Raw genomic sequence first — 57,061 nt, forward strand, 5'->3', positions numbered from 1 at the left:
CACCGTAATAGGTGCACAGATCACCGGAGACGGTGTAGCGGCGTGCGACATCCCGCCAGACCGGCATGTGGTCACACTCGCGTTGGAATACCGAGACCGGGGTAGGTGGGAGGTTGCCTCCGTCTCACGGCCGGACTCGACTATCCCGGGACCATGGAGAACAGGTCGGCATCAGTACCGCGTGTCGGCAGCGTGCTACGCCGGTACGTGGCGCGTAGCCGTCTCGATCCGGGGCGGCATTCAAGGCCACGAGTTCCGCTACGACAACGCATCCGGCACCGTGGATATACCTTCGTCGCGGTGCCACCCCCGATTCTGAGAGAGAGCAGCATGTCCAGCATGTTCGATGATGAACCGATCGAGCCGGTCGAGTACCCGATAGACCCGGAGAACCCGCCGGAGTTTCCCGGCAAGCTTCCGCGAGACTTCTCTACTCCTTTGCGTGATCAGCTTCAGCAGATGATGGAGGCAGTCAGCGCGTATCTCGGTCCTGAGCACCGGGTGATCAATGCGTTGCTCGAAGCATCACACGAGATCACAGCTGTTACGTTCCCGAAGTTGAACGGGTACGCCGAGTACGACCCGGACAGGACGCTTTGACGTCCGTGAGAAACCCGTAGTCCGGGGGGCGATCTGCGGATCGTGGTTCCGTAGATGCTCGGTCGTGCGACGGACCGCTACCCGGCACGACACTCGGATATCGCGGCTTCCAGGTCGAGCCACGTACGCGTGGCTCGCACCCAATCCGGCGGGGGCTCGGTCTGCGCGCCGAACCAGAACAGGTGCGGCACCAACCCCCGCAGCGCGGAGTGCACCTCGATCCGGTCGTCGATCATGTGCGTGATCCCCAGTTCGGCGCAGTGGATCGCCTTGTCCGCCCGGGCGCGGCAGAATCGCAGGTTCTCTCGGGGAATTCCGGTGCGGTCGTAGAAGTCATGGTGGTCGAGCCACTGCCGGGTGCGCTGTTCGATGCGCGGACCGCATTTCGAGATGACCCACGCGCCGTCGAAACGCGGCACCAAGCGGGCCAGCACCTCGAAGGCATCGAGGCTCGGCGGCGTCCGCAACGCCTGTTCGACACCCCCGGACAGAAACACGGTATCCGCTGCGCCGGGCTCGGCCGCGGCCCCCTGAATGACCCGCCCGAAATCGACGCCCAAGCGTCGGATAGCGGTCGCTTTGCGCGAAATAACACACTCCCCCAAGACAATTCGACCGGTACGAACACCGGCCGTCCGAAGTCAGCATGACTGCACCGCGAGCCGGACCGCAACCGCTTTACGACGCGAGGCCGAGACGGACCCTGTACTCGTCATTTAGAGTTTTTCCAGCACGGTCCGCGGATGACATCACCCGCGGGAATGCCGCCCGCATCACCGGCAACGCATGCCACGCTCGGCCCTCGAAGTTCATCTGCGACGGGAGTTGGCGCTATGCAAGGATTTTCGCAGAATCCGGGCGTTCACGGCCCGCTCGAGCAGATTCCCGCCGACGGGAAACGCAAGATCGTCGGGTGGGCGACGGTCATCGCGGTCGGGGGCTTCCTGTTCGGCTACGACACCGGCGTCGTCTCCGGTGCGCTGCTGTTCATCACCCGCGAATTCGACCTGAACTCCGCACAGCAGGGCAGCATCGTCAGCGTGCTGCTGATCGGCGCGATGGTCGGCGCGCTGTGCGCGGGACGCGTCGCGGACCGGCTCGGCCGCCGCATGGCGCTGGCGCTGGAGAGCGCGATCTTCATCGTCGGCACGGTGATCGCGGTGACCGCGCCCGGGTACTGGGTGCTGCTGCTCGCGCGCGTGGTGCTGGGCCTGGCGGTCGGCGCGGCCTCGGCGACGGTGCCGATCTACCTGTCCGAGATCTCCCCGGCCGAGATCCGCGGACGGATCCTTAGCCTGAACCAGCTGCTGATCACCGTCGGCATCGTGGTGTCCTACCTGGTCGATCTGGCGTTCTCCAGCAGCGGGAGCTGGCGCGCGATGTTCGGCATCGGTTTGATTCCGGCGGCCGTGCTGGGCCTGGGCGCGCTGTTCGTCGTCCCGGAATCCCCCGCTTGGCTGTTCACGCACGGCCGCGCCGAACGGGCGTACGAGCTGGTCCGCAGCGTCGCCGGGACCGACCTGGCCGACGACCTGTCCCAGCGATTCCAGCGGAACCGCCCGGCCGCCGCGAACACTCCGGCGAGCCCGCGCGAACTGCTCGCGCGGCAGGTGCGGCCCGCGCTGATCGTCGGACTGGCCATGGCCGCGATCCAGCAGTTCGGCGGTATCAACACGATCATCTATTTCGCGCCGACGATCATCGAGCAGACCGGCCTGACCGCCTCGAACTCGATCTTCTATTCGGTGTTCATCGGCACGATCAACCTGGTCATGACGATCGTGTCGATCGTGACCGTGGACCGGTTCGGCCGCCGCCCGCTGCTGATCGGGTCGCTGCTGGGCATGCTGATCACCGTCGCGCTACTGGGCATCAGCTTCATCGCCGGGATGAATCCCACGCTGTCGCTGGTGTTCATGGTGCTGTACATCGCCTCTTTCGCCGCCGGACTGGGCCCGGTGTTCTGGGTCCTGGTCGGCGAGATCTTCCCGCAGCGGCTGCGCGCCGCCGGCTCCAGTGCCGCGACCACGGTCAACTGGTTGTCGAATTTCGTTGTCAGCCAAGCATTTCTGCCCCTGGCCAATGCCCTGGGCCAGGGACAGACCTTTCTCATCTTCGCCGCCATCTGCCTCGTGGGCCTGCTGTTCGTCACCCGCTTCGTCCCGGAGACCAAAGACCGCAGCTACCAGGAGATCGACCTGTCGATGCAATCGCGCTTCGCACACGACTGACGCCGACCGCTCGCCGGAGAGAGCCGCAGCTCTCGATCTTTGCACAGGGAAAGTGTTGTGGTACAGCATTATTCGATTCCGGCAGTGACCGGATACAAGCCTGCTGATCGCCACTGAGATCACGACTCCATCCGCACCGTCGGAGAATCCGCACCTGTCACTGCCGGACGACATCCGCACAGCAGGCGGAACAGCCGTCGTCCATACTCGTCGATAACTGTTGACCGACAGGCGATCTCACCGAACACGCGCACATCCGGACGAACAACCCTCCGGCTGGATGGCGAGCGGCGTTCATCGCTCGGCCTGGGGGTATCGATGGGATCCACCACGCTGACAAACGAATCCGCGTGTCGACCAATCGTCCGAAACGCCGATGGGCGAGTATCGCAAGCCTGGAACGGACGGTGTCACTGCGTCGACGGCAACAGCGCGTTCAGGGCGGTGATCAGGCGACGGTCGCGTTCAGCCGAGGGAAGGCGGCGGCCCAGTAGTCCTTCGGTGAACACGACGATGGTCTCGACGATGCCGTCGAGCTGGTCGGCCGGCACGTGCGGAGCGAGAACTCCGGTGAGGCGTCCACAGACCGATCGGTCGAATGCCGCCAGAAGTTCGGCGGCGGTCGGCTCGGCGGACGCACGCTGGAGCAGCACCGCGTAGACGTCGTAGATCGCCGCGAAACATTCGACACCCCAACGGATCCGGTCGATCACGCTGCCATCGGCAGGCGGTCCGGTGAAGGTGTCGGCGAACAGCCGGGCGCACGCTGCGGTGAACAACTCGTCACGGGACGGGAAGTACCAGTAGACCGCGGCGCGGGCCAGTCCGAGGTCGCGGGCGACGCGGTTGATCGACAACTCCTCGTAGCCACCGCGACTCAGCAGTTCGACGGCGTGCTCGAGGATTTGCTCGACCTTCTCGTCACGGTCGAGCTCGGTTCGTTTACGGGGCATCGTCCCTCCGGCTCGGTTCTCACCAACATCTTGACATACTGTCTAGATCTGCATATGTTGACAGGGTGTCTAGATGGAGACGAGCCCTGGTGACCGGGGCATCGAAAGGCATCGGTGAGGCGATCGCCCGCCGACTGGCAGCCGACGGCGTCGACCTCGTGCTCGTCGCCCGCGACCGCGACCGCCTGGACGCGGTCGCGACCGAATGCGCGCAGCGATCCGGCGTCGACGTGGAGGTCCTCGACGCCGATCTCACCGACCCACGCGATCTGGCCCGGGTCGAGGCCCGGCTCGCCGCGGAGCCACCGGTGGACCTCCTGGTCAACAACGCCGGTAATGCCCGAACCGGCAGGTTCTCGACCCTGCCGGTGGACGACGAAACCGCCATCGTCACCTTGAACGTGACCGCCCTGATGCGCCTGACCCACACCGCCCTCGGCGCGATGGCTCGCACCGGCGGCGGCACGGTGGTGAACATCTCCTCGATGGCCGGACTGCAGCCGTGGCCGCGAATGGCGACCTACGCGGCGACGAAAGCGTTCGTGAACAGCTTCTCCGAGGCTGTCCACGAAGAAGCCCGAGGCACCGGAGTCACCGTGACCGCGGTGCTGGCCGGATTCGTGCGGACCGATCTGTCCGCCGGGATGCCCGAATTACGGCGAATACCGCCGTGGCTGTGGATCACACCCGACACGGTGGCATCCGCGGCCCTGGCCGCAGCCCGTCGCGGCGAACCGGTGACAGTGCCCAGCACCCGATTCAAGCTGCTGGACACGGCACTGGCGCTCATCCCACACACGGTCAAACGCCGCGCCGCCGGACAAGCGGCACGACGCTCGGCCCGGGCGCAGACATCACCGCATGCCTCGCGCTGATCTCCCATACGCCATAAGATTCGGTGCCGACCCGCCCGAAACCCGCACTCGATCGTTGGGCCGCAATGGTTTTGCGCGAGATCGCACACTCCCCTGAAACGATTCGGCGACCGATCGAAAAATCGACCACCCATAATCGAGATGTCATCGTCACGTGTCAGCGTGCAACTACTTTCCGGTCCGTTCGATCGATGAATCCGGCGCTCGCTCACCTACTGCGGCGGCGCGGCCGTGCTCGCCCGGACAACCCGTTCGGGCACACCGAGTTCAGTCGTCGCGCACCGCGGTATCGGATCGCGACGCCATGAGCAGACATTCGACGCACCGGCGCAGGTCGGGATGCACCGAGGTCAAGGGCGACGTCAGGAAACCGGCGAAACCGCGATCCCGTGGCATCGGGCATGCTCCGTCTCAGATACCCATGACGAGTTTCGCGGTCGTGAAGTAGATGATCAGTCCGGTCGCGTCGACCAACGTGGTGACCATGGGGGCGGAGATCACCGCCGGATCGATGCGCAACTTCTTGGCCAGCAACGGCATGGTGCCGCCGATGGTCGCCGCCCAGCCGCAGATGATCACCAGGGTGATGCCGACGACCACCGCGATCTGCGCACCGACGAACGCGGCTCCGATGACCATGCCGACCACCGCGAGCATCGACCCCAGTACCAGGCCGACCCGGCATTCGCGCCAGATGACCTTCAGCAGATCCGAGACCCGCACCTCGCCGACGGCCAGCGCTCGCACACAGGAGGTCGCTGCCTGCGCACCGGCATTACCGCCCGCACCGATCAGCAGCGGAATGAACAGCGCCAGATGCGCGGCCCGAGCCAGCGTCACCTCGAACGCGTCGGTCACGGTCACCGTCAAAGTGGCCGCTACCAGGAGCAACAGCAACCACATCGCGCGGTAGCGGGCCAGCTGGAAAACCCCGGCGGCCATATAGTGGCCGGCCCACGGACTCGCCCCGGCCTGACGCGCCACATCCTCACTGTCGGCGGCCTCGATGACCTCGACCGCGTCATCGATCGTCAACAAGCCGACCAGCCGATCCTCGCTGTCGACGACCGGCAGGTTGAGCAGATTGGTTTCGCGCATGAGCCGCGCAGCCTTCTCCGCGGCATCGGTGGCGCGCGCGAAAACCGGTGCGGTGACGACGAGTTCGGCCAGCGGGGTGCCGGGATCACTGAGAACCAGTTCGCGCATCTCCACCACGCGGGTGAGCCGGCGGCCCCCGTCCACCACCGGCAAGGTGTACACGGTCTCCGCATGCGCCCCCTTGGCGCGAACCACCCCCAGCGCCTGTTCGACCGTCAGATCACGGTGCAGCGCAACAACTTCCGGAGTCATATAGTGCCCGGCCGAGCCCTCGGAATAACCGAGCAGCGCCGCGGTCATCCGACGCTCACGCGGGCTCAGCCCGGCCAGGACTTTCTTCACCACCGTCGCGGGGGCCTCACGCAGCATCCGGGCCCGGTCGTCGGGATCCATACCCTCGACCAGTTCGCGGAAGCTCTGGTCCCGCATACCGGACAGGATCTGCTGCTGGTCGACGGGTTCGAGCTCCTCGAACACCTCCAGCGCCCGATCCTTGTCCAGTAGCCGGAAAGCGATTCCCGCGTGCACGGCGTCCATGCGGGCGAGTTCGTCGGCGATCCGGTGGGGAGCCTGGTCGTCCAGCCAGCTCAGCGCGGCGGCGACGCGGCGATCGGCGATCAGGTCTCGCAGCGAGACGTGATCCGAATACTGTTCGGCGACAGTCATTTCGGTGAGGGCAGTGTCGACAGGACTCGTATCGGTGAGGAGCGAGTCATATCCGCCCAGGTCGGCGGCGCCCGCATCAATCGCGCACGGTTCGGCGACACCCGTTTCGGCAGTGTCCGTTTCGGTAGCGCTCGTTTCGATGACGCTCGTTTCGGCGGCACGCGCTCGAGCGGCCCCGGTATGCGTAACCGTGTGACCGTCATCCGGGACATCGGCGGGACGTGCGGACGCGGCAAGGAACAGATCGGTCGACATGACAAAACCTCGGCATACAGCGAGTGGGTACGGGGTCACGGATCACACCGCGAGGCACCGACCTCGCCACCGAAAGCTCTACCGGCAGAACAGGAGGACGGCACCGCGCGGCCATCGACTCGGGGGCTCGCTACGCACAGCTACCCACCTCCTCATCGCCAGCACTTCACCGTCAGAAGAATTTCACTCCCGATGCCCTCAGGCACCACATGACCTGCACCGTCGCAGGTCATCAGCACGGGCACACCATGCCCGCTCGCAGATTACACCTCCACACGCCGCCACGCCGAACCCGAGCCCGCCGCCGCCCCCGGACGAGTCATCGCAAGCCCTCGTACCGATCTGCGACGGCAAACTGTGGCACATCGATCAACGGCAGCCCACAACGAAGAACAGCGTCAGGGACAGGCCTTGGTCGACGTGCTGGGTGGCCGCGGCGTAGGTGTGCCCGAACATCCACCGCTGTCTCCTTGATCACCCCAGGTAAGGCTTTCCCCGATGTTCGACGTGGTGCTGCAATCGGAGTCTCACGGTCGGGTGCACCGGTACGGATTCGAGTTCCGTCGGGCTCAGGAACTTCACCGATGCCGATTCGTCCGATACCGCAATCGTTCCGCCTGTCACGCAGCCGTAGTAGACGATCGCGAATTCTTGCCGGACTTCACCGTCCGAGTATTCGATGACGTGTTCGGGATCGGTGTAGATACCGAGCAGGCCGGTTATCTCGATATCGAGCCCGGTTTCCTCTTTCGTCTCGCGGATCGCGCACCCTTCAAGGGTTTCTCCGACCTCCATGATTCCACCGGGCAACGACCAGTTGCCCGAGTCGCCACGCCGTTGCATGAGCACACGGCCGGAATCATCTACAACCAGTGCGGATGCACCAGGTTTGAGGGCTCATCCCAATCGAGGGTGTAGGTGGGGTCTGAAGCCGCCGGTCTCGAGCACGTCGTCGTAGGCCGCGCGCCAGCCCCGCAGCCGGGCAGCCGGCACCCCCGGGGGGAGGCTGAGCAGCTGGTGGTGGATCCGACGTACGTCGGCCGCGATCCGCTCGATCGGAGGGCCGGCTGGTCACCCCACCCTTCGCGGCCCTCGCGGCGAGTCGCCTCCGTCCGGGGGGCGTGTGGCGGCTGGCCACCGACTGGGCCGACTTCGCCGAGCAGATGGTGCGGGTGATCGATGCCGAGCCGGGCCTTCGAGGGTGGCGGGGTCGATCGCTGGGCCGAGCGGCCGGTGACGAGGTTCGAGCGCAAGGGGACTGCCGCCGGCCGCGGCATCGCCGACCGGGCGCAGCGCGGATCGGGTAGGTCAGCCGCCCCCGGCGATGTTGACCAGCCACGAGGTCCCGAACCGGTCGACGCACATCCCGAACTCGTCGCCCCACGGCTGGGTGGCCAGCTCGACCGTCACGGTCCCTCCGTCCGACAGCGCCTGCCAGTAGCCGCGCAGCTCCTCGGTGTCGTCCCCGCCGAGGCTGACCGCGAGGTTGTTCCCGGGCCGCAACGTCTCGCCCGGCAGCATGTCGGCGGCCATCAGCGTGAGGCCAGACGCTGTTTCCAGCTGGCCGTGCATGACCTGGTCGCCCATGCCGTGGTCGTCGGTGCCGAAGTCGCCGAAGTGGTTGATCGTGAGATCGCCGCCGAACACGTCCTGGTAGAACGCCAGGGCGGCCGAGGCATCACCCGCGAAGCTGAGGTAGGGGTTCAGTCGAGTGGTCATGGACCGACGATAGAGGTCTCATCCCGCTCGAGGATGTAGTTGCGGCCTGAACCCGCCGGACTCGAGGAGTGATCTGGCGATGTAGTTCGTCAGGTTGCGGAACCCGAGGGCGGAGCCGCGGAGGTGCTCGAGCCGGCCGTTGATCGCCTCGGTCGGGCCGTTGGAGGTGCCGGGCCGGTCGAAGTAGGCCAGTACGTCGGCTCCTCGCTTCTTCAATGTGCGGCCCAGGGTGATGATCTCGGTGAGGGCCTTCGGCACGCCAGCGCTGACAGACCCGATGAGCTTGACCATCAACTCTCGTCCCTTCGCCCGGTCGGGCTCGCGGTAGGCGGCGATCATCCGCTGATAGATGCCCCAGGTGGCTTCGACCTCGACATGGTGGTCGTCGGCGAACAGCGCGGAGAGGCGGTCCTTCTGCTTGTCGGTGAGCAGGTCGGCGCCGGTGTGCAGCGTCCGCCGCGACTTGTAGAGCGGGTCGTCCTTGCGTCCCCGGTGGCCGTGGATGGCCTGCTGAACCCGACGCCGGCACTGGTCCAGCGCGTCGCCGGCCAAGCGCACCACATGGAATGGATCCATCACCGCGACCGCCTCGGGAAGTTCCTCAGCCGCTGCGGTCTTGAAGCCGGTGAAGCCATCCATCGCGACCACCTCGACCGCGTCGCGCCAGGCCTCGGGGCGGTCGGCGAGCCAGGTCTTGAGCGCCTGCTTGGACCGTCCCTCGACCATGTCCAACAGGCGTGCGGGTCCGGTGCCGTCGCGGATGATCCCGGTGAGGTCGATGATCACCGTGACGTACTTGTCCCCGCGTCGGGTGTGCCTCCACACGTGTTCATCCACGCCGATCGTGGTGACGCCGTCGAAGCGGTGCTCGTCATCGATCAGGACTCGCTTGCCCTCGGCCAGGACGGCGTCGTTGGCAGTGTCCCAGGCCACGCCGAGCCCTTCGGCAATCCGGGCCACGGTCAGGTGCTGGACCACGAGACCCTCCAGAGCCCACCGCAGGCCACGACGCGACAGCTTGGCCCGAGGCTCGGCCGCCGTGCTGGTGTCTTGGCGCCATACGTGCCTGCAGCCGGTGCACCGGTAGCGCCGCACGACCACCTCCAACGTGGTCGGCCGCCAGCCCAACGGCTCGTGCGCCAGCCGTCTGATCACGGTGTCCCGCGGCACGCCTTCGCAGCCGCAGCGACGGCACCACTGGTCCGGCTCGACCACCCGACAGGCAAGCACAGCACACTCGGGTTCGAGGCGCTGCCCAACGGCTTCGAGGCCGAGCTCGTCGAGTCGGCAGAGCGTGGTTAGGTCAGGGCAAGCGAAGGTAGCGTCAGGCACGTCGAGCTTCCAGATCGGCAGTGTCAGAACTCCCATCCTCGGAAGACCTCGACCCCTATCCGGTCACCGACGCGCCCCTGAGCCAACGAACAGCCGCTACACCCTCATCTGGGAAGAGCCGGTTTGAGAGAGTTGGGCGTAGGTGCTGCTGGATCTTTGTAGTAGTCACGCCGAGAGCCCATGGGCCGCTCCTTGCCTTGGTGCGGCACCATTCAGGCTGCCGTACGGGGTGGCTGTCTCCCATATCTGCTCGAACTGGTCCGCAAACGATTCGAATATCCCGTGCGGGGACAACTTTCGCAGGTACAGCGCTGTGTGCTGGTATCCCCGGGCGCGGAACAAATACGGGGTGACGATCATCTGATCATCGAACCTGAACACCGAGTTGTACAAGTGTGTGGTGTGGAGCCCGATCCTGCATCCCGGAGTGTCCGCCAACGGCCCCAGCATCGACAACGCATTGCGTATCCGGCCAGGCAGCGTTCCGCCCATCTGTTCCAGCATGTCTCGTTCCAAGACGTGATCGCAGTCCGGATCGGCGAACCCCAGCCGTATTTCACACCCGGCGCGGCACTTGGCCGAATAAGTGGTTGCGTAGCGACCTCGTTTGGGGCGGGCACGCCAATGCCCGCCCCAAACTCGTTTTGCTGCTAGGTAGTCACCCCAGAGCCACAGCGTCTCAGCGAAACGACATGCTCGCCTTGGATGAAACAGCGATGTTTTACAACATGCAGCTGACGCAACCCTCGACTTCGGTTCCCTCCAAGGCCATTTGCCGGATGCGGATGTAGTACAGCGTTTTGATTCCCTTGCGCCAGGCGTAGATCTGGGCCCGGTTGACGTCGCGGGTGGTGGCGCTGTCCTTGAAGAACAGGGTCAGCGACAGGCCCTGGTCGACGTGCTGGGTGGCCGCGGCGTAGGTATCGATGATCTTCTCGTAGCCGATGTCGTAGGCGTCGGCGAAGTAGTCGAGATTGTCGTTGGTCAGGTAGGGGGCCGGGTAGTAGACGCGGCCGATCTTGCCTTCCTTGCGGATCTCGATCTTCGAGGCGACCGGGTGGATCGAGCTGGTGGAGTGGTTGATGTAGGAGATCGAACCGGTCGGCGGGACGGCCTGCAGATTCTGGTTGTAGATGCCGTGCGCCATCACCGAGGTGCGCAGCTCGCGCCAGTCGTCCTGGGTCGGGATGTGCACCCCGGCCTCAGCGAAGATCTGCCGCACGCGTTCGGTTTTCGGCTCCCACACCTGCTCGGTGTACTTGTCGAAGTACTCGCCGCTGGCGTACTTGGATTCCGGGAATCCGCCGAAGGCCGTACCGCGCTCGATCGCGATCTTGTTCGAGGCCCGCACCGCGTGATACACGACGGTGTAGAAGTAGATGTTCGTGAAGTCCACGCCTTCTTCGGATCCGTAGTGGACCCATTCGCGCGCCAGATACCCGTGCAGATTCATCTGCCCCAGGCCGATCGCGTGCGAGGAGTTGTTGCCCTGTTCGATCGAGGGCACCGAATAGATGTGGGTCTGATCCGAGACCGCGGTCAACGCCCGGATGGACACCTCGATGGTCTGCCCGAAATCCGGTGAGTCCATCGCCTTGGCGATGTTCAGCGAGCCGAGGTTGCACGAGATGTCCTTGCCCACAGTGGCATAGGACAGATCGTCGTTGAACACCGACGGCGTGGAGACCTGCAGGATCTCCGAGCACAGATTCGAGTGGGTGATCTTGCCCTTCACCGGGTTGGCCCGGTTCACCGTGTCCTCGTACATGATGTACGGGTAGCCGGACTCGAACTGCAGCTCGGCGATGGTCTGGAAGAACTCGCGCGCGTTGATCTTCGACTTGCGGATGCGCCCGTCGTCGACCATCTCGTGGTACTTCTCGGTGACGTCGATATCGGCGAACGGCACACCGTAGATCCGCTCGACGTCGTACGGCGAGAACAGGTACATGTCCTCGTTCTTCTTCGCCAGCTCGAAGGTGATGTCCGGGATCACCACACCCAGCGAGAGCGTCTTGATGCGGATCTTCTCGTCCGCGTTCTCCCGCTTGGTGTCCAGGAACCGGTAGATGTCCGGATGGTGCGCGTGCAGGTACACCGCACCGGCTCCCTGCCGCGCCCCGAGCTGATTGGCATAGGAGAACGAATCCTCCAGCAGCTTCATGATCGGAATGACACCCGAGGACTGGTTCTCGATCTTCTTGATCGGCGCGCCGTGCTCGCGAATGTTGCTCAGCAGCAACGCAACCCCGCCGCCCCGCTTGGACAGCTGCAACGCGGAGTTGATCGATCGCCCGATCGACTCCATGTTGTCCTCGATGCGAAGCAGGAAACAGCTCACCGGCTCGCCGCGCTGTTTCTTGCCCGAATTCAGGAAGGTCGGCGTCGCCGGCTGGAAGCGGCCGTCGATGATCTCCTCGACCAGCTGCTTCGCGAGGATCTCGTCGCCATCAGCGAGAGTCAGTGCGACCATGCAGACGCGGTCCTCGAAGCGTTCGAGGTAGCGCTTTCCGTCGAAGGTCTTGAGGGTGTACGAGGTGTAGTACTTGAACGCGCCGAGGAAGGTCGGGAAGCGGAACTTCTTGGCGTAGGCCTGCTGGAACAGCTTCTTCACGAAGGCCCGGCTGTACTTGTCCAGGACCTCGGCCTCGTAGTAGTTCTCCTTCACCAGGTAGTCGAGCTTCTCGTCGAGATTGTGGAAGAAGACGGTGTTCTGGTTGACGTGCTGCAGGAAGTACTGGTTCGCGGCCTCGCGATCCTTGTCGAACTGGATCTCCCCGTTCGGACCGTAGAGATTCAGCATCGCGTTGAGGGCGTGGTAGTCCATGCCCTCGGTCGATGCGGTATCCACGGTGACCGGTCGCTCTAGGCGGGCCGACTTACCGGCAGGTGCTGTTGTCGTTGCCAAAACAATCCCAATCCCTCTCGGACGCGCTCGACGTCCTCGGCAGTTCCCATGAGTTCGAAGCGATACAGGTACGGAACGCCGCATTTGCGCGAGATCACTTCTCCCGCAGCGCAGTACGTATCGCCGAAGTTCGTGTTGCCGGCCGCGATGACGCCGCGCAACAGCGCACGGTTGTGCGGATCGTTCAGGAACTTGGCCACCTGACGGGGCACAAATTCCTTCTCGGATCTGTTGCCGCCCAGAACGTGCCGACCGCCCCCGTAGGTGGGGCAGATCAGCACGTAGGGCTCCTCGACGCGAAGCGAATCGGCAGTGTGGAGCGGAATGCGAACGGCGGGCAGGCCCAGCCGTTCGACGAAACGGTGCGTGTTCTCCGACGCACTCGAGAAGTAGACCAGGGGTGCGTTCCCGCGAGGCGCTTCCCCACGCTTGCGGGAATCAGGCGTTTCGGCCATCAGCACTCCCCTTCCTGCTACCTCCCTCGCCGGCGAACTCGACCGGCGATCAGGCCGCGGCGACCGCCAGGGACTTGATCCGATCCGGACGGAATCCGGACCAGTGGTCCTCACCGGCGACGACGACCGGGGCCTGCAGATAACCCAGGGCCATCACGTAGTCGCGGGCCTCCGGATTCTCCGAGATGTCTATTACTTCGTATTCGATACCGGCCTTGTCGAGGGCACGGTAGGTGGCGTTGCACTGGACGCAAGCGGGCTTGGTGTAGACGGTGATGGTCATGTGTCCCTCTCTGATCGGGCCTTGGAACCGAACCTGAACCTGAGCCTTGAATCCGTATGCAGTGCGTGGCTGAGTGCGATTCACCTCACGTGCGCAAACCCCTGGAAGTGGGTTCAGCCCCCCAGGTCACACGACCTCGGACGACCCTGCGGCCGTACCGTCTTCCAGCTCTCAAGACACTACACCTAGTGGCCGACAGAATCCTAGAACACGAGATGTTGCGAGTCACAAAGGTGAAATTCGGTCGGCGTAAGTACCTGGACAGTCGATTCGCAACTCGACACGACTGTGTCACAGATCACGATTTCATCGCGTAGCTTCTTCTCAGCTAACCCACTGTTCCCACAGGTAACAGATGCCCCTCCCGGCTCACCGTCCCCGAATACGACCTTCCCCGGACACGACGAGGCCCGCCCCGTCGAATCCGACGGGGCGGGCCCGGTGATCACACCTCGGTCACATCAGAATCGGCCCTCCCGGGCCGCACGGTCAGGCGTTGACCGAATTCTCGACCGCCTCGACCAACTCGTGCACGGTGGCGGCGAGTTCGGTCAGCGCCTCGGCGTCGTCGCGCGGGTGCACCTCGCCGAAACGCTGCCCGATGACGCCGAAGTGCAGATGCGCGCTCTCCACCACCGACGCGCCCGCGACACCGGCCACCTTCACGGTGTCCGCGTGCGACCACTTGGCGGCGTTCTGGCTGATCGACGCGCTCACCACGGCGGTCGGCTTGCCCTTGATGGAACCCGCGCCGTACGGACGCGAGGCCCAGTCGATGGCGTTCTTCAGCACGGCCGGGATCGAGCCGTTGTATTCGGGGACGAAGATCAGCAGACCGTCGGCGGCGGCGACGGCCTCGCGCAGCGCGGTCGCGGCGGCGGGAACGCTGCCGGGTACGTCGATGTCCTCGTTGTAGAACGGGATGTCGGCGAGGCCGGAGGCGATGGCGACCTCGACACCCTCCGGAGCGGTCTGCGCCGCGGCCTCGGCGAGCTGCCGGTTGATCGAGCCGTCGCGCAGGCTGCCGACGAGTGCGAGAAGACGAGTCCGAGACATGATCACTCCTTGATTTGCCGAGGCGGTCACCGCCGCTGTCACGGTAGAATAACCGGACCACGGTCCGCTTTCATTCCGTCCCTAGGGGGGCCACCCCGTGAACTACGACACAGCCGCCGACGACCCGTGCGCGCGAGAGTCCGGCGACGATCGTCCCACACGGCTGCCGATCGAGGCCGTCGCCGTCCGGATGCCGCCCGAGGCACTCGCCCTGCTACCCGTCACGACCGCCGCGGCCGAGCGCAGCGACGCGGCCCGCAACCGGCAACTTCTCCTGGACGCGGCCGAACAACTGGTGCGTGAGTTCGGCGCGGACGGCGTCACGATGGACGCGGTCGCCCGACGTGCCGGCGTCGGCAAAGGTACCGTCTTCCGGCGTTTCGGCACCCGCTCGGGTCTGATGCTGGCCCTGCTCGACCAGTCCGAGCGAAAGCTGCAGGCCGCGTACATGTTCGGCCCGCCGCCGCTGGGGCCGGGCGCACCACCCGTGCAACGGCTGATCGCCTTCGGCCGGGCGCGACTGGCCGGTATCGAGGTCGAGGGCGAGATGCGCCGTGCTGCGGACGATTCGAGCCGCTACTCCAGCCCGCCGTACAACATCACGAAATCCCATGTGTCACTGCTGCTCCGGGAGGCCGGTGCGGCCGGTGAGATCGCACTGCTGGCCGACAGCCTGATCGCCGCCCTGGACGCCGCACTGGTCCTGCACCAGATCCGGGTGCTCGGGTACACCACCGAACAGATCGCCGACAACTGGGAACGCCTGGTCCGCTGGGTCCTGGCCGACGCCTCGGTAGAGTGACCGGCGTGGGTAATCTTCGCCAGGCCATCATCGCCGAATTGGGTGTTCAGCCGGTCATCGAACCGAAGGTCGAGGTGCGCCGCCGCGTCGATTTCCTGAAGGCGTATCTGCGCTCCACTCCCGCAACGGGTTTCGTGCTCGGCATCAGCGGCGGCCAGGACTCCACACTGACCGGGCGGCTGTGTCAGCTGGCCGCGCAGGAGTTGCGCGAGGAGGGGCACGAGGCCACGTTCGTAGCGGTGCGTCTGCCCTACGGCGTCCAGGCCGACGAGGACGATGCGCAGGTCGCGTTGCGTTTCATCCAGCCCGATCGCTCGATCGAGGTCAATGTCAAACCCGGCGCGGACGCGGTCGCCGCCGAAGCCGCACGCGGTCTGGGCGAGCTGTCCGCGAGCGGAACCGACGAACCCCGCCTGCGCGATTTCGTGCGCGGCAATATCAAGGCCCGCGAGCGCATGGTCATCCAGTACGCGATCGCCGGTCAGCTGAACATGCTGGTCGTGGGCACCGACCACGCGGCCGAAGCGCTCACCGGATTCTTCACCAAATACGGCGACGGCGGCGTCGACCTGACTCCCCTCACCGGCCTGTCCAAACGCCAGGGCGCGGCCCTGCTCCAGGAACTCGGCGCACCCCCGAGCGTCTGGGAGAAGGTCCCCACCGCCGACCTCGAAGACGATCGCCCCGCCCTCCCCGACGAGGTCGCCCTCGGCGTGAAGTACGCCGACATCGACGACTACCTGGAAGGCCGCGACGTCACCCCCGAGGTGGCCGACCGCCTCGAATCCATCTTCCGCAACACCCGCCACAAGCGCACCGTCCCCGCCACCCCCTTCGACACCTGGTGGCAGTAGCCACTCGTACAGCACAGTCTCACAACGGTTTACGACACGATCGGCTTGCGAACCGGACGATAGCGCCGCGAGCGACGTCGGCATGGCGTCGGCTCCAATCACCCGGAACGACACCCACGCCCGTCGACCCCGGGGCGATGTCGGCCCCTGAGCTGTGGTGAGCGCAAGCTGCCGCGCCACGGAAATTGAACGCTGCCAGGTCGGCCTGAGGGCACGGCATTATCGTCGGTCGGATCACTTTGGTCTCCTCCCCGGTGAATCTCACCCCCCGGCGAAGGGGGGTAGGACGTCCACTCGGGGGGTGAGGGGGGTGGTGACGTCGCGGGTGAGTTCGTCGCCGATGAGGAAGGCGCAGACCTGCAGCATGGGGTCGAGAGTGGGGCCGTAGGTTCGGGAGAGGGTGTGGCGCAGGTCGGAGATGGTGGCCTCGGCGGGCAGGTCGAGGTGTTCGCTGGATTTGCCGACCGCGTCCGCGATCGCGGCGAAATATCGGACCTCAACCACCGATCGCTCCCATCGTCCGTTCCGGCGGCACGAAACCGGCCGCATCGATACCGTGTCCGGCCCATTTGTTCCACATCGCGCCGCGCCACAGCTCGGCCAGTTCGGTATCGGTCGCGCCCTCGCGCAACGGCGCCCGTAAGTCGTATTCCTCGTCGCTGAACAGGCAGGAGCGGATCTTGCCGTCCGCGGTGAGGCGGGTTCGATCGCAGTCCGCGCAGAACTTCCTGGTCACCGAGGCGATGATGCCGACGGTCGCCGGGCCGCCGTCGACCAGCCAGGTCTCGGCGGGTGCGGCCGGATCCTCGCGACCGGCGGCGGTCAGCGCGAAGCGTTCCCCCAGGACCTCGAGCAGTTCGGCGGCGGTCACCATATTCGCGCGGGCCCATTCGTGATCGGCGTCCAGCGGCATCTCCTCGATGAACCGCAACGCGCAGCCCTCGGCCAGACACCACTGCAGCAGATCCGGTGCCCCGGAAAGGTTTTCCCGCATCAGCACCGCATTCACCTTGACCGGCGCCAGGCCCGCGCGCTGGGCGGCGCGGATCCCGGCCAGTACCGAACCGAGCCGGTCGCGGCGGGTCAGCCGGGCGAACGCGGCGCGGTCGACGGTGTCGAGTGAGACGTTGACCCTGCTCAGGCCCGCGCGCATCAACGCATCCGCCCGATGTTCGAGCCCGACGGCGTTGGTGGTCATGGCCAGCGGCGTATCCGGTACGGCCGCGTGGCAGCCCGCGATTATCTCCTCCAGATCCCGGCGCATGAGCGGTTCACCACCGGTGAAGCGCACCTCGCGCACACCCAGTTCGCGCACCGCGAGCGTGACCACCCGCACGATCTCCCCGGCCGAGAGCAGCTCGTCGCGGGGGATGGCGGGCAGACCCTCCTCGGGCATGCAGTAGGTACAGCGCAGCGAGCATTTCTCGGTGATGGATACCCGCAGGTCGCGCGCGATTCGCCCGAATTTGTCCACCAGGTGCGGCGTATCGGGCCGTCCCGCCGACGGGGGATGCCCGCGGCGTACGGCGGGAATCCCCATGACGACCACACTCACAGAATCCATTATTGCCGCACGATGCCACAGGCGCTTCGGAGGAACGTACGAACTGTGCGGAACAGGGCCGCTACTAGAGTGCCTTGTATGGCATTATCGCGCAGCGATTCGATGAGCGGCGGCGGGCGGACCGGCCCGATCGCCGTCCCGGCCCGGTCGGTCGAGGAACACCTGCGCCGGGTCGAAGAATTGCTGCGTCCACTCGCGATTCGCGACGTCCAGGACGTGGCGATGGCCGACACGCTGGGTCGGCGGCTGGCGCGCGACGTGCACGCGCCACTGGATCTGCCGGTGTTCCGCAACTCCGGGATGGACGGTTACGCCGTGCGCGCCGCCTCGGTGTCGGTGACGCCGGTCACCCTGCCCCTCGCGGGTGTCGTGGCGGCCGGACAGACCGGGCAGGCGCCGCTGCCGCCCGGCGCGGCGATGAAGGTGATGACGGGTGCGCCGATCCCCAGCGGCGCGGACTGCGTGGTGCCGGTCGAGGACACCCACACCGACGGTCCTACGGTGACGATCGAACGTGGTCGCAAGACCGGGGATTTCGTGCGCGAACCGGGTGTCGACGTGCGTTCCGGGGAACTGCTGGTGTCGGCGGGAACCACGCTGGGCCCTAGGCACATCGCCGCCCTCGCCGCGGTCGGCCTCCCGATTCTGCCGGTGTTCCGCCGCGTGCGCGCCGCCGTGCTGACCACCGGTGACGAACTGATGCCCGCGGGAGTTCCGTTGCGCCCCGGGCAGATCTACAACTCCAATGGCATCGCACTCGCCGCGGCGCTGACCGCGAACGGGGTCGAGGTCGTCTCGGTGGAGCACAGCCGCGACGACCCGGCCGAGTTCGGTGAGCGCCTCGCCGCGGCGACCGCCCGCGCGGACGTGGTGTTCACCTCCGGCGGAGTGTCCAAGGGCGACTTCGAGGTCGTCAAGGACGTATTGTCCACGCGAGGTGGGGAATTCGGCTCGGTCGCGGTGCAACCCGGCGGGCCGCAGGGACTTTCGGTCTCCGACGGCGTCCCGGTGCTGAGCTTCCCCGGCAATCCGGTCAGCACGATGGTGTCCTTCGAAGTGTTCGCGCGGCCGATCCTGCGCGAGCTCGCGGGCCTGCCGCCGGTGCCGACACACGATGTGGCACTGCTGGATCCGGTACGCTCTCCGGCCGGGCGGCGGCAGTTCCTGCGCGGCCGCCTGGACGACGCGGGGGTGTGGCTGGCCTCGGGGCCCGGATCGCATCTGGTCGCCGCGATGGCCCATGCCGATGTGCTGATCGATATCGCCCCCGAGATCACCGAGCTGGCCGCTGGTTCGATCGTCAAGGTTCGGGAACTGTGAGCGAACACGAACTCTCGCACGTCGATTCGGAGGGCCGTGCCCGCATGGTCGACGTGAGCGCCAAGGCCGACACCGCCCGCATCGCCGTGGCCGCCGGTGAGTTGCGCACCACCGCCGAGGTGATCACGCTGGTGCGCGCCGACGACATGCCCAAGGCCGATGTCCTGTCCACCGCCCGCCTGGCCGGGATCTCGGGCGCCAAGAAGACCTCCGAGCTCATCCCGCTGTGTCATCAGCTGGCCCTCACCAAGGTCGACGTGCGGTTCGGATTCACCGCCGACACCATCACCATCGAGGCGACCGCCAAAACCACCGGCCCCACCGGCGTCGAGATGGAAGCGCTCACCGCGGTGGCCGTCGCCGGGCTGACCCTGCACGACATGGTCAAGGCCGTGGACCCCGCCGCAGTCCTGAACAACGTCCGGCTGCTCACCAAAGACGGGGGCAAGCGCGGACATTGGGAACGTCCGGAAGCACAGGCCGCGGGCGATTCGTCCACGCATGCGCACCCCGAGGCGACCGCACATCTCGCGACGAGCACAGCCACCGAATCCACACACGTACGACACTCGGCGGCACTGCCGGATGCCACGACCACGGAGTCCGCTCCGACCTCGCACGAAACCACCGCAACGCATCACGGACACGAGTCGACGACGTCCAGAACTGGAAGCGACACCGAGCCGAGCGGATCCCGGACCGCAGTTGTCGTGGTGGCTTCGACCGGAGTGGCAGCAGGCACGCGAGTCGACAAGACCGGTCCGGTGCTGCGGGATTGGCTTGCGGGACTGGGTTTCTCGGTGCGCGGTCCACTGGTGTGCGCCGATGCCGACATCGCGGCCGGGCTGGCGGACGCACTGGGCGGGCAGCCGGGTCTGGTGATCACCACGGGCGGAACCGGAGCGTCGCCGACCGACGCCACGCCCGAGGCGACACGCGGGGTCCTGGATCGCGAACTGCCCGGGGTGGCCGAGCAGATCCGCCTGAAGGGCACCGCGACCTTCCCGCTGGCCGCGTTGAGTCGCGGCATCGCCGGACTGGCCGGGCGCACCGTACTGATCAATCTGCCCGGATCGCCGGGCGGGGTGCGCGACGGCATCGCCGTGCTCGAACCACTGCTGGACCATCTGCTGGCCCAGGTCGCCGGAGGAGGCAGCCATGACTGATCTGCAACCCGCCGTCCGCCTCGCGACGATCAGCGATCGGCCGCTCTCGCCCGATGCGGTGGAGCAGGCGGTCACCGGACCCGAGTACGGCGCGGTCGTGGTGTTCACCGGCAAGGTGCGCAATCACGATGGCGGACAGTCTGTTTCGTCGCTGGAGTACTCCGCGCATCCGGATGCGGAGAAATTCCTGCACCGGATCTGCGCCGAGGTGGCGACCTCGACCGGACTGCCGGTGGCCGCGATGCACCGCATCGGCGCACTGGGCATCGGCGATGCGGCCATCGTCGTGGCGGTCGCCGCGGCGCATCGCGCCGAGGCGTTCACCACCTGCGCCGACCTGGTGGATCGGATCAAGCACGAGGTCCCGATCTGGAAACGCCAGCTGTTCGCCGACGGCCTGTCCGAATGGGTCAACGCCTGCGGCTGAACGGAATTCGCGATCAGCCCTCGGGCGAGTCGGGTGTGAGGTTGTGCCGGATCCGGTCCAGCGCCCGCACCACGGCCGCACGTTCGGCGTCGTCGAATCCGGCCAGCGCCCGATCGGTGAGACCGGCCATCTCGTCCTCGATGGTGGCCTCGAGATCGCGGCCACGTTCGGTCAGATGTAACCGGACCAGCCTTCGATCGGTGGGGTGCGGTTCGCGTCGCAGCAGGCCCGCGGCTTCCATCCGGGTGGTCGCCCGGGTGATCGTCGGGGTGGACAGGCCAAGGCGTTTGGCCACCTCCCCCGGCGTCAGACCGTCCTGCGACCACAGGCTGCGCAGGATGAACTGCTGCCCCTCGTAGACGCCGTGCCGCGCGTACGTCGCGGTCGCAGCCATCGTCACCGCGCGCTTGGTGGACCAGTACACGGTGAGGAAGTCTTCGGCGTCGGCGGTGGTCATGGTGCGTTCAGCGTAGGGTATTGAGTTCATTAGCCGACTCACGATATTGTCGTTGTCCGGCTAATGACACTATCGGAGGACCGCGATGAAACTTGGCATCGGCATCACCGACTTCTCCTGGCCCATCCCCGCCGACCACCTCGGCCCGACCGTGACCGACCTCGCGCAGCAGGCCGACGAGTCGGGATTCGACAGCCTGTGGGTGATGGACCACTTCTTCCAGATCGGCCTGTCCGGGCAGCCGCCCGAATCCCCGATGCTGGAAGCCTATGCGGCACTGGGTTTCCTGGCCGGCATCACGCGCCGCATCACACTCGGCACCCTGGTCACCTCCGTGGCGTACCGCCACCCGGGCGTACTGCTCAAATCGCTCACCACGATCGACGTACTCAGCGGCGGCAGAACATATTTCGGCATCGGCGCGGGAGCCGCGGTGAATCCCCGGACCCTCGACCGGATCTTCGAGACCGACGGCCTGGGCATCCCCTTCCCGTCACTGGGGCAGCGCTTCGAGATGCTCGAGGAGACCCTGCAGATCGCCCACCGGATGTGGGACGGCGACGAAACGCCTTTCCGCGGAAAACATTACGAGCTCGCCCGGCCGCTCAACTCACCGAATTCGGTGCAGCGTCCGCGTCCGCCGATCCTGATCGCGGGCAGCGGCGAGCGCAAGACGCTGCGGCTGGTCGCCCGATACGGCGACGCCTGCAGCCTGTTCGACATGCCCGGCGCGGGCTACGCGGACGACATCACCCACAAACTCGACGTGCTGCGCGCGCACTGCGACGAAGCCGGGCGCGATGTCGACGAGATCGAGAAGACGATCGGCACCCACCTGGACCCGAGTGACGAGAAGCACTTCATCGCCCATATGCGCGAGCTGGCCGCCCTCGGCATCGACCATGTCCTGCTCGCCCCGCAAGGTCCGTGGGACGAGAAACGGCTGGCCGGGGTCGCGGCGATGCTGCCGGAGGTGCACGCGATGTGAGTTCGTTCCCGCGATCGGCCCGGTGGCCACTGTGCGCCGTTCGCGGAGTCCGCGCGCCGACCACATTGAGCTGAGCACGGCGAAGGGGCAGAATTGGTGTGTCGGAGTTCGGCGCATATGCGGTATTCCTGTCCGGCCCGGTCGACAACGGTTACTGTCGAGTGCCCCGCTCGGGTGGATTCAATGATTCGCCATCGGTGGATCCAGGGGGGCATGTGCGTTCCCACCCGCAGGTGGCGGGTCCGGGAGAGGATCGGATCGCCCGGCCGCGCGGGTGGATCGAGAAAGGGGCGCAGCGTGCACTGGTGGGAGACCGCGCCTCCAGGAAGGGCATCCGTGCCGATCGCTGCCCGTTCCCCGGCCGCAGCTGCCCGATTCGTCCTGTTTCCGGGCCCTGGCGGCTCCCTGACGATCCCGATCGCGACGTCGGCCGATATCGCCACCGCGCGGCAGGCGGGGCGTGACTGCGCCATCGGACTCGGCTTCTCCCCCACCGACGTCACCATGATCTCCACCGCCATTTCCGAAGTGGCCCGCAACATCACCAGCTATGCCGGACACGGCGAGATCCGCCTGACCATCGCCGACGTCCAGGCCCGCCGGGCACTGGTCGTGCACGCGCAGGATCAGGGCCCCGGCATTCCGGACACGGTCGCGGCCCTGGAGCACGCGGCCGGTTCGGGCCGCAGACTCGGCCTGGGCCTGCCCGGCGCGCGCCGGTTGATGGACGGGCTGGTACTCGAGTCCGAACTCGGCCAGGGCACGCTGGTGGAGATGTGGAAGTGGATCCCGGTGCGCGCACGGCGATGAGCCCGTGCGCTCTCGGTGCGGTGCACGCTGCTCGGTAGGGTGGGCGCGTGAGTCGGCGCATCCCTGTACTGATCGTGGCCGGATTTCTCGGAGCCGGAAAGACGACACTGCTGAACCATCTGCTGCGGCAGCGGCAGGCGCGAATCGGAGTGGTGGTCAACGATTTCGGCGCGGTCAACATCGACGCGATGCTGGTGGCCGGACAGGTCGACGCGATGGTGTCACTGGGCAACGGTTGCGTGTGCTGCGCGGTGGACGTCGGCGAACTGGACGAGATGTTCACCCGCCTGGCCCAGAGCAATCGCGTCGATGTGATCGTCGTGGAGGCCAGCGGGCTGGCCGAGCCGCGCAATCTGATCCGCATGGTGATCGCCAGCGACAATCCGCGCATCCGATACGGCGGGTTGATCGAGATCGTGGACGCCGAACATTTCCCGGACAGTCGCGCCCGGCATCCGGAATTGACGTCTCATCTGCGACTGGCGGATCTGGTCGTGGTGAACAAAGCCGACCGGGTGCCGCCCGGGGACCTCGAACGACTGCGGGGCGAGATCGGCGACATGGTGCGCGGAGTCCCGGTGCACGCGACCACGCACGGCCGGATCGATCCCACCCTGCTGTTCGATCCGCCCGAACAGACCACCGCCACCGTGGCCGGACAACTCAGCTTCGACGAACTGCTCGACGAGCACGACCACGACCACACCGCCGAGGATCACCACCACCTGCACGACGACTACCAGAGCGTATCGTTCACCAGCACAACCGATCTCGATCCGCGCAAGCTGGTAGCGCTGCTGGAGGATCCACCGGCCGGATTGTTCCGCGCCAAGGGCTTCGTCGCCTTCGGCGTCGCGGACGATCGCCGAAAGTTCCTGCTGCACATGGTCGGACGGCACGTCGTGTTCGAGCCGGCCACCTGGTCGCGCGGCGAATCCCGCCGAACCGACCTCGTGCTGATCGGATCCGGCCTGGACACCACCGCCGCCACGGCCGCCCTGCAGGAGACCGTCCACGACGCACCGAAACCGCTGGACGAACAGGCGTTACTCGGCGTCTGGCGGCACGTCCCGCGCGAACTCAGCGACGCCGAGCTCTGAGCCCGGCTCGGCGAGTCGGTCCAGCAGATCGGCAGCGGCGAGGCGAACCGGTGCCGGATCGAGGTTCCGGCCGAGCATGCGCAGCACCGTGTCCGGGATCAGATGATCCGCCTCGTCGGGTGCAGCACCCCGATCGGAGCGAATGTTGATCACGCTCTCGACCAGACGGAACGGCAGTGTGTGCGCGTCGACCGCCCACGCCGTGGCCACCTCGGCGGCCAGACGCTCGTACCGCCCGCGCAATTCGGCACGGCGCAGCCGGAATTGCGCGAAACGCTCCGAACGCAGTTCGGGCAGGAGATACAGCGCACCGAGATTCCAGCGCGCCGCGCACAACTGACGCACGTCGAACCACGCCAGGGCATACAACCGCACCTCGGGCGGCTCCCCGGTGCGATCCAGCAGCGCCACCAGATCCAATGGCGCGGAGATCGTTTCGGACAGCAGCGCGTCGAGGATGTCGTCCTTGGCGCCGAAATGGTGATACAGCGATGCCTGGCGGATGCCGACCGCGTCGGCGATCGCCCGGGTCGAGGTGCTCGCGTACCCGCGCGTGGTGAACAGTTCGGCGGCGGCGTCGAGGATTTCCGCGCGCGGGGTCGTGCCCCGGCGCCGCCGGGCCTCGTGGCGGGGGCGGCCGGGTCCGGGTTGCATCACACCTGCCATTCTGGACCATCACCCCGCTCGCAGGCCCGTCACCTGGGCGGAGAGATTTCTGTCATTTGACAGAAATTCAGGCAACACAAAAGTTACCGACGGTAGCGGACTGGATACATCACCGTCACCGATCGCGCGATCGGACTCGGAAAACTATCAGTCGATAGATATTGGCCACGACGCCGAAGGATCCCGCCCATGGCCACCACCCTGCCCGCACCCCCGTCCGACAGCGCCGACCTCGAGGCGTTCGGCTACCGGCCCGTCCTGCACCGCAAGCTCGGCCGCTACGCCTCGTTCGCGGCCGGATTCTCCTTCGTCTCCATCCTCACCACCATCTTCCAATTCTTCGGATTCGGTTACGGATTCGGCGGCGGCGCCTTCTTCTGGACCTGGCCGATCGTTTTCGCCGGACAGTTCCTGGTGGCGCTGAACTTCGCCGAACTCGCTGCGCGATACCCGATCTCGGGCTGCATCTACCAGTGGTCGCGTCGGCTGGCGGGTGAGGTCGTGGGCTGGTTCGCGGGCTGGATGATGATCATCGCCCAGATCGTCACCGCCGCCGCTGCGGCGATCGCCCTTCAGGTGGTACTGCCCTCGATCTGGAGCGGATTCCAGCTGATCGGCCACGACACCGCGCTGACCTCGAAATCCGGTGCGGCGAACGCGGTTCTGCTGGGCAGCATTCTGCTCGTGCTGACCACGGTGGTCAACGTCGTCGGCATCGAGCTGATGGCCCGGATCAACACCATCGGCGTGACGGTCGAGATCGTCGGGGTCCTGGCCACGATCGCACTGTTCCTCACGCACACCCATCGCGGACCGCACGTCGTCGTGGAGCACAGCACCGCCGCACCGGGCGGATACTGGGCCGCCTTCCTGGTGTCCGGGCTGATGGCCGCGTATGTGATGGTCGGATTCGATTCCGCCGGCGAACTTTCCGAGGAGACGCGCAATCCGCGCCGGGTCGCGCCGCGCACGATTCTGACCGCGCTGGCGGTCTCGGCGCTGGGTGGCGGGCTCATGCTGCTCGGCGCGCTCATGGCCGCACCGAGTCTGACCGACGGCAAGCTGTCGACCGACGGCCTGGCGTACGTCATCTCCGCGACCCTGGACAGCCCGGCGGGCAAGGTGCTGCTGTGCTGCGTGGCCATCGCGATCTCGGTGTGCACCTTGGCGATTCAGACGGCCGGGTCGCGCCTGATGTTCTCGATGGCCCGCGACGGGCGGCTGCCGTTCGCCCGGCGGCTGGCGACGGTGCATCCCCGCTTCGGCACCCCGGTGCTGCCGTCGGTGGTGATCGGCGCGCTCGCCGTCGCGCTGCTGGTGCTCAACCTCGGCAACGCGGCGATCTTCGCGACCCTGGCCAGCGTCTGCATCGTCATGCTGTACCTCGCCTACCTGCTGGTGACCGTACCGCTGCTGCTCCAGCGGCTGCGCGGCACCGCGCAGCAGCCCGACGGCCTGTTCTCCCTGGGGCGCTGGGGAATTCCGGTGAACCTGCTCGCCGTGCTGTGGGGCATCGCGATGGCGGTGAATCTGGCCTGGCCCCGCCCCGCGGTCTACACGCCCAACGGCGGCAGCTGGTGGATGCTCTGGGCCGCACCGCTGTTCGTGCTGCTGACCATCGCCGTCGGAGTGGTGGTGCACCGACTCGCCGCCGTGCCGGACCGGACCTCCGCGCCCGCAGTGCAACCCGCATGATCCGCCGAGCCGGTGCCGGCCCCGCCGCCGCACAGCCGGGACTGCTGGGCCGCCCGGCTCTGGCTCTGCTGATCGCCGCCGCGATCGACCGAGCCGTAACCGCCGCACGCCATCGAAAGGACAAACCATGACCAGCACCGCATCCACGACCGAGGCACGCGCGCACGCTCGTTCACAGGCGGTGGACGCGCACGTCATCGGACCGGCGCTGCCTCCGGACGTCGATCCCGCGAACATCTGCTTCACCCAACGGATTCCGGCGGGCGGATACGCGAATATCGTGCTGGACCGCGGCACCCGGATCCGGCTGTCCGATCCCGCGGGCGCGGCGTGCGCGCACATCATGCTGCTGCGCGCCGAATCGCCTTGGGAGCGGCTCAATGTCGCGGATACCGTGAAGGTGCCGTGGCAGGCGTACCTGGGAACCGGGCATCCGCTGCTCTCGGATCAGGGACGCATCCTGGCCACGATTCTGGCCGATTCGTCACAGCGGCACGACGCGCTGTGCGGTCCGGGGCCCGTCGCGCGCCGGGCGCTGCTGCTCGCCGCCGCGAAACACGGGCTGAGCCCGCGCGATATCGGCCCGACGGTATCGCTGTTCCGCGGTGTGCGGGTCGAGCCGGACGGCGAACTCGCGCCGACCGGCGGCGCGGGAGCCGGTCGCGCGGTCGACCTGATCACGCACCTGCCCGTCACACTGCTGATCGCCGACGCCGAACATCCCCTCGACCCGACCCCGGTCACCGAACTGGACGTCATCGCGTGGCACGCACCGGAGGATCTCGCGCGCGTCCCCGGCGACGAACCGGAATATCGACGGGCCGTCGAGAACACCGAACTGGCCTGGCACGCCGCGCACGCGTGAACGCTCCGGCCCACATCGACCGCAAGCCCCTATCCCGGAACGGATTTCGAATATGACCACATCGGCGCACACCGTGACACTCGATCAGACCGTGCCCGCCCGCAGTCCCTGGTCGGCCGTCGTCCCCGCCGGAGCCCGGCTGGACATCATCGACCTGCACGGCAATCAGGCCGTCGACTGTCTGCTGTACTCGGCCGCCGACCACGCCGACCGCTACAGCGCCCAGGCCACGATCACCGCACAGCGCAACATCTTCCTCACCACCGGCAGTGTCCTGCGCACCGACACCGGCACCGCCCTGATGACGGTGATCGCCGACGAGGTCGGCAATCACGACACCGTCGCCGGGGCCTGCTCGCAGGAGTCCAATACGCTGCGTTACGGCCACCACACCCGCCACCAGCACGCCTGCGTCGAGAATTTCCTGGCCGAAGGCATGAAATGGGGTCTGGGCAAACGGGATCTGGTGTCGAACATCAACTGGTTCATGAACGTCCCGGTGGAGGCCGACGGCACGCTGGGGATCGTCGACGGCCGATCGGCCCCCGGCAAGAGTCTGTCGCTGCGCGCCGAGATCGACACGCTCGTCCTGATCTCGAACTGCCCGCAGATCAACAACCCCTGCAACGGATTCGATCCCACCCCCGTACGGATGGTCGTCTCGCACTGAGTCAGGCGCGACGTCCCGAATCCACCGCAGCACGGTCGCATTCGCTCAGGAGGTACGAGAAATGACCGACACCGCGCCACCCCTCGCGCCGACCGGACGCCCATCCACGGCCGTCAACGGCGACACCGAATTCCGCACCGCGAGAGACAGTCTCGCGCCCACCTCACCTGGCGTACCACCGCGCGATGCGCAAACGGCGAATGGCGATGTTCCGACGGTGAGCACGCCGGGAGACATCGCCGCGTCGTCGACGCACGAATCGACGACGCCTTCCGATATCGAGGTACTGCGCCCGGGAATGCTCACGACAGTGCAGGACTGGCCGGGACGAGTGGGATTCTGGCATGTCGGTGTACCACCGTCGGGGCCGATGGACGATCTGTCGTTCCGGCTGGGCAACCGGGCGCTCGGCAATGCCGAGGGCGCGGCGGGACTCGAATGCACGCTGGGCGGTCCGGCACTGCGATTCGAGCGATCCGCACTGGTTTGCGTGACGGGCGCGCCCGCGACGGTGACCGTGGACGGGGCACCGGCGCCACAGTGGCGCACGATCCGGGTTCCGGCGGGCGGCGTGCTGGATGTGGGTCCGGTCTCCGGGCCCGGCATGCGGAGTTACATCCTGTTCGCGGGCGGACTCGACATTCCCGAATACCTCGGCAGCACAGCGACATTCACTCTCGGTGGATTCGGCGGAAGCACCGGGGCGGCACTGCGGTCCGGAGACCGGCTGCCGCTCGGCCCGGCCACCGGCACGATCACCTCCGGCGTGCCCGCGGACGATCGCCCGATGCTCTCGCAACGCTGGGAACTGGCCGTCACCGAGGGGCCGCACGGTGCGCCGGAGTTCTTCACGCGCGAGGACATCGACACCATCGTCGGCTCCGACTACGAGGTACATTTCAACTCCGATCGCACCGGCGTGCGACTCATCGGCCCCAAGCCGCAGTGGGCGCGCACCGACGGCGGCGAGGCCGGATTGCATCCCTCCAACATTCACGACACCGCGTATTCGGTTGGTGCACTGGACTTCACCGGCGATACACCGATCCTGCTCGGGCCGGACGGACCGAGCCTCGGTGGATTCGTCTGCCCGGTCACGGTGACCGCCGCGGATCGATGGAAGCTCGGTCAGCTCGCCCCGGGCGATACCGTTCGATTCGTCCCGGTGCGAGCCGATCGCGCCGCCTCACCACGCAGCCTGGGTCCCGCCCGACGCGCGGGCTGGCCGTTCGTCCGCTCCACCGCCGGAGACGGCGACGACGGCATCCTGGCCTGCGCCGACGCCGACGACACCACCACGGTCACCTACCGCCGAGCGGGCGAGGACGGGATACTCGTCGAATACGGCGATATGACACTGGATCTCGAATTGCGGGCGCGCGTGCACGCGCTGTACGAACATCTGCGCGAGCGCGGCGAACCGGGCATCAGCGAACTGACGCCGGGCGTGCGCTCACTACAGGTTCGCTTCGATCCGGAACGTCTCCCGACCGCGAAACTGCTCACGCTGCTGCGCGAAGCGGAGTCGCTACTGCCGCCCGCCGACGAACTCGTGGTGCCCAGCCGGACCGTGCATCTGCCGCTGTCCTGGGACGATCCGGCCACCCGGGAGGCGATCACCCGGTACATGCACGGCGTGCGCGCGGACGCGCCGTGGTGCCCGTGGAATATCGAGTTCATCCGCAGAATGAACGGATTGTCCTCCGTCGATGAGGTTTTCGACACCGTCTTCGCCGCCGAATATCTGGTGCTGGGCCTCGGTGACGTCTACCTCGGCGCGCCCGTGGCCACTCCGACCGATCCCCGGCACCGGCTCGTCACCACGAAATACAATCCGGCACGCACCTGGACCCCGCAGAACGCGGTCGGCATCGGCGGCGCATATCTGTGCATCTACGGTATGGAAGGTCCGGGCGGCTACCAGTTCGTCGGGCGAACCACCCAGGTATGGCGGCATCACACCGCCGACGACGAATCCCCCTGGCTGCTGCGGTATTTCGATCGCATCCGGTGGTACCCCGTCGAGGCCGACGAATTACTGGACATGCGTGCGGAATTCGCCGCCGGTCGCGGTGAGCTGCGGGCACAGGACGGCGAATTCCGGCTCGCGGACCACCGTCGCTTCCTCACGGCCAACGCCACCTCGATCGAACAGTTCCGCACCCGGCAGCAGGAAGCTTTCGCCGCTGAACGCCAATCCTGGCGTGCGGCAGGTGAACTCGCCGATTCCACAGCATGAGCGGACCGCCCCGCGATCCACACGAACCACCACCTGCACGCACCGAGGAGACCAGACCATGACCGTGTGGATTCATCGGCCACCGGACGATTCGATCGCCGCGCAGCTCGCAAACGCCCGAGGCGAACTGGCCGGGCTGCGGCTGGCCGTGAAGGACAACGTCGATGTCGCCGAAATGCCCACGACCGCGGGCTGTCCGCAGTTCGCCTACGCCCCCGAGCAGGACGCACCGGCGGTCGCGGCCTTGCGTGCGGCCGGAGCGGTAGTGGTGGGCAAGACGAATCTGGATCAGTTCGCGACCGGCCTGGTCGGCACCCGGTCGCCCTACGGCGTGGTGCGGGACCTGCGACGGCCCGAATTCGTCTCGGGTGGTTCGAGTTCCGGTTCCGCGATCGCGGTGGCGAGCGGCGTGGCGGACATCGCGATCGGCACCGACACCGCCGGTTCCGGCCGGGTGCCCGCGGCGTTCCAGGGCATCGTCGGTATCAAACCGACCGTCGGGGTGGTGTCGACCGAGGGCGTCGTCCCGGCCTGCCGCTCCTACGATTGCGTGACGATCTTCGCCGCGAACGCGCACCTGGCGAACCGGGCCATGGGCGTTCTCGCCGCGGACGCGGGCGCCCGCAGCTGGCCCGCCGATGTGCGGTTCGCCGCACCGCCGGAACCGGTCGTGGCGATATTCGACGCACTGCCCGATCTGGATCCGTTGTGGCACAGCGCCTTCGATCGGACAGTCGCGAGATTGCGGGAGTCGGGCGCACGAATCGTCACGGTAGATCCCGAACCGTTCCTGGCAGCGGCACGGCTGCTGTACGACGGCGCGTTGGTCGCCGAAAGATACGCCGCAGTAGGCGAATTCGTCGATGCACGACCCGATGCGGTCGACCCCACGGTCGGGTCGATCATCCGCGCGGCCCGCGACATACCGGCCCACCGGCTCGTCTCGGATCTGGCTGCGCTGGAGGCCCTTCGCGCTCGCGCACTGGCGACCCTCGACGGCGCGGACGTGCTGCTGACCCCGACCGCCCCCGGACAGCCGACGATCGCGGAGGTGACCGCCGACCCGATCGGCGTGAACTCCCGGGTCGGGGTCTACACGAATTTCTGCAATCTGTTCGACCTGTGCGCGGTCGCGATTCCGGCCGGGACCGCGGGCGAAGCACAGTTCGGCGTCACCGTGCTCGCCAGACCCTTCGAAGATGCGGTCGCCCTCGACATCGCCGCCCGAATTTCCGAGGGAGACAACGAATCCCGACCCCAACTGGAGACGACCTGGCCGCTGCGCGCCGCCCCCGCGCACGAGCTGATCGTCTTCGGCGCGCACCTGCGAGATCAGCCGCTGGCGCATCAACTCACCGGCCTGGGAGCACGGTGGATGGGCCCGGTGCGTACCGCGCCGCGATATCGGCTGGCCGTTCTGGACACCGAGCCGCCGAAACCGGCCGTCACCCGGCAGCCGGACGATATCGCCGGAGTCACCGTAGCCGGGGAACGCTGGATGCTCTCCCCTGCCGCTCTGGGCCGTTTCCTCGCGCAACTGCCCGCCCCCATGCAACTGGGCGCGGTCGAACTGGACGACGGGACCTGGCACACCGCCTTCGGCTGTGACGGCGCTGCCGCCTCGGCAGGCAAGGACATCAGCGAATACGGCGGCTGGAAGGCCGCACTCGCCGCGGGGGCGGTCGGCTGAGAAGTTGTTGTCGCACGAAGCAGCGCGCCCTGCCGCATATGACATGCGGCAGGGCGCGAGCGGAGCGAGGCTTACTTGGTGGCGGTCGCCACCGCATTACCCGCGGCGCCGATCAGCGTCGACACCAAGGTGTAGGCGAGGTTGACCAGTTCCGAATTCGCCACATCACCCAGGCCCAGTGAAGTGGCCAAAGGTGCGAGCAACTGGATGGCCGAGGTGACCAGCATGCTCGCCGCCGAATTCGGATCGACGGACTTGGGTGCACCGGGCTGTGCCTGGGTGCCCGGGGTGGTCCCCGCCTGCGGCGTGGTCTGATTCTGCGTCGTGGTGCCCGGCGCGGACTGGTACTGCGTCGTCCCGGGCGCGGTCTGATACTGCGGCGTGGTTCCGGGCGCGGACTGCGGCTGCGCGGCGCCCGGGGTGTAGGCGTTGGGCGTACCCTGTTGCGGCGCAGCGGGTGTCGTGGTCTCGGGCGTGGAATTCACTGCCGGGGCGGCGTTCTGCGGAGCGCTGCCGTCGTTCCCGGCCGGAGCCGCGTTCGGCTGCGGAATCGGGGAGGCGGCCGGGCTGTCGGCCGACCCGGTGGACGCGGCCCCGAGCAGATAGGTCACCAGCCCGGTCGTGATGGCGATCGCGTGCTTGATCTGGCCCTCGTTGGAAACCAGCTGCGCCGCGTCGTTCTTGTTGGCGCCGTTGCCCATTTCGATGAACACATTGGGCACCTCGGTCAATGCGGGCCCCGCGATATCGGAACGGGTCTGCATACCGTCGACAGCCCCGGCATAGCCGGCCGCGGTGAACCCGGCCCGCTTGTAGGCGTCACGCACCGATTTGCTGGCCGCCATTCCGGCCGTGGCCTGCACCTGCGCGGCCCTGAGATCCGGGACGGGCAGTTTCGGGACGATCAGGTGGAATCCGTGCTCCTGCGCGGGTGCGCTGTCAGCGTGAATGCTGACCGCGACATTCGCACCGGAACGATTGGCCGCGGCGGCCCGCTCGTCCACACAGCCGCCCCATCCGGTGTCGTCCTGACGGCTCAACACCACCCGAGCCCCCAGCACCTCGAGCGACTGTTTGACTAGGTTGGCAACCTTCCAGTTGATGGTGTGCTCAGGTGTGCCGTCCAAGGCCGTCATTCCGGTGGTCTGACACGCCTTGGTGCCGCCGTAGCCGTTGTTGACCGGGCGATCGAGATTCTGCCCGGATCCCTGATGGCCTGGATCGAGGAATACCGTCTTACCTGCGAGTTTGGTCGACAGATTGGACGGGGGCTGCGCGGGCGCGGCCGGGGCGGCCGAGGCTGTCGGCGCGAGTCCCGCACAGGTGGCAGCGGTCGTGACGACAAGGCACAGACCTGCCCGAACGATTTTCGGTTTGCGGTAGAACAGCTGGCGAGAGAACACAACGCCCTCCAAATCCGGTGCTGGTACCGGTCTCGCGGTGCCAATGAGCACAGCCGGGCGATGGACCGCCCTAGCTGTTACTGCTGTTGCGGTTGTTACGGGTGAGCATAGCCACAATCCCACCCGATGTCGCCTTCCGCCCCCCTTTCACAGCGATCCGCAACATTTCCGCATCCGAAATTCGCGGCGCTCTCGCCTCAAGCGCGCACGATATTGCCGTCCTGCACCTTCACCGGATGCGAATCCAGCGGACGGGTCGCGGGACCATGCGCGACGGTCCCGTCGAGATGGAATGTACTTCCGTGACAGGGACATTCGATCAACGCGTTTTCGACCTTGTTGACCTTGCAACCGGCATGAGTGCAGGTTGTGGAGAAACCGGAGAAGTTGCCCGCGGTCGGCTGGGTGACGACGGTGTCGCCGACGATCACCCCGCCGCCCACGGGAACATCCGAAGTACTGGTCAGCGGAGCGGTCGCCTGAGCGCCCGTGGTGCCGGCGGCGGCCGCCGAGGTCGTCCCCGATGAGGACGAGGACGAATCGTCCGAACTGCAGGCCGCGGCCAGGGTGAGCGCCGCCGCGGCCACACCGGCCCCGGCCAGGGCCGTGCGACGGTCGAGCGGGTTGGTGACCTGATCGTTCTGAGACATGGGCTGTTCTCCTCACCGGGGCGCGCGTACCAGCGCGATCCGCATCACCCCATCGGTGTTCGGGGCAAGATCGATCGAGCCGAACGATACGGGCGCATCGTGGTGCAACACCACAAATTTCACCGATTCGATCAATTCGCCCTCGCGATTCTGATAAACACCCCGGGAAAGGTGCGGGGAACTCCCGCCGCCGTCCGAGTTCTCGGCGGCACAGATAAGTTCGAGGAGGACCACCGTGCGTGCCAGCACGCTTGCGATCGCCGGGGCCGTGGCTTCGACGGCCACACTGCTCGCCTCGGGGACGGCCGCCGCCGCTCCGGCGAAGTCCATGCCCGGCGACGGGCTCTACCGCGTCGGCGTGGACATCACTCCCGGCATCTACCAGGCGGCCGGATCGACCGATCCGGTGCACGCATGCTTCTGGGAGCGGCTGTGGAAGATTCCCGGCCCGAAAGATCACGGCGATCCGAATCAGTACATCATCGCCAGCGACCTCACCCACCAGACTCCGGTCCGGGTGATGATCAAGTCGACCGACGTCGCGTTCAAGGCGACCGGCTGCGGCGGCTGGGTGATGGCTCCCACCCCGCCCAGCACCGGCTCCTACGGTCCGGGTGGCTTGTTCGGCAGCGAATACTGAGCCTGTCGCGAGAACGTTCCGGCACATCGCCGAGCGTTCTCGTGCGGCCCTGATGTGAGCGCTCACAACTTCCCCGTGTACTGTCCGGACCGACTCTCACGTGTCCCGATCGGAGGTTGGCATGGCGCTCGTACCTGACCAGATGTGCGCACCGCAGCGAGCCGGCCGGTGATCACCACACGTCGTCGGCTCGCCGACGACCGCGAGATTCTCTACTTCGACCGGACCCCGGTGGACCGCACCGCCACCGACACCCGCGACCTGCCGCACACCACCACCCATTCGCAGACCCGATTCGATCCACTGCTCGGTGAATGGGTGGTCCTGGCCTCGCACCGGCAGACCCGCACCTTCCTGCCCCCGGCCGATATGTGCCCGCTGTGCCCGTCGACTCCGGAGCGCGCCACCGAGATTCCCGAATCCGACTACGAGATAGCGGTTTTCGAGAATCGCTTCCCCTCGCTGTCCACCGACCACACCGAATGGCCGGATGCCGTGGAAGGTTCGCCGCTCACCGCGCTGCGCGAGGGCTACGGACGTTGTGAAGTGGTGTGCTTCACCAGCGTTCACGACTCCTCCTTCGATCGGCTGGATCCGAAACGCGCGCGCATGGTGGTCGACGTCTGGGCTCATCGCACGGCCGAACTGGCCGAACTGGACGGCGTCGGCCAGGTGTTCTGCTTCGAGAATCACGGCGAGGAGATCGGGGTCACGCTCTCGCATCCGCACGGGCAGATCTACGCCTACCCGTTCGTCACCCCGCGCGTGGCGAAGATTTCCGCCAACGTCGCCGAGTATCGGAAAGCTCACGGCGGCAACCTGTTCGGTGATCTGCTCGACGCCGAGCGCGCCGCCGGACTGCGGGTGGTCGCGGCCAACGAGGAGTGGACCGCCTTCGTCCCGCCGTTCGCCCGGTGGCCGTACGAGGTGCAGTTGTATCCGCACCGCCGGGTCGCCGACATCCCCGATCTCGATGACGCCCAGCGCGACGCGTTCGCCGAACTGTATCTGGACGTCCTGGGCCGCTTCGCCCGTCGCTTCGACACCCCGATGCCGTACATCGCCGCCTGGAATCAGGCACCGACACCGAAATCCGGTGTGCCCCGCGATGATTGGTGGCTGAACATGCAGCTGTTCTCGATCCGCCGCGCCGCGGGCAAGCTGAAGTACCTGGCCGGATCCGAGTCCGGTATGAACGTCTTCATCAGCGACACCACTCCCGAGACCGTCGCGGCCGAACTGCGGGAGGTCGCCGCATCGTGAGTGGAGCGCAGGGCGTCTGGGTCGCCCCCGGGCGGGTCAACATCATCGGCGAGCACACCGATTACAACGAGGGCTATGCGCTGCCGATCGCGCTGCCGCATGTGGTGCGGTGTACCGCGGAGGCCGAATCCGATGCGCAGGTGCGGGTTTCGTCGCATCAACATCCCGGCGAGGTGATCGACGAGCCGATCGCCGGGCTCGCGGATTCGACGGTGCAGGGCTGGGCGCGTTATCCGCTCGGCGTCGTGCACGAGTACGTCCGGCGCGGATACCCGATTCCGGGCGTCCGGCTCGAACTCGACGGCGCGGTGCCGGTCGGCGCGGGTCTGTCCTCCTCGGCGGCGGTGGAGTGCGCAGTGGCGGTCGCGCTGCGCGATCTGTTCGACCTGCCGATCTCCGATGCCGAGCTGATCGATATCGGCCGGGCCGCGGAGAACTCGTACGTCGGCGCGGCCACCGGCACCCTCGACCAGTCCGCGTCGGTGCTGTGCACGGCCGGGCACGCGTTGTTCCTGGACTTCGGTCGAGGCGAACACGCCCAGGTGCCCTTCGACCTGGCCGCGGCCGGTCTGGCGCTACTGGTCGCGGACACCAACACACCGCATCAGCACGCCGGTGGCGGATACGCCCAGCGCCGCCGCGAATGTGAGGAGGCCGCGGCCGCGCTCGGGGTGCGCTCACTGCGCGAGATCACCGATATCGCCGAGGTCGAGCGGATCACCGCGGACGCGCCGCGGCGACGCGCGCGCCACATCGTCTCGGAGAACGCCCGGGTGCTCGAGGTGACGCGGATGCTGCACAGTGGCCGCGACCCGCGTGAGATCGGGCCGATCCTGACCGCCGGGCACGCCTCGCTGCGGGACGATTTCGAGATCTCCACCCCGCAACTGGACGTCGCGGTCGACGCGGCGCTGGCAGCAGGTGCGCACGGCGCGCGCATGGTCGGCGGCGGATTCGGCGGCAGCATCATCGCCCTGGTCGACACCGACCGGCTCGACGCGACCGTGGCCGGTATCGAAACCCGTTTCCGCAAGGAGGATTTCGCGCAGCCGCGCACCTTCGTCGCGGTGCCGTCCGCCGGTGCGCGCCGGGAGTCGTGAGGATCCGGCCGGGCGATGACGCTCGGCCATTACCTCCGAGGTCATCGACGCGCGGCCGAGGGTGCGGCAAGCTCACCGCATGATCGATACCGAGGGAACCAAGCTGTTCCACACGACCATGCCGTTCACCGAGAAGCTCGGTGTCGAGGTGCTCGAACACGGGCCCGAACTCGTGCGCAGCCGCCTGGCGTGGCAGGAGGATCTGTGCACGCTGGGCGGAGCGCTGCACGGCGGTGTGCTGATGTCGCTGGCGGACGCCACCGCGGCGGTGTCCGCGTTCCTGAATCTGCCCGAGGGCGCGCAGGGCACGACGACGGTGGAATCGAAGACGAACTTCCTGCGCGCGATCCGCTCGGGCTACGCGTCGGCGACCGCGCGACCGCTGCACGCCGGACGTCGCTTCATCGTCGTGGAGACCGAAATCCACGACGACGCAGGCAAACTCGTCGGCAAGACCACCCAGACCCAGGCCGTTCTCTAAGCTCTGCGCTCCGCCGCACCACCCTGATCCCCCTCGATCTCGTCCACCCACGCCTGCAGTCCGGCGAGGAAGCCGTGCTGCTCCTCGGGCGTGAGCCGACCCATCGCGCGGAACAGCCCCGCACTGCGCCGCGCGAGAAATTCCTCGAAGGCCGCGCGGTATTCCGGCGCGGCCGAGAGCAGTGTGCGGCGATGATCGGATGGATCGTTGCGCCGCTGTAGCAGTCCCGCGCGAGTGAGTTCCCCGCTGAGCTGGCTGGCATTGGTGAGCCCGAGTCCCAGTTGCCGGGCCACCTCACTCACACTCGCCGGCCCCGAGGACACCACGAAACCCAGTACCGCGCCGTGCCGCGCACCCAGTCCCGCCTGCTCGAACACCTTCCGGATCACCGGCGGCATATCGTTCCGGGCGCGCCGAAGGTAGGCGGAGACCATCGGCACGAGCATCGTCAGCCGACGCCGTTGTTCCGCACTCACAGTCGATGTCACATCCGCGCCGTCGGCCGATGCCTCTTCCACTACGCCTCCCGGTCCCTCTTGACAGCACCCAGCATACAAGTTCAGAATTCTGAACTGTTCGGAAATCTGAACTATCAAGGGGATCATCGTGACGACACCGTCCACCAACCCGGCCGAATACTTCGGCGCCTTCTACCGGACCCAATCCGCCGACGGAACCGATGTCCGGTCCGCCGGATGGGATATCGGACAGCCCGGCTCCGAGGCCCGAACGCCCATTCCCGCTTGGCTTTTCAGCGCACGGCGGCAGGGGTGACACCGCGGGCGTGGCAGCGGCTGCTCCGTACGATCGCGACCCTGGTCACCCTGGACGGCCTCGCTCAGGCCATGTTCGCCGGACGTCTGATGGCCGGAAGTTACGACGGGCTGGACGCGCATTCGCTCAACGGTCCGATCATGGCGGCCGGAATGCTGCTCATGACACTGTGTTTCGCCGCGGCATGGCGATTCGGACAGACCACGGGACGCAGCGTGCTCCAGTGCGCGGCGATGACCGTCGGTACCGGAGTCGAGATCGGGCTGGGACATCGGGAGATCCTGGCCGTACACGTCCCGCTGGGCGTCGCACTCGTCGCGGGTCTGGCCGCGGTGCTGGTCCGGGTGTGGACGAAACCCACGATCGAGGCCGAGGTCGCGGCGCGATGAATCCTGTGCTGTCGCGCCGCTCCCTGTTCCGCATCGCGGCGGCGGTCGGCGTCGCCGGCGCGGCCGGGGCCTGGCAATTGTCCGCCGACTCCCCAGGCGACCGGCTGCATCTGACCAGTTCGGCCCGGTTGCCCGAACCGTTCACGTTGCCACTGCGAGTACCGCGAGCACTCGCCCCGATCCGCCGCGATGCGACCACCGATTACCATCGGATCGTCCAGCGGCGCGCGAATGTCGTTATCCTGCCCGGTTATTCGACGCCGATCTGGGGATACCAGGGCATATTTCCGGGACCGCTGCTGGTGTCCTCGCGCAATCGCCGCACGGTGGTCTCGCATCGCAACGAGTTGCCCGTTCCGGTGGTGGTCCACCTGCACGGCGGGCATGTGCCCGAGTCGTCGGACGGATATCCGACCGATCTGCTGCTACCGGTCGACGCGACGAGCGCACATGACCACATGATGACCTCGGATCCGCTGGCGCACACCATGATCGGTGAGCGCGACTACATCTATCCGGCCGGACAGCCCGCCGCGACGCTCTGGTATCACGACCATCGGATGGATTTCACCGGGCCGTCGGTCTGGCGCGGGCTGGCCGGGGTCCACCTGGTCGTCGACGAGGCCGAGCAGCGACTCGGACTGCCCTCGGGCGAGCGGGATCTGCCGTTGCTGATCACCGACCGAGCCTTCGACGCGACCGGGGCATTCCTTTATCCGGCGATGGACCCCACGGCCGTGCACACGCCCGGAGTGACCGGGAAATTCGGCCGCGGCGTGCTGGGTGATGTGATTCTGGTGAACGGTGTGCCGTGGCCGGTGCACCGGGTGGGCACCGCCCGGTACAGGCTGCGCCTGATCAACGGATCCAATGCCCGCGTCTATCGACTGCGAGTCGAAATGCCACGCGGTGACGGGCATTTCGTGCAGATCGGCTCCGACGGCGGCCTGCTGGACCGTCCACAGCGAGTGGACGCGCTGACGATCGCACCCGGCGAACGATACGAGGCGATCCTGGATCTGTCCGGCTGCGCGGTCGGTGACCGGGTGACGATTCACAACGATCTCGGCGACGGAATCACCACGCGCGTCATGCGTTTCGAGGTCACCGAGCGCATCGCGGACACCTCGACGGTGCCCGATCGTCTGAACGAGATCACGCCACTGGACCGGCGAGCGGCCGTCACCACGCGCCGATTCGATTTCCGCCGTGGGGATTCCGGCTCGATGAGCGGCTGGCTGATCAACGGACAACCCTACGATCCGCGCGAACCGATCGCCCGGCCGCGCCTCGGCGATGTGGAGATCTGGCAGCTGTCCACCGATCTGGATCATCCGATCCACCTGCACCTCGAGCAGTTCCAGGTGCTGTCCCGCAATGGCGGGCCGCCACTGGCCACGGATGCGGGCTGGAAGGACACCGTCTATCTGGGAGCCAGTGAACTCGCCGAGATCGCCGTCCGGTTCACCGACTACCCGGGGCGGTATGTGCTGCACTGCCACAATCTCGAGCACGAGGACATGGCGATGATGGCCACCTTCACCACGCACGAGCGAAGCAGTTCGGACGGTACCGCCGCCGGCTGAGCAGGTGCGGCCCGTTCGGGCGCGCTTGTGACGAATTCCTTACGAGCGGCGTCGTCACGCGCCCGCGCGGCGTCGCGGAGGCGAGGATCGGTGGATGACTTCCACACGACCGAACCCGGCCTGAAGCGATGCGGGTGCTGCTCACCGGCGCGGCCGGTTTCATCGGATCCCATATTCGCGAGGCGCTCACCGCCGCGGGCGACGAGGTGATCGCCGCCGATCTCATGCTGGCGGCCGCGCACGGCGTCGACGCGGCCCCGCCGGATGGGGTGCACCGGATCGACGTGCGCGACCCCGAGGCGGTGACCGCACTGCTGCGCGACATCGATGCGGTGTGTCATCAGGCCGCCGTGGTGGGCGCGGGGGTCAGCGCCGCCGACGCACCGGCCTATGCCAGTCACAACGATCTCGGCACCGCGGTCCTGCTGGCCGCGATGGCCGAGACCGGGGTGCGGCAGCTGGTGCTGGCCTCCTCGATGGTCGTCTACGGCGAAGGGCGCTATCGCACCGCCGAGGGGACAGCGGCGATTCCGGCGCCACGTCAGCGCGCCGATCTGGATCGCGGCCGATTCGACCACCTCGATCCGCGGACCGGAGAACCGTTGCGCTGGAGCGTGATCGACGAGGACAGCCCGCTGTGCCCGCGCAGCCTGTACGCGGCGAGCAAAGTGGCGCAGGAGAATTACGCGAGCGCGTGGGCCGCGGCGACCGGCGGCACGGTGACCGCCCTGCGATACCACAACGTCTACGGCGACGATATGCCCAGGGATACACCGTATTCCGGGGTGGCGGCGATCTTCCGCTCGGCACTCGAGGCGGGCGAGTCACCGCGCGTCTTCGAGGACGGCGCGCAGATGCGCGATTTCGTACACGTCCGCGATATCGCCGCCGCCAACCTCGCCGCCCTGCACCACCCGCTCCCCGGCTTCGTTCCGCTGAACATCGCCTCCGGCACCCCCATCAGCATCCGCGAGGTCGCCGATCTGCTCGCCCGCGCCCACGACGGCAAACCCCCTGCCGTCACGGGTGAATATCGCCCCGGGGATGTCCGTCACATCGTCGCCAGCCCCGAAAGAGCGCGAGCCCTACTGGATTTCACCGCCACGATCTCCCCCGCCGACGGGCTCACCGAATTCGCCACCGCCCCGTTGCGCCCGGTCTCTGCCGCGGGTGCGCCGGAGTGGCGCTGAAAAGTCCTGCCGCCGCGGCACACTCAGCACTGCGGCGGCGGAAAGGTCCATCCGATCCGGGCGTCGGGATGTGGACACAGATGTTCACCCAGATAGCACGAAGTCACGACGAGGCGAGGGAGGCCGCCGAAGGCTCGGGAAGGCGCAGGGGCAGGCGGATTTCGAAGCGGCAGCCGAGCTCCTGATTGTGGGCGCTGATCTCGCCGTGATGGGCCTGGATCAGGCCCGACGCGATGGCCAGGCCCATACCGCTGTTGCTGCCGATGTCGGTGGCCGAGCGGGCGGCGGTGCCACGGTAGGCGACCTCGAAGATGCGGGGCAGATCCTCCGGGGCGATACCGGGACCGGTGTCGGTGACATGGGTCCAGGCCTGGCCGTCGCGAGTGCCGGAGCAGATGTCGATGTGGCCGCCGGGCGGGGTGTGCTCGATGGCGTTGGCCACCAGATTGGTCAGCACCCGGGTCAGCGCGCGATCGCTGGCGGTCACCATGATCGCCGAATCCGGTTGGTGCGCGGTGAGACTCACTCCGGCGCGTTCGGCGGTGGGCTGATTGGCCGCGGCGACCTCGTCGACGAGTTCGCGCAGATCCACCGGTTCGAGTTGCAGCCGCAGGGCGCCGGAGTTGATCTTCGACATCTCGAACAGGTCGTCCACCATGGTCGAGAGCCGATTCGTCTCCAGGACAATGCGATTCGCATAGCGTTCGACGGTTTCGGGCCGGTCGATGACGCCGTCGACCAGCGCTTCGCCCATGGCCCGGATACCGGCCAGCGGGGTGCGCAGATCGTGGCTGACCCAGGCGACCAGTTCTCGCCGGGAACGTTCGGCGGCGCGTTCCTGTTCACGCATCTGCCTCTCCCACACCGTCTTTCGGGCCTGCGCCCGGCCCAGTACGACGGCCGCGGGCACCGCGACGATGGTGACCACGGCCAGCACCACCAGGATGCGGCGCAGTTCGTCGGTGAACATCATCCCGCTGACCGCGACGACGCCGACCAGGGTGGCCAGCGTCGGAATCAGCACCAGCAGAACCATGCTGCTGGTGAGGCTGCGATTGTGGGTCAGGCGCATGGCGAGCGCACCCAGCGCGGTCACCGGGAGCGATCCGGCCAGGGCGTACCCGATCAGCCCGAGAATATCGGTGGGCATCAGTGCTCTCCGTCCTCGTCCCCGGGGCGGCCCCAGGCGTAACCACGTCCCCAGACGGTCTCGATGCGATGTGCGGCACCGAGTTTCGCACGCAGACGTTTGATGTGCACGGTGACGGTGGACTGATCGCCGAAGCTCCAGCCCCACACATGTTCGAGCAGGTCCGCCCGCCCGAACACCTGCTGCGGATGAGCGAGCAGGAAGGCCAGCAGATCGAATTCGCGGGCGGTCAGATCCACCCGGCGGCCCTCGACCAGCACCGCCTGCGAATCCGGCCGCAACTCGACCGCACCGCTGCGCAACGCGGGCTGTTCGGCCGGGGCCGGGGCCCGCTGGGCGCGCCGCAGCACCGAGGCCACCCGCAAGGTCAATTCCCTGGGGCTGAACGGCTTCACGATGTAGTCGTCCGCGCCGGACTGCAGCCCCAGAACGCGATCCTCCTCCTCGCCGAGCGCGGTCAGCAGAATGATCGGCGTGTCCGAATGCGGTCCGGCGCGCACCGACCGGCACAGCTCGATACCGTCCGGCGGCGGCATCATCACGTCCAGGATGGCCAGCGCGATCTCGTTGCGCGCCAGCACTTCCGCGGTCGCCGGACCGTCGGCTGTCTCCACCACCGTGAATCCGTCCCGTTCGAGGTAGCGGCGTACCACCTCGCGGACCACGGCATCGTCATCGGCCACCAGAATGCGCATCGAATCACCAGTTCGTCATCAGCAGATGGTTGAGGGCCAGCGCCGCAACGGCCTGCAGTGCCAGCCAGATCCGGGCGCTACGCTGCGGCAGCAGCGCCGTCCCGGCGAGCACCCACATATCGAACGGCAACCAGATCCGCTCGGTCTCGGCCTTGCTCAGCCCACTCAGATCGGCGGCCACGATGGCCACCACTCCCGCCGCGGCCAGCAGCGCCGCGGGGTCCACACTTTCTCGCCATCCGACCAGGCGTTCGGCCCACGCGCGCCGTGTCCTGCCGCTGCGGTCCATCGACGCCTCGCGACCCGATGGTCCGCCGCGCACTGGGTTCTGCTCGTCCTGCACCCGGCGCGATGCCCGCACGTCATCGCTCGGGGACGGAGCGAACCCGGCCGGCACGCCACGCGCCACGCGATGCAGGGCCGCTGCACCGGCCAACCCGACGGCGCAGACGGTGGCGGCGAGGTTGCCCCAGATCCAGTAGGAGTACGGACGTTCGGAGGCGATGCCCTGGTAATAGCGTTGCACCACAAGGTGATAGCCGTCGAGCCACCAGAATCCTGCGGCGGCGAAAGCCACCACGACCAGCGCGACGCCCAGCAGCGTGACGACCGCGGGCATGGCGGCGCGCAACCCTCGCGCGCACAGGACCGCGGCGGCCGGGATCACCATGAGCGTCAGACCGTAGTTCAGGAACAACCCGTAGCCGAACAGCAGACCGGATGCCAGCGCGATACCCGGCCACCCCGGGCCGCGACGGGTCGCGATCGCCAGCAGGGCCACCGCCCACGCGGTCACCCCGGCGAACAGCGCGTCGGCCGAAACCCCGAGCCACACCGCGGCGGGCGCGAGGACCAGATAGGGCACCGCGGCCCTGGCCCGATCCCGCGCACCCAGCGCACGCAGAGTTACCGCCACCGCCACGACCGCACCGGCCCCGGCCAGCACCACCAGCCAGGCCGCCCACGCCCCGCCGCGCAGACCGATCCGGTCCATCAGCACGAAGGTCAGCAGGGCACCGGCCGGATGCCCCGAGACGTGGGTGGCCCACGAGTCGGGCTGGAAATCCAGTATGCGGCCCGAGAATCCGCGCAACATGCCGCCGATGTCGGTGACCCGCCCGGCCTCGTACAGGTATTCCTCGTGCCGTGCCAGCCGCCCGGCGAAGCCGGTCCGCCAGCCGTCGATCATGGCCAGCGAGAAGATCCACGCGATCGAGGTCACCCAGGCCAGCAGCAACATCGGCCGCCACGGCAACCGGCGAGCGAGTCCGGGCCCGGTCATGACGACCAGAACCGCGATGAGGATCGCCGGGCCGGTCCCCCAGCCGATGTGCGGCCCCCAGATCCCGAAGATCGGCGCGGCGGCGGCGTACAGATGCTGCGTCCACTGCTGCCCGCGGATCTGCGGCACGGCGAAGGCCACGACCACCAGCGCCGCGGCCACCAGGGCACAGGCGACGTCGGCGCGCACGCCCGAGACACGCCGGACCTGGGCGGAGATAACCTGCTGCACGCCGTTCACCCTAGGCCGCGCCACCCACCGAACTCGGGCACATCACCGCCCCGGCCGGGTCCCGTCACACTTTCGTCACCGGTTCCTTGGGACGAAATCAGTGGTCAGGGGCCTACGGTGCCAGATGTGAGCGATGCACTCAGCGCGCGAGACGTCACCGTCGTCATCCCGTGCCACAACGAGGCCGGGGCGCTACCCGGTGTGCTGGCGGCCGTACCGGACGGGTACCGGGTGATCGTGGTCGACAACGCCTCCACCGATGACACCGCCGCGGTGGCGCGGGCCGGTGGCGCGAATGTCGTCAGCGAGCCCGTGCCCGGATACGGTTCGGCGGTCAACGCGGGCGTACACGCGGCCGATACCGCGTTGGTCGCGGTGCTCGACGGCGACGGATCCATGGATGCGGCCGAATTACCTTGTCTGCTGGGTGAATTCGATGCCGACGTGGATATGGTGGTGGGACGCCGTCGGCCGGTGCAGGCGGGGGCGTGGCCCTGGCATGCCCGGCTGGGCAATCTGCTGATCGCCGGACTGCTCCGGCGACGGCACGGGCTGCCGGTGCACGACATCGCCGCCATGCGGGTGGCCCGTCGCGACCGCCTGCTGGCATTGGGTCCGCTGCATCCGCGCTCGGGATATCCACTGGCACTGCTGATCCGCGCGAGCGGAGCGGGCTGGCGGATCGTCGAGCGCGATATCAGTTATCGACCGAGAACCCATGGCGTATCCAAGGTGTCGGGTTCGGTCCGCGGCACCGTGCGCGCCGTCGCGGACTTCTGGAGCGTGCGATGACCACCTCCGCCGCATCGCAGGGCATCCCCGCCACACTGCTGGTGATCGCCAAGGCGCCCATCGCCGGGTTCGCGAAAACCCGTCTCACACCGGACTTCTCACCGCGAGAAGCGGCGCAGATCGCCGCCGCCGCACTTCTGGACACGCTCCGGGCCGTGCGGCACAGCGGCGTGCGGCACCGCATGGTCGCCTGGACCGGTGATCTCGCCCGAGCCGAACTGTCCGGCGAATTGTCCACGGCTCTGCGCGAATTCGACCTCATTCCACAGCGTGGCGCCACCTTCGGCCAACGTCTGGCCAACGCGCACGCCGATGCCTCCCGACTGGGCCTGCCGGTACTCCAGATCGGTATGGACACCCCCCAGGCGGGCCCCGCGCTGCTCGCGGTGTCGGCGACGCTCCTGCTCGAATGCGGAGACACCGTCCTGGGCCCCGCCTCCGACGGCGGCTGGTGGGCCCTGGGCCTGACCGACCCTCGCCCGGCCCGAACCCTCGCCGAAGTCCCCATGTCGACCGACCGAACCGGCGAACTGACCCGAGAAGCCTTGAGCCGCTGCGGATGCCGAATCCGCCGCCTCCCCATCCTCACCGACGTCGACACCGCCGCCGACGCCCTCGCCGTAGCCGAAGAACATCGCGGCCACTTCTCCCGAACCGTCGAACAGTTACGTCACCACGCACCCGCATGACATCAGATCCGAGCCAAGCGCAACGAGCCGAGTTGCTCCCCCAACCCGCTCGAATCGCCCCCGCCACGGCTTTCCGGCGAGATCGAGCCTATCCCGACCGGCCCCTGTCGCCTTCGGCTCCATCAGCGGGCTCACTACCCGGGTATTGATTCACGTACCCGTGTGACCAGCATGCCCACCGCCACCGGCCTTTCCACCATGATCCGCTTGCCCGCCGGCGTAATCGGTGTGCACACGGTGACCGGTATGCCCACCATCATCAGGATGCGCGGCGTCCTCGGCATTCCCGGCGTCATCGGCGTGCCCGGGGTGATCAATATGCCCACCATGATCAGCCTCGTGATCGACCTGTCCGCCATGATCGGCGTGCCCACCGTGACCGGAGGCCGAGTGGTCATGTTGGGCATCGGGTGACCCGCCCATCATGCGCAGCATGGGAATTCCGCCGGTGCGGACGAAACGGATCAGCAGAACCGCTGCGAGCAACAGGAATACGATGTTCAGCCAGGTGGTGTAGTTCCAGCGGATGCCCTCTTCCATGACCATCGCATTGCGTTGTCCGGGCACGAGTCCCGTTGCGCCGAAGAGGATTTCGACCAGATATCCGGCGCCGACCATGGCGACGTAGAACACGCCCAGCACGGTCAGCATCATGCGGGTGCCGTAGTACTTGCGGTAGATGTTCAGGATCGGCAGGATCAGCAGGTCGGCGAAGATGAACGCGGTCACGCCGCCGAAGCTGATGCCGCCGTTCCACAGCACCGCGGCCAGCGGCACGTTGCCGATCGAGCAGACGAACGAGGCGATCGCGACCAGCGGCCCCACGATCGGTCCCCAGATCGCCGACAACAGTGGATGATCGCTCAGGAAGAAGTGCTGCCAGAAGGTATCCGGCACCCACGCGCCGATCGCACCGGCGATCAGCAGTCCGATGATCAGATCGCGCAGGATCGCGGCCCACTCCATCACGAAGACGTGCGATACCGAGGTCAGCCCGCGCGGGGACAGCAGCCGCCGCGCGAACGAGCCGGTGCCCGCGACCGACATGTCCATGGCCGCATGGCCTTCCATCGATCCGGCCAGCCCGCGCTCGGACTGTGCCCGCGCCGCCTCCACCAGCCGGGACCGCACGAACAGCCGGAACAGCACCGCCACCAGCACGATCATGATCGGCCCGCCGATGAATTCGGCCGCGGTGAACTGCCACCCCAGCAGCAACGCCAGGATGATGCCGAGTTCGACGACGAGATTGGTCGACCCGATCTCGAACGCCATCGCCGCGGTGAAGTTCGCCCCCTTGCGGAACAGCGACCGCGCCAGCGCGACCGCCGCGTACGAACACGAGGACGAAGCCGCACCCAACACCGACGCGACGGCCAGCGTGCGCGGCCGATCGTCACCGAGCAACCGCACGATCGTGGATTTGCGCACCACCGCCTGCACCACGGCCGACAGAGCGAACCCGAGAATCAGCGCCCACAGAATCTCCCAGGTCATCGACCCGGTCAACGCCAGCGCGTGCCCTATCGCATGCATCAGCCACCTCGCCTCCGCCATGGGCGCGGCACGGACGCGCCGCGCTCCGCACAGAAACCTATACCCCCCATGGGTATATGGTCAACAGCCGCACGCCACCCCGACCAGCGCAACTGGATCTGTTCACACCATGCCCGCGGATGCGCACGCAACACACCCCGAAGCGCACCGATGCGGAGCCCACCGGTCAAGCCCGGTAGACACGGCATCGGTCACGCACACCCCGCCCCTGTTCACCCGGACCCCGCGCGTGCGACAGCACCGGGTTGCCAAGTCGGCGGCTTCGATCTCCGGGGCCGCCAACCGACTCCAGGTTTGCTGTGCGGATTCACCGCATTCCAGCAAACAAAGATGCCCTCCCCTGGTTCCCCCACCGCGGACACATCGCCTCGAGATTAGCGAGGCGCTTACACCTCATCCCAGTGCACACCATGCCGCACTCCTCGTTCCGCCGACCGCCGGACACCGAGACCCCCGTGTGCGACGCGGCTCGCCGCCCGCGTGCGGGCGCGGGAGCCGCCGGAACTTCGGCCGAATCCGCCGCAGCCGGTTCGGCCTTCGCGCCGGGCGCCTCGGCCGCGCCCTTCATCGCAAGTCCGCTGGCAGCAAAAGGGTTTCGCCTCCACGGCGGCGCGGGTTCCGGCGCCGCCTCAGCGGCCGGGCGGCGAGCCTGAGAGCGCCGCGAACCCGGCGGAGCGAAGCCGAGGACGAAGACACCGCCGCCCCGCCCGAGCGAAGCGGCGGCCGAGGACACCACCGCATCGCCAGAGCGGAGCGAGGCCGAATTACTGCACGGAATTCAGCCGCTCGATCACGGCCGCGGCCTTCTCGGTGTATTCGATCGGATCACCGTCGGGCATCACATCGATCTGCGTAATACCCAGGGCCGCATAGCGTTCCGCCTCGGCCAGGAAGGTATCCGGATCGCCGACCGGGGAGGTGAAGGAGGTCAGCGTCTTGCGGATGGCGCCGTAATCACGCCCCTCGGCCTCGCAGTGCCCGCGCAGCACCTCCAGCTTGTGGGTGACGTCGTCGATGCCGGTGCCGAACAGATTGCACGCGTCGGCGTACCGCGCCACCTGCAGCAGCGTCTTCTTCTCGCCGCCACCGCCGATCAGGATCGGCGGCCGGGGCCGGGTCAGCGGCGCGGGCACGCACAGCGTCTCGGCGAGTTGGTAGTGCGCACCCTTGTAGGGCCCGTTGTTGTCGCTCCACATCTGCAGGCAGATCTGCAGCGTCTCCTCCATCCGCTCGAACCGCTCGGCCACCGGCACCACCGGTACGCCCAGTCCGAGCTGCTCACGCTCGTACCAGGACGCGCCGATGCCCAGCTGCGCGCGACCGCCGGACAGCACGTCCAGGGTGGACACGATCTTGGCGAGCAGGCCCGGGTACCGGTACATCACACCGGTCACCAGCACGGCAAGCCGCATGCGCTCGGTCAGCGCCGCGACATAGCCCAGGGTCGTGTACGCCTCGAGCATGGGCTCGTCGGCGGTGCCGCGCAGCTCCATCTGGAAGTAGTGGTCCATCACCGTGAATTCCGCGAAACCGGCCTGCTCGGCGATCTGCGCGGTGCGGGCGAGGGTGGGCGCGATCCGCGCCGGATCCGACGGCGTAGAGAAGTTCCAGTAGTGCAGACTCAGATCCATTACTGTCGTTTCCTTCGCACTAGGCGGGAGTGAAAGGACGGGTATCCGTCGATTTCCCACCCTATCCCCGCCTCGGACCGGCAGGCCCGACCGGCCGCGTCGGCGAAGCCGAATACTGTGCGCGACAACAGCTTTCTACGAACCCACCGAAACAGGCTCGGCGGGCCGCCCGGACGCGAGACGCCCACCGACGATCGCGTCGGCACGCGGCTTGACATGCCCCACCTCGACCAGCACCCGCAAGGCCGCGGCCTTGCGCGGGCAGGACGCCGCGGCGCAGTCCAGATGTTCCTGCATGGCGCGATGCGCATCGGACGCCTCGAGCGGATGATCGGGCGCACCGTGCCCGGCCAGCAGTTCCAGAATCGGCCCGGCGGCCTCGGCGTCCAAGCGTGCCCGGATCTCCGCCACGCTGCGGCCGGGCGTCATCCGCCGTGGCGGACGCACGATCAGCAACAACAGCGCCAGCGCGGCGGCTGTGGACATGGTGACCGCGAAAATCTGCCAGCTACCCATCATTTCACCTCCTCGGATGCGAAATACGCGCAACCGCAGGCACAACCATGGGGAGTATTCATCTCTCTCTTCCGTGTCTCCGATTTACCTTTGCTCGAATTTCCTTGCAGAACAACGTGTTACAGACGGAATGCGGTGGCCAGATGCACCGAGACCTCATTGATCGCGATCCGCGCGGCGGTCAGCCGGCCGGCCACATCGTCGGCGGCGGCATCGTCGGAGGTCCACACGCTCGCGCACGGCGCGAACGGGTCGTTGGCCAGGGCGACCGCCTGTTCGGCGTCGGCGACGCGGACCACCGGCAGAACCGGACCGAGCGTCTGCTGCCGCAGCACCGCCATCGCCGGATCGACGTCCGCGAGCACGGTCGGCTGCACGGTGTGTCCGTGGCCGCTCCCGCCTACGCGCACCCGCGCACCCTTGGCGAGGGCGTCGGCGATCTGCTCTCGCACACACTCCACATGCGCCGCGGAGGTCATGACCTCCACGGTGGCGTCGTCCGGATCGTGCGAGCCGAACGCGATGACCTCCTCGACCAGCCGGTCGAGAAACGCGTCGTAGATCGCCGATTCGACGAACACCCGCTCGATACTCGCGCAACTCTGCCCCGATCCCCCGAGCCCGCCCAGCGCGATTCCGCTGGCTGCGCGCCCGATATCGGCACCGGCCAAGACGATCGCCGCCGACTTCCCGCCGATGTCGAGTCGGCACGGGACGAGCCGGGCCGCCGCGCGCAGAGCGACCACCTTTCCGGTCTCCGGCGACCCGCCGAAGTGGACGGCGTCCACGACGTCGACGATCGCCGCTCCGGCCTCGTATCCGGCGGCGAATTCGAGGACCGGCGGCGCACCCAGATCGAGCCAGCCGGTGACCAGCGCACGCATCGTCAGCGGAGTCACCGAGGACGGCTTGACCACCACCGCGGATCCGGCCAGCAGCGCCGGAATCACATCCAGCAGCGGCGCGGCCATCGGAGCGGTCCAACTGGAGATCACCCCGACGACCGCGCACGGGCGATGCGCGACAGCCAGCCGCAACGCCGTGCCCGGCACCCGGCCGCCGCGCGTGCGCGGCGGGGTGAGGAAGTCCGCACCGCGGGTGCGGTGATAATCGAGCGCGTCGATGCTCAACCGGAACTCCCGGTGCGCCGCGGTCGCCGAACGCCCCGTCTCGGCCGCGAGCAGTCCGGCGATCGGATCCTCGTTGTCCAGCAACCAGTCCCGGAACGTGGTCAGCCAGTGCGCCCGGCCCACGACGCCCATCGCACGCCACTCGCTCTGCGCCTCGCGCAGACGGGCGACGTGCGCATGCACTCGGTCGGGCGTGTGCATCGGCAACGTACCCAGAATTCGTCCGTCGGCGGGTGCGGTCACGGTAATCCAGGCGTCCCTGGCGGCATTCGAGGGAATCGACAACATTCGAGGTTCACTCCGGTCGCGATGGGATGGGTTACCGCACCGCGAACACGCAGCTCACAGGCCGATAGAGCAAATGACCGGGTCGAAAGGGTTGCCCGAGCGCGGCGCGGCATATGAGAAACCGTATGGCTATCGTGAACGTTCAACCAGCGCGGTTTGGGCCAGGAACCACCGAATATGGGACGCCGCCAGCAAACTTACCGGTGAGTAAAGTGTACGGGCGCACCGCATTTCGCCACGAATCGCCGCCGATTCTGCGAGGATTTGCAGGTGAACGATGCGAGAACGTCGGAGGAGTCCGGCCGCTTGCGGTCCATCAGCGGTGCGGCGTTGCTGGTGGAATACGCCGTATCGCGCGGTCTGCCGGTGTCGTCCCTGTTGTCCGGGAGCGGCATATCCGAGAACCAGCTGCAGGATCACAGCACCGAGATCACCCTCGCCCAGGAGATCGCGCTGACCCGCAATGTCGTCGGCGCGCTCGACGACGAGCCGGGCATGGGCCTGATGGCCGGACTCACCTGCCACGCACCGAACTTCGGCGTCCTGGGCTTCGCCGCGATGAGCAGCCCGACGCTGCGCAGGGCCGCGGAGATCGTGTTGCAGTACGCCGATCTGTCGTTCACCTTCGCCCACCACACGCTCGAGGATCACGGCCAGGAGTTCTGGTTCATCCGCGATGACAGCGCCGTGCCGGCCGACCTGCATCGCTTCGTCCTCGAGCGCGACTTCGCGGCCATCGCGACCGTGACGCAGGACGTTCTGGGGTCACGGCTGCCGATGGTCCGGGCGGAGATCGCGGTGGAACCGCATCCGATCTACGAGATGTTCGGCACCCTGCTCGGCGTCGACAAGCTCGTGTTCGGCACCGAGCGATCGGTCCTGATCGGCAATTCCAGCGCCCTCGATCAGCCTATGCCGCAATCCAATCCGGTCACCGCGCGCTACTACGAACGGCAGTGCTCGGACCTGATCCAACAGCGCCGCAACCGCACCGGCCTGAGCGGTCGCGTGCGCGAGTTGCTGATCCGGCACGGCGGTGTCGCCGATCAGGCGCACATCGCCGCGGACCTGGACGTCAGCGTGCGCACGCTGCGTCGGCGGCTGGCGAGCGAGGGCACCACGTTCCGCGAGGTCAGCAACGAGACCGTCGGACTGCTCGCGGAGGAGATGCTGATCGCCGGGCTCACCGTCGAGCACGCCGCGGAACGTCTGGGTTATTCCAGCGTCTCGGCGTTCACCTCGGCCTTCCGGTCCTGGCGAGGCCAGTCGCCGGGGCAGTTCGCCCGCGCCCACCGGGGCCGGGCCACCGTGCGCGTCTAGCCAATCGCGCACTCGATCCGACATTCGTAACCTATTCGAGTTCAGCTAATGGTCCGCTAGTCACTGAACCCGTTTTATTCTGCCCAAATGACAACCAGCAAAGAAGGAGTAACCGAGGGGCCACTGCATCTACTGGCCCGCGGCGCGTGGCAGTCGCTGCTGGTCATCGGCATCCTGTCGGTGGTCATCGGCCTCATGATCCTGATCTGGCCGGGGCCGACACTGGTCGTGGCCGGCATCCTGTTCGGTGTTTACCTGCTCATCTCCGGCATTTTGCAGCTCGTCGCGGCGATGGGACCGCACGTGGGCGCCGGCTGGCGAGTGTTGTCGATCGTCAGCGGCATCCTGTCGTTCATCCTGGCCGTCTTCTGCTTCCGGCACATCGGCGACTCGCTGGTGCTGCTGGCGCTGTGGATCGCGATCAGCTGGCTGTTCCGCGGTATGTCGGTGCTGATCGGCGGCACCGAAACGCCTGCGGGCACGCCGGGGAAGGGCTGGACGATCGTCTTCGGCATCCTGCTGCTGATCGGCGGTGTGGTCATCGTGGTGTGGCCGATCCACTCGATCGCCGCACTGACCATCCTGACCGGCTGGTGGCTGCTGTTCATGGGCATCATGGAGATCGTGGAGGCGTTCCAGGTGCGCAGCGCGGCCAAGCACACGCCCGCCGCGGTGTAGCCGCTCACCACAAGACGGCCGTCAGCGAATCTGCGGTTCCGGCAACGGATCCGCATGATCCGCGGGCGGCCGTTGCGGCATCCGGTAGGACGACGGCAGGCCCAGGGTGTGCTCGCCGATGTAGTTGAGCACCATCTCCCGGCTCACCGGCGCGGTGCGCATGAGCCGCGCGGTGAACCACATCTCGGCCAGGCCGTACTCCGGAGTGAGCCCGTTCCCGCCGTGCACCTGGATGGCCTGGTCCAACGCCCGCAGCGACGCTTCGGCGGCGGCGAATTTGGCCATATTCGCCGCGGCGGCCGCATCGTGGCCGGAATCGAACTGTTGCGCGGCCGCCCGGGTGGCCAACCGGGCCATTTCGACCTCTATGTGACATTCGGCCAGCGGATGCGAGATTCCCTGATGTGCGCCGATCGGCACCGACCACACCCGACGCTCCTTGGCGTAGTCCACGGCCTTGGCCACCGCGTAGCGGCCGATGCCGCAGCTGATCGCGGAGGCCAGAATGCGTTCGGGGTTCAGTCCGGCGAACACCTGCGGTAATCCCTTGCCGGGCAGGCCGATCAACGCCTCGGGCGGCAGCCCGACCTCGTCCAGGAAGACCGTGAACTGCCGATCCGGCGACACCACCGCGGTCGGCAGCGGTTGCAGCGTAACGCCTTTCGCGTCGGCGGGAACGACGAACAGCGACAACGGGTTTCGCCGCTCGTCGGGCACATCGATCGCGCGGGCGACGACCAGCAACGCATCGGCCTCGTCCGCGGCGGAGATGAAACACTTTCCGCCCGAGACGATCCAGCCCGGACCATCGGCGCGGGCGAAGGTGCGCACGGCATGGCTGTTGGATCCGGAATCGGGTTCGGTGAGCGCGAAGGCCATCTTCCGGATGCCGTCGGCCAGACCGGGCAGCCATTCGGCCTTGAGCTCCGGTGAGCCGTGCGCGGCCAGGATGGATCCGCAGATGGCCGGGGAGATGACCGTCAGCAGCAGCGGGATGCCGTGCGCGGCAAGCTCTTCCACGACGATCGACAATTCGGTCAGACCGGCGCCACCACCACCGTATTCGACCGGCAGATGCACACCCAGCATGCCCGCGGACCCCAGATCGGCCCACAGTTCATCGAGCTTCGCACCGGCGCGGGAGCGCTCCAGAAAGTATTCCGCACCATATTTCGACGCGATCTGCGCGACGCTGTCGCGAAGCAGGCGCTGATCGGAGCTGTCGACGAGAAGACCCTGCACGGTTGCCCCACTCTCCCTCGGCTCAACCGTACCCGACACGTCAGGTCCGTCGGTCCGAATCGCCCTATGCCCGTTCGAGTCTTGCTACCTTGAGAACACCCGTCCAGTAGTTCGCTGAGGAGTACGACATCATGAGCATCGTCTGGATGATCATCATCGGCCTCATCGCCGGTGCCATCGCCCGTCTGCTCGTTCCGGGCAAGGAGAACTTCGGCTGGATAGGCACCATCGTGCTGGGCATCGTCGGCGGATTCGTCGGCGGCACCCTGGGTAGCCTGGTATTCGCTCCGCACAAGTTCAGCTTCCGCCAGCCGATCGAACACACCTTCATCGGCGCTATCGTCGGTGCGGTCATCGTCCTGGTCATCTACAAGTTCGTGCGCGCACGCACCTAGACCGCATCGCGCGCGGCAACACTGGCATACTCGGACCGAACCGCCGACGTCGCGTCGGCGGTCCGAGTTGTCGGAGGTGTGAGGCCATGAGCGGTTACACCCTGAACCTCTATCGGCTGTTTCATCCGCGCAAACCCCACTGAATGCCCGGCGCGGCGAATAACCGCTGTTCGGGACTCGAAGCACCCTAGACTGTCGGCATTTCATGCAGTAGGCCATCGGACGCGAACCGATAGGAGAACCTCATGACCACCGGCACCTCCAACGCCTTGGCCGCGGGAACCTGGGTCATCGACCCGGCGCATTCCACTCTCGGCTTCACCGTGCGACATCTGATGGTGAGCAAGGTCCGCGGGCGTTTCAGCGACTTCTCCGGCCGATTGGTCGTCGGCGAGGACGGCACCGCCCGCGCCGAGGCGCAGATCCAGGTCTCCTCGGTGACCACCGACAACGAACAGCGCGACGCTCACCTGCGTACCGCCGATTTCTTCAAGGCCGAGGAATTCCCGGTCGCGACGTTCAGCACCGCCCCGTTCCGGATCGAGAAGGGGGAATTCGACGTCGACGGCGAATTCACCATTCGCGGAGTCACCAAACCGATCACCCTCGAGGTCGAATTCCTCGGGAGCAATCCGGGTATGGGTGCGGGGCCGGTCGCCGGTTTCGAGGCCAAGACGGTGATCAACCGGCGCGATTTCGACATCACCATCGATATGCCGCTGCCCGAGGGCGGCGCGGTGATCGGCGACAAGATCACCCTCACCCTGGAGATCGAGGCCGGCCTGCAGGGCTGAGCGCACCCCTGAGCCGGACCGGTCACACCCGATCGGTCCGGTTCAGGGGCGGCACACCGCCGAATGGGAGTTGCCGCCGATCTGGGTCAGAATTCCGCGCGGCAGCAGAATGCCGTAGAGCGAGATGTCCAGGCTGCACACATAAGCCGACACGGACGCACTGTCCTGGCTGGCGCCACCGGCATCGGACAGCAGTGCGGGCAGATCCACCGCAGCCTGATCCAGTTGCGCACCGTGCGAGAGCAACATCGTCAGCGCGTCGTGGGCGGAATCCTGTGCCAGTGCGATCTGCGGCTGAATCCGCGTCACCAGCTGTTCCAGCGAATTCGTCGCACCCGCGATCTGCTCGGTCGAGGACAGCAGCGACTTGCCCTGCTGATACAGGCCACCGACCAGGGCGCGGGTCTGGGTGATCAGCGTTTCGAGTTGATCACCGCGCGCGGCCAGACCCTTCATCACCGCCGACAGATTGCCGATGATGTCGGTGAGGATCGCATCGCGCCGCTGGAAATCCCCCGCCAGACCCGCGGCCTGGGTGATGAACGCGCTCAGTGAGACGTCGTTGCCCTGCAACGCCTGAATCAACGTACTGGTCAGATCGTTGACCTGAGCGGGCTCCAGCGTCTCGAACAGCGGCTCGAATCCGTTGAGCAGTGCGGAGATGTCGAAGGACGGTTCGGTCTGCGCCAGCGGGATCGAGCCCCCCGGCAGGAGCAGCGTGGGTGCGCCCTTGGTCCCGGGCTCCAGCGCGACGTATCGCTGACCGATCAAATTCTGGTATCGCACAAGGGCTTTGGTGTCGTGGTACAAATGCTGATCGCGCTGCACCCGGAAATGCACCGAGGCCACATATTTGCGACTCGCGGGATCGCGCACCGCGGCGATCGTCTCGACCTTGCCGACCCGGACCCCGGCCATGCGCACATCGTCGCCGGGACGCAACCCGAGCACATCGGTGAAGGTCGCGGAATAGCTGTCGGTCGCGCCGGAGATGGTGCGGGAGAGCGTATTCCACATCATCACCGTCACCAGCAGGGCCGCGAGTCCGAAGACGGTGAATCCGATCGCGGCCCGGCGCTCCTTCATCCGCATGTCGGCCGTCCGTCCGCAGCTACCCACCCGAGCACAGCACGCCTCCTCGAACCTTGCGGTGGAACCGGACTACTGGCAAAGACCTCGCTGATGAAGCAAATCATGGCTACGACGCGGCAAATGCGAGCACTGTAGCGAATACGAGCCGGTCGCGGACCCCGCCACGCCGCGAACCCGCGCGCCGCATTGCACCGCGACTCGTTGTCGCTCATTATTTGCTGATCGCCGTCTCGGGGCATTGACACGCACCGGGCGGGCACATCGCCCGGTCCGGACCGCCGTCGCCCGGCGTTCCCGTCCGATCGCTCACCCAGCAACGTCCTCGCCGGTCTGCTTAGCTGGGACCCACCACGCGGAGG

At 67.2% G+C, this 57,061-nt stretch carries 57 protein-coding genes and 2 pseudogenes; 31 read left to right on the forward strand and 28 right to left on the reverse strand.

All coding sequences use genetic code 11. The features are described 5' to 3' along the window. The first annotated feature begins 339 nt into the window (after positions 1–339). Complete coding sequence (locus K7711_RS08315; protein ID WP_222966261.1) at positions 340–600, forward strand: hypothetical protein; 261 nt, start codon at positions 340–342, stop codon at positions 598–600. Positions 601–677: 77 nt separating this feature from the next. Here K7711_RS08315 and K7711_RS08320 read toward each other — a convergent pair whose 3' ends face one another. Next, the gene (locus K7711_RS08320) at positions 678–1,160 is read right to left on the reverse strand and encodes a hypothetical protein (RefSeq protein ID WP_222966263.1); all 483 of its coding nucleotides are present in this window, start codon (positions 1,158–1,160) and stop codon (positions 678–680) included. A 273-nt stretch (positions 1,161–1,433) separates the two neighbouring features. On the opposite strand from K7711_RS08320, the gene K7711_RS08325 reads away from it, so the two are divergent. After that, positions 1,434–2,831 carry a sugar porter family MFS transporter gene (locus K7711_RS08325; RefSeq protein ID WP_222966265.1) on the forward strand — a complete coding sequence of 466 codons (1,398 nt, stop codon included), beginning with the start codon at positions 1,434–1,436 and terminating at the stop codon, positions 2,829–2,831. Positions 2,832–3,241: 410 nt separating this feature from the next. Here K7711_RS08325 and K7711_RS08330 read toward each other — a convergent pair whose 3' ends face one another. Continuing rightward, positions 3,242–3,784, reverse strand: a complete 543-nt coding sequence (locus K7711_RS08330) for a TetR/AcrR family transcriptional regulator (RefSeq protein WP_222966267.1) — start codon at positions 3,782–3,784, stop codon at positions 3,242–3,244. 89 nt (positions 3,785–3,873) lie between these two features. Here K7711_RS08330 and K7711_RS08335 point away from each other — a divergent pair, with 89 nt between their 5' ends. After that, on the forward strand, positions 3,874–4,659 hold the full coding sequence (locus K7711_RS08335) for an SDR family NAD(P)-dependent oxidoreductase (protein WP_222966270.1): 786 nt from the start codon (positions 3,874–3,876) through the stop codon (positions 4,657–4,659). Positions 4,660–4,926: 267 nt separating this feature from the next. Here K7711_RS08335 and K7711_RS48365 read toward each other — a convergent pair whose 3' ends face one another. The 3 genes and pseudogenes from K7711_RS48365 to K7711_RS08345 all read right to left on the reverse strand — a co-directional run. Further along, a complete protein-coding gene (locus K7711_RS48365; RefSeq protein ID WP_268929157.1) occupies positions 4,927–5,055 on the reverse strand; it encodes a hypothetical protein in 129 nt (42 codons plus the stop codon). A gap of 15 nt (positions 5,056–5,070) precedes the next feature. After that, the gene (gene mgtE / locus K7711_RS08340) at positions 5,071–6,678 is read right to left on the reverse strand and encodes a magnesium transporter (protein WP_235746604.1); all 1,608 of its coding nucleotides are present in this window, start codon (positions 6,676–6,678) and stop codon (positions 5,071–5,073) included. 474 nt (positions 6,679–7,152) lie between these two features. After that, a pseudogene (locus tag K7711_RS08345) lies at positions 7,153–7,557 on the reverse strand (NUDIX domain-containing protein); the annotation flags it as partial. A 188-nt stretch (positions 7,558–7,745) separates the two neighbouring features. Between K7711_RS08345 and K7711_RS49245 the strand changes: the two are divergent. Continuing rightward, positions 7,746–7,985: a class I SAM-dependent methyltransferase gene (locus tag K7711_RS49245; protein ID WP_222966854.1), complete on the forward strand. Its 240-nt coding sequence runs from the start codon at positions 7,746–7,748 to the stop codon at positions 7,983–7,985. 1 nt (position 7,986) lies between these two features. On the opposite strand, the gene K7711_RS08355 is transcribed toward K7711_RS49245, so the two are convergent. The 6 genes from K7711_RS08355 to K7711_RS08380 form a co-directional block, all read right to left on the reverse strand. Next, positions 7,987–8,397 (reverse strand): VOC family protein, encoded by a 411-nt coding sequence (locus K7711_RS08355; RefSeq protein ID WP_117213327.1) that lies wholly within the window; start codon positions 8,395–8,397, stop codon positions 7,987–7,989. Positions 8,398–8,415: 18 nt separating this feature from the next. Beyond that, positions 8,416–9,765 carry an ISL3 family transposase gene (locus tag K7711_RS08360; RefSeq protein WP_235746606.1) on the reverse strand — a complete coding sequence of 450 codons (1,350 nt, stop codon included), beginning with the start codon at positions 9,763–9,765 and terminating at the stop codon, positions 8,416–8,418. Positions 9,766–10,450: 685 nt separating this feature from the next. After that, positions 10,451–12,556, reverse strand: a complete 2,106-nt coding sequence (gene nrdE / locus K7711_RS08365; protein WP_222966858.1) for a class 1b ribonucleoside-diphosphate reductase subunit alpha — start codon at positions 12,554–12,556, stop codon at positions 10,451–10,453. A gap of 38 nt (positions 12,557–12,594) precedes the next feature. Beyond that, entirely contained in the window at positions 12,595–13,092 is a 498-nt protein-coding gene (gene nrdI, locus K7711_RS08370; protein WP_067667271.1) for a class Ib ribonucleoside-diphosphate reductase assembly flavoprotein NrdI, read from the reverse strand. 49 nt (positions 13,093–13,141) lie between these two features. Further along, on the reverse strand, positions 13,142–13,375 hold the full coding sequence (locus K7711_RS08375) for a redoxin NrdH (protein WP_040826498.1): 234 nt from the start codon (positions 13,373–13,375) through the stop codon (positions 13,142–13,144). A 489-nt stretch (positions 13,376–13,864) separates the two neighbouring features. Then, complete coding sequence (locus tag K7711_RS08380) at positions 13,865–14,431, reverse strand: NAD(P)H-dependent oxidoreductase (protein WP_222966272.1); 567 nt, start codon at positions 14,429–14,431, stop codon at positions 13,865–13,867. A gap of 190 nt (positions 14,432–14,621) precedes the next feature. On the opposite strand from K7711_RS08380, the gene K7711_RS08385 reads away from it, so the two are divergent. Together K7711_RS08385 and nadE are read left to right on the forward strand one after the other, a co-directional pair. Further along, positions 14,622–15,233, forward strand: coding sequence for a TetR/AcrR family transcriptional regulator (locus K7711_RS08385; RefSeq protein WP_222966860.1), 612 nt, complete (start codon positions 14,622–14,624; stop codon positions 15,231–15,233). A gap of 5 nt (positions 15,234–15,238) precedes the next feature. Next, positions 15,239–16,087: an NAD(+) synthase gene (nadE, locus tag K7711_RS08390; RefSeq protein WP_222966274.1), complete on the forward strand. Its 849-nt coding sequence runs from the start codon at positions 15,239–15,241 to the stop codon at positions 16,085–16,087. A gap of 261 nt (positions 16,088–16,348) precedes the next feature. On the opposite strand, the gene K7711_RS08395 is transcribed toward nadE, so the two are convergent. Together K7711_RS08395 and moaA are read right to left on the reverse strand one after the other, a co-directional pair. Beyond that, positions 16,349–16,591, reverse strand: coding sequence for a MoaD/ThiS family protein (locus tag K7711_RS08395; protein ID WP_222966275.1), 243 nt, complete (start codon positions 16,589–16,591; stop codon positions 16,349–16,351). Beyond that, a complete protein-coding gene (gene moaA, locus K7711_RS08400) occupies positions 16,584–17,642 on the reverse strand; it encodes a GTP 3',8-cyclase MoaA (RefSeq protein WP_222966277.1) in 1,059 nt (352 codons plus the stop codon). The genes K7711_RS08395 and moaA overlap by 8 nt, the downstream gene beginning before the upstream one ends. Positions 17,643–17,753: 111 nt before the next feature. Here moaA and K7711_RS08405 point away from each other — a divergent pair, with 111 nt between their 5' ends. The 3 genes from K7711_RS08405 to K7711_RS08415 are packed head-to-tail and all read left to right on the forward strand — an operon-like array spanning position 17,754 to position 20,564. Beyond that, complete coding sequence (locus K7711_RS08405; RefSeq protein ID WP_222966862.1) at positions 17,754–18,971, forward strand: molybdopterin molybdotransferase MoeA; 1,218 nt, start codon at positions 17,754–17,756, stop codon at positions 18,969–18,971. Between the two features lie 44 nt (positions 18,972–19,015). Then, a complete protein-coding gene (gene moaCB / locus K7711_RS08410) occupies positions 19,016–20,137 on the forward strand; it encodes a bifunctional molybdenum cofactor biosynthesis protein MoaC/MoaB (RefSeq protein ID WP_222966863.1) in 1,122 nt (373 codons plus the stop codon). Then, complete coding sequence (locus tag K7711_RS08415; protein ID WP_222966279.1) at positions 20,130–20,564, forward strand: molybdenum cofactor biosynthesis protein MoaE; 435 nt, start codon at positions 20,130–20,132, stop codon at positions 20,562–20,564. Before moaCB ends, K7711_RS08415 begins: the two co-directional genes overlap by 8 nt. Before the next feature lie 13 nt (positions 20,565–20,577). Here the strand turns inward: K7711_RS08415 and K7711_RS08420 are convergent, their stop codons facing one another. Then, a complete protein-coding gene (locus K7711_RS08420; protein ID WP_222966281.1) occupies positions 20,578–21,021 on the reverse strand; it encodes a MarR family winged helix-turn-helix transcriptional regulator in 444 nt (147 codons plus the stop codon). An 85-nt stretch (positions 21,022–21,106) separates the two neighbouring features. On the opposite strand from K7711_RS08420, the gene K7711_RS08425 reads away from it, so the two are divergent. The 3 genes from K7711_RS08425 to K7711_RS08435 all read left to right on the forward strand — a co-directional run bounded on the left by K7711_RS08425 (position 21,107) and on the right by K7711_RS08435 (position 23,919). Then, positions 21,107–22,009 (forward strand): LLM class F420-dependent oxidoreductase, encoded by a 903-nt coding sequence (locus tag K7711_RS08425; protein WP_222966283.1) that lies wholly within the window; start codon positions 21,107–21,109, stop codon positions 22,007–22,009. Positions 22,010–22,414: 405 nt separating this feature from the next. Next, entirely contained in the window at positions 22,415–22,819 is a 405-nt protein-coding gene (locus K7711_RS08430) for an ATP-binding protein (RefSeq protein WP_235746947.1), read from the forward strand. 47 nt (positions 22,820–22,866) lie between these two features. Further along, positions 22,867–23,919, forward strand: coding sequence for a CobW family GTP-binding protein (locus tag K7711_RS08435; protein WP_222966287.1), 1,053 nt, complete (start codon positions 22,867–22,869; stop codon positions 23,917–23,919). Here K7711_RS08435 and K7711_RS08440 read toward each other — a convergent pair. Then, positions 23,866–24,585, reverse strand: coding sequence for a TetR/AcrR family transcriptional regulator (locus K7711_RS08440; RefSeq protein WP_372460110.1), 720 nt, complete (start codon positions 24,583–24,585; stop codon positions 23,866–23,868). The two genes, K7711_RS08435 and K7711_RS08440, sit on opposite strands and share 54 nt — an antisense overlap. Before the next feature lie 189 nt (positions 24,586–24,774). On the opposite strand from K7711_RS08440, the gene K7711_RS08445 reads away from it, so the two are divergent. From K7711_RS08445 to atzF, 5 genes are all read left to right on the forward strand, one after another. Further along, complete coding sequence (locus K7711_RS08445; RefSeq protein ID WP_222966289.1) at positions 24,775–26,280, forward strand: amino acid permease; 1,506 nt, start codon at positions 24,775–24,777, stop codon at positions 26,278–26,280. A gap of 127 nt (positions 26,281–26,407) precedes the next feature. Further along, positions 26,408–27,145, forward strand: coding sequence for a DUF1989 domain-containing protein (locus K7711_RS08450; protein WP_222966291.1), 738 nt, complete (start codon positions 26,408–26,410; stop codon positions 27,143–27,145). Positions 27,146–27,197: 52 nt separating this feature from the next. Beyond that, positions 27,198–27,815, forward strand: coding sequence for an urea amidolyase associated protein UAAP2 (locus K7711_RS08455; RefSeq protein WP_222966292.1), 618 nt, complete (start codon positions 27,198–27,200; stop codon positions 27,813–27,815). A 277-nt stretch (positions 27,816–28,092) separates the two neighbouring features. Next, the gene (locus tag K7711_RS08460) at positions 28,093–30,054 is read left to right on the forward strand and encodes a 5-oxoprolinase/urea amidolyase family protein (RefSeq protein ID WP_308014591.1); all 1,962 of its coding nucleotides are present in this window, start codon (positions 28,093–28,095) and stop codon (positions 30,052–30,054) included. Further along, positions 30,029–31,744, forward strand: a complete 1,716-nt coding sequence (gene atzF, locus K7711_RS08465) for an allophanate hydrolase (protein WP_308014592.1) — start codon at positions 30,029–30,031, stop codon at positions 31,742–31,744. Before K7711_RS08460 ends, atzF begins: the two co-directional genes overlap by 26 nt. Positions 31,745–31,815: 71 nt before the next feature. Here atzF and K7711_RS08470 read toward each other — a convergent pair whose 3' ends face one another. From K7711_RS08470 to K7711_RS08480, 3 genes are all read right to left on the reverse strand, one after another. Then, positions 31,816–33,147 (reverse strand): N-acetylmuramoyl-L-alanine amidase, encoded by a 1,332-nt coding sequence (locus tag K7711_RS08470; RefSeq protein WP_308014550.1) that lies wholly within the window; start codon positions 33,145–33,147, stop codon positions 31,816–31,818. A gap of 197 nt (positions 33,148–33,344) precedes the next feature. Continuing rightward, the gene (locus tag K7711_RS08475; protein ID WP_222966296.1) at positions 33,345–33,797 is read right to left on the reverse strand and encodes a QcrA and Rieske domain-containing protein; all 453 of its coding nucleotides are present in this window, start codon (positions 33,795–33,797) and stop codon (positions 33,345–33,347) included. 12 nt (positions 33,798–33,809) lie between these two features. Next, positions 33,810–34,082 (reverse strand): hypothetical protein, encoded by a 273-nt coding sequence (locus K7711_RS08480; RefSeq protein WP_222966915.1) that lies wholly within the window; start codon positions 34,080–34,082, stop codon positions 33,810–33,812. Between K7711_RS08480 and K7711_RS08485 the strand changes: the two genes are divergently transcribed. From K7711_RS08485 to K7711_RS08500, 4 genes are all read left to right on the forward strand, one after another. Continuing rightward, positions 34,066–34,437: an Rv1352/Rv1906c domain-containing protein gene (locus tag K7711_RS08485; RefSeq protein ID WP_245567972.1), complete on the forward strand. Its 372-nt coding sequence runs from the start codon at positions 34,066–34,068 to the stop codon at positions 34,435–34,437. The genes K7711_RS08480 and K7711_RS08485 overlap by 17 nt on opposite strands. Before the next feature lie 168 nt (positions 34,438–34,605). Beyond that, positions 34,606–35,700, forward strand: a complete 1,095-nt coding sequence (gene galT, locus K7711_RS08490) for a galactose-1-phosphate uridylyltransferase (RefSeq protein ID WP_222966298.1) — start codon at positions 34,606–34,608, stop codon at positions 35,698–35,700. Then, a complete protein-coding gene (gene galK / locus K7711_RS08495) occupies positions 35,697–36,800 on the forward strand; it encodes a galactokinase (RefSeq protein WP_222966300.1) in 1,104 nt (367 codons plus the stop codon). Before galT ends, galK begins: the two co-directional genes overlap by 4 nt. Before the next feature lie 79 nt (positions 36,801–36,879). Beyond that, positions 36,880–37,281, forward strand: coding sequence for a PaaI family thioesterase (locus tag K7711_RS08500; protein WP_222966302.1), 402 nt, complete (start codon positions 36,880–36,882; stop codon positions 37,279–37,281). On the opposite strand, the gene K7711_RS08505 is transcribed toward K7711_RS08500, so the two are convergent. Next, positions 37,278–37,799 carry a MarR family winged helix-turn-helix transcriptional regulator gene (locus K7711_RS08505; RefSeq protein ID WP_308014552.1) on the reverse strand — a complete coding sequence of 174 codons (522 nt, stop codon included), beginning with the start codon at positions 37,797–37,799 and terminating at the stop codon, positions 37,278–37,280. The genes K7711_RS08500 and K7711_RS08505 overlap by 4 nt on opposite strands. 88 nt (positions 37,800–37,887) lie before the next feature. Between K7711_RS08505 and K7711_RS08510 the strand changes: the two genes are divergently transcribed. From K7711_RS08510 to K7711_RS08525, 4 genes are all read left to right on the forward strand, one after another. Then, positions 37,888–38,055: a hypothetical protein gene (locus tag K7711_RS08510; protein WP_222966306.1), complete on the forward strand. Its 168-nt coding sequence runs from the start codon at positions 37,888–37,890 to the stop codon at positions 38,053–38,055. Continuing rightward, positions 38,052–38,444 carry a hypothetical protein gene (locus K7711_RS08515; protein ID WP_222966308.1) on the forward strand — a complete coding sequence of 131 codons (393 nt, stop codon included), beginning with the start codon at positions 38,052–38,054 and terminating at the stop codon, positions 38,442–38,444. The genes K7711_RS08510 and K7711_RS08515 overlap by 4 nt, the downstream gene beginning before the upstream one ends. Continuing rightward, positions 38,441–40,030 carry a multicopper oxidase family protein gene (locus K7711_RS08520; protein ID WP_235746610.1) on the forward strand — a complete coding sequence of 530 codons (1,590 nt, stop codon included), beginning with the start codon at positions 38,441–38,443 and terminating at the stop codon, positions 40,028–40,030. The genes K7711_RS08515 and K7711_RS08520 overlap by 4 nt, the downstream gene beginning before the upstream one ends. 128 nt (positions 40,031–40,158) lie before the next feature. Then, positions 40,159–41,220, forward strand: a complete 1,062-nt coding sequence (locus tag K7711_RS08525; RefSeq protein ID WP_222966310.1) for an NAD-dependent epimerase/dehydratase family protein — start codon at positions 40,159–40,161, stop codon at positions 41,218–41,220. Between the two features lie 103 nt (positions 41,221–41,323). Here K7711_RS08525 and K7711_RS08530 read toward each other — a convergent pair whose 3' ends face one another. Genes K7711_RS08530 through K7711_RS47430 form a run of 3 tightly spaced genes read right to left on the reverse strand, consistent with a single transcriptional unit; the run spans position 41,324 to position 44,578 of the window. After that, positions 41,324–42,370: a sensor histidine kinase gene (locus K7711_RS08530; protein ID WP_222966311.1), complete on the reverse strand. Its 1,047-nt coding sequence runs from the start codon at positions 42,368–42,370 to the stop codon at positions 41,324–41,326. After that, complete coding sequence (locus K7711_RS08535; protein WP_222966312.1) at positions 42,370–43,065, reverse strand: response regulator transcription factor; 696 nt, start codon at positions 43,063–43,065, stop codon at positions 42,370–42,372. Before K7711_RS08535 ends, K7711_RS08530 begins: the two co-directional genes overlap by 1 nt. Positions 43,066–43,069: 4 nt before the next feature. Beyond that, positions 43,070–44,578 (reverse strand): hypothetical protein, encoded by a 1,509-nt coding sequence (locus tag K7711_RS47430; protein WP_308014553.1) that lies wholly within the window; start codon positions 44,576–44,578, stop codon positions 43,070–43,072. Between the two features lie 126 nt (positions 44,579–44,704). On the opposite strand from K7711_RS47430, the gene K7711_RS47435 reads away from it, so the two are divergent. Continuing rightward, positions 44,705–45,370 carry a glycosyltransferase family 2 protein gene (locus K7711_RS47435; RefSeq protein WP_308014554.1) on the forward strand — a complete coding sequence of 222 codons (666 nt, stop codon included), beginning with the start codon at positions 44,705–44,707 and terminating at the stop codon, positions 45,368–45,370. Further along, positions 45,367–46,059 carry a TIGR04282 family arsenosugar biosynthesis glycosyltransferase gene (locus K7711_RS08550; protein WP_222966314.1) on the forward strand — a complete coding sequence of 231 codons (693 nt, stop codon included), beginning with the start codon at positions 45,367–45,369 and terminating at the stop codon, positions 46,057–46,059. Before K7711_RS47435 ends, K7711_RS08550 begins: the two co-directional genes overlap by 4 nt. Before the next feature lie 351 nt (positions 46,060–46,410). Here K7711_RS08550 and K7711_RS08555 read toward each other — a convergent pair. The 4 genes and pseudogenes from K7711_RS08555 to K7711_RS08570 form a co-directional block, all read right to left on the reverse strand. After that, positions 46,411–47,616: pseudogene (locus K7711_RS08555) on the reverse strand (permease); the annotation flags it as partial. Positions 47,617–48,380: 764 nt separating this feature from the next. Continuing rightward, positions 48,381–49,247, reverse strand: a complete 867-nt coding sequence (locus K7711_RS08560) for an LLM class F420-dependent oxidoreductase (protein WP_222966315.1) — start codon at positions 49,245–49,247, stop codon at positions 48,381–48,383. 135 nt (positions 49,248–49,382) lie between these two features. Continuing rightward, positions 49,383–49,763, reverse strand: coding sequence for a hypothetical protein (locus tag K7711_RS08565; RefSeq protein WP_222966316.1), 381 nt, complete (start codon positions 49,761–49,763; stop codon positions 49,383–49,385). Between the two features lie 119 nt (positions 49,764–49,882). Continuing rightward, entirely contained in the window at positions 49,883–51,136 is a 1,254-nt protein-coding gene (locus K7711_RS08570) for an aldehyde dehydrogenase family protein (protein WP_222966317.1), read from the reverse strand. A gap of 315 nt (positions 51,137–51,451) precedes the next feature. Between K7711_RS08570 and K7711_RS08575 the strand changes: the two genes are divergently transcribed. Beyond that, a complete protein-coding gene (locus K7711_RS08575; protein WP_222966318.1) occupies positions 51,452–52,501 on the forward strand; it encodes an AraC family transcriptional regulator in 1,050 nt (349 codons plus the stop codon). Between the two features lie 87 nt (positions 52,502–52,588). Beyond that, entirely contained in the window at positions 52,589–53,179 is a 591-nt protein-coding gene (locus K7711_RS08580) for an HdeD family acid-resistance protein (protein WP_222966319.1), read from the forward strand. A 21-nt stretch (positions 53,180–53,200) separates the two neighbouring features. Here the strand turns inward: K7711_RS08580 and K7711_RS08585 are convergent, their stop codons facing one another. Next, positions 53,201–54,421: an acyl-CoA dehydrogenase family protein gene (locus K7711_RS08585; protein ID WP_222966320.1), complete on the reverse strand. Its 1,221-nt coding sequence runs from the start codon at positions 54,419–54,421 to the stop codon at positions 53,201–53,203. Between the two features lie 131 nt (positions 54,422–54,552). Here K7711_RS08585 and K7711_RS08590 point away from each other — a divergent pair, with 131 nt between their 5' ends. Both K7711_RS08590 and K7711_RS08595 read left to right on the forward strand, forming a co-directional pair. Then, complete coding sequence (locus K7711_RS08590; protein WP_040826543.1) at positions 54,553–54,816, forward strand: GlsB/YeaQ/YmgE family stress response membrane protein; 264 nt, start codon at positions 54,553–54,555, stop codon at positions 54,814–54,816. A gap of 245 nt (positions 54,817–55,061) precedes the next feature. Next, positions 55,062–55,610 carry a YceI family protein gene (locus tag K7711_RS08595; protein WP_222966321.1) on the forward strand — a complete coding sequence of 183 codons (549 nt, stop codon included), beginning with the start codon at positions 55,062–55,064 and terminating at the stop codon, positions 55,608–55,610. A gap of 42 nt (positions 55,611–55,652) precedes the next feature. Here the strand turns inward: K7711_RS08595 and K7711_RS08600 are convergent, their stop codons facing one another. Continuing rightward, entirely contained in the window at positions 55,653–56,696 is a 1,044-nt protein-coding gene (locus tag K7711_RS08600; RefSeq protein ID WP_222966873.1) for an MCE family protein, read from the reverse strand. Positions 56,697–57,061 lie beyond the last annotated feature (365 nt).

Source organism: Nocardia coffeae (assembly GCF_019890715.1).
GTDB classification, from domain to species: domain Bacteria; phylum Actinomycetota; class Actinomycetes; order Mycobacteriales; family Mycobacteriaceae; genus Nocardia; species Nocardia jiangxiensis.

Coding starts and splice junctions, on each gene's coding strand:
- K7711_RS08580 (WP_222966319.1), top strand. CDS start 52,589: ATGACAACCAGCAAAGAAGGAGTAACCGAGGGGCCACTGCATCTACTG.
- K7711_RS08500 (WP_222966302.1), top strand. CDS start 36,880: ATGATCGATACCGAGGGAACCAAGCTGTTCCACACGACCATGCCGTTC.
- K7711_RS08440 (WP_372460110.1), bottom strand. CDS start 24,585: ATGGCAGGTGTGATGCAACCCGGACCCGGCCGCCCCCGCCACGAGGCC.
- K7711_RS08445 (WP_222966289.1), top strand. CDS start 24,775: ATGGCCACCACCCTGCCCGCACCCCCGTCCGACAGCGCCGACCTCGAG.
- K7711_RS08360 (WP_235746606.1), bottom strand. CDS start 9,765: ATGGGAGTTCTGACACTGCCGATCTGGAAGCTCGACGTGCCTGACGCT.
- mgtE (WP_235746604.1), bottom strand. CDS start 6,678: ATGTCGACCGATCTGTTCCTTGCCGCGTCCGCACGTCCCGCCGATGTC.
- K7711_RS48365 (WP_268929157.1), bottom strand. CDS start 5,055: ATGCCACGGGATCGCGGTTTCGCCGGTTTCCTGACGTCGCCCTTGACC.
- K7711_RS08590 (WP_040826543.1), top strand. CDS start 54,553: ATGAGCATCGTCTGGATGATCATCATCGGCCTCATCGCCGGTGCCATC.
- K7711_RS08375 (WP_040826498.1), bottom strand. CDS start 13,375: ATGACCATCACCGTCTACACCAAGCCCGCTTGCGTCCAGTGCAACGCC.
- K7711_RS08315 (WP_222966261.1), top strand. CDS start 340: ATGTTCGATGATGAACCGATCGAGCCGGTCGAGTACCCGATAGACCCG.
- K7711_RS08595 (WP_222966321.1), top strand. CDS start 55,062: ATGACCACCGGCACCTCCAACGCCTTGGCCGCGGGAACCTGGGTCATC.
- nrdE (WP_222966858.1), bottom strand. CDS start 12,556: ATGGACTACCACGCCCTCAACGCGATGCTGAATCTCTACGGTCCGAAC.
- K7711_RS08330 (WP_222966267.1), bottom strand. CDS start 3,784: ATGCCCCGTAAACGAACCGAGCTCGACCGTGACGAGAAGGTCGAGCAA.
- K7711_RS08455 (WP_222966292.1), top strand. CDS start 27,198: ATGACCACATCGGCGCACACCGTGACACTCGATCAGACCGTGCCCGCC.
- moaCB (WP_222966863.1), top strand. CDS start 19,016: ATGGTCGACGTGAGCGCCAAGGCCGACACCGCCCGCATCGCCGTGGCC.
- K7711_RS08325 (WP_222966265.1), top strand. CDS start 1,434: ATGCAAGGATTTTCGCAGAATCCGGGCGTTCACGGCCCGCTCGAGCAG.
- K7711_RS08355 (WP_117213327.1), bottom strand. CDS start 8,397: ATGACCACTCGACTGAACCCCTACCTCAGCTTCGCGGGTGATGCCTCG.
- K7711_RS08425 (WP_222966283.1), top strand. CDS start 21,107: ATGAAACTTGGCATCGGCATCACCGACTTCTCCTGGCCCATCCCCGCC.
- K7711_RS08525 (WP_222966310.1), top strand. CDS start 40,159: ATGCGGGTGCTGCTCACCGGCGCGGCCGGTTTCATCGGATCCCATATT.
- K7711_RS08405 (WP_222966862.1), top strand. CDS start 17,754: ATGAGCGGCGGCGGGCGGACCGGCCCGATCGCCGTCCCGGCCCGGTCG.
- K7711_RS08475 (WP_222966296.1), bottom strand. CDS start 33,797: ATGTCTCAGAACGATCAGGTCACCAACCCGCTCGACCGTCGCACGGCC.
- K7711_RS08520 (WP_235746610.1), top strand. CDS start 38,441: ATGAATCCTGTGCTGTCGCGCCGCTCCCTGTTCCGCATCGCGGCGGCG.
- K7711_RS08420 (WP_222966281.1), bottom strand. CDS start 21,021: ATGACCACCGCCGACGCCGAAGACTTCCTCACCGTGTACTGGTCCACC.
- K7711_RS08450 (WP_222966291.1), top strand. CDS start 26,408: ATGACCAGCACCGCATCCACGACCGAGGCACGCGCGCACGCTCGTTCA.
- nrdI (WP_067667271.1), bottom strand. CDS start 13,092: ATGGCCGAAACGCCTGATTCCCGCAAGCGTGGGGAAGCGCCTCGCGGG.
- K7711_RS08600 (WP_222966873.1), bottom strand. CDS start 56,696: ATGAAGGAGCGCCGGGCCGCGATCGGATTCACCGTCTTCGGACTCGCG.
- K7711_RS08560 (WP_222966315.1), bottom strand. CDS start 49,247: ATGGATCTGAGTCTGCACTACTGGAACTTCTCTACGCCGTCGGATCCG.
- K7711_RS08550 (WP_222966314.1), top strand. CDS start 45,367: ATGACCACCTCCGCCGCATCGCAGGGCATCCCCGCCACACTGCTGGTG.
- K7711_RS08415 (WP_222966279.1), top strand. CDS start 20,130: ATGACTGATCTGCAACCCGCCGTCCGCCTCGCGACGATCAGCGATCGG.
- K7711_RS08385 (WP_222966860.1), top strand. CDS start 14,622: ATGCCGCCCGAGGCACTCGCCCTGCTACCCGTCACGACCGCCGCGGCC.
- K7711_RS08380 (WP_222966272.1), bottom strand. CDS start 14,431: ATGTCTCGGACTCGTCTTCTCGCACTCGTCGGCAGCCTGCGCGACGGC.
- K7711_RS08530 (WP_222966311.1), bottom strand. CDS start 42,370: ATGCCCACCGATATTCTCGGGCTGATCGGGTACGCCCTGGCCGGATCG.
- K7711_RS08535 (WP_222966312.1), bottom strand. CDS start 43,065: ATGCGCATTCTGGTGGCCGATGACGATGCCGTGGTCCGCGAGGTGGTA.
- K7711_RS08565 (WP_222966316.1), bottom strand. CDS start 49,763: ATGGGTAGCTGGCAGATTTTCGCGGTCACCATGTCCACAGCCGCCGCG.